This window comes from Microbacterium sp. Leaf161 (genome assembly GCF_001423645.1).
GTDB classification, from domain to species: domain Bacteria; phylum Actinomycetota; class Actinomycetes; order Actinomycetales; family Microbacteriaceae; genus Microbacterium; species Microbacterium forte.
In genome coordinates this window covers 113,766-170,980 of the sequence record NZ_LMOW01000002.1, presented here as the reverse complement: position 1 = coordinate 170,980, position 57,215 = coordinate 113,766, and the positions used below count along the sequence as shown (strand labels likewise).

53 protein-coding genes (2 of these 53 cut by a window edge) are annotated in these 57,215 nt (G+C 67.6%); 19 read left to right on the top strand and 34 right to left on the bottom strand.

Features of this window, described 5'->3' with window-relative positions; all coding sequences use genetic code 11:
- Together ASF87_RS13490 and ASF87_RS13485 are read left to right on the top strand one after the other, a co-directional pair.
- A protein-coding gene (locus ASF87_RS13490; RefSeq protein ID WP_056376611.1) for a sensor histidine kinase crosses the window boundary here: on the top strand, positions 1-9 show its end. The gene continues 1,272 nt to the left of window position 1, outside the view; 9 of the gene's 1,281 nt are visible here — the last part of the coding sequence; its start codon lies beyond the left edge, outside the window; the stop codon is at positions 7-9.
- The gene (locus tag ASF87_RS13485) at positions 6-701 is read left to right on the top strand and encodes a response regulator (protein WP_056376610.1); all 696 of its coding nucleotides are present in this window, start codon (positions 6-8) and stop codon (positions 699-701) included. Before ASF87_RS13490 ends, ASF87_RS13485 begins: the two co-directional genes overlap by 4 nt.
- A gap of 70 nt (positions 702-771) precedes the next feature.
- On the opposite strand, the gene ASF87_RS13480 is transcribed toward ASF87_RS13485, so the two are convergent.
- The 3 genes from ASF87_RS13480 to ASF87_RS13470 all read right to left on the bottom strand — a co-directional run bounded on the left by ASF87_RS13480 (position 772) and on the right by ASF87_RS13470 (position 4,075).
- Complete coding sequence (locus ASF87_RS13480; RefSeq protein WP_056376609.1) at positions 772-2,124, bottom strand: FAD-binding oxidoreductase; 1,353 nt, start codon at positions 2,122-2,124, stop codon at positions 772-774.
- An 81-nt stretch (positions 2,125-2,205) separates the two neighbouring features.
- Entirely contained in the window at positions 2,206-2,850 is a 645-nt protein-coding gene (locus ASF87_RS13475) for an FMN reductase (protein ID WP_042541795.1), read from the bottom strand.
- 1 nt (position 2,851) lies between these two features.
- Positions 2,852-4,075 (bottom strand): LLM class flavin-dependent oxidoreductase, encoded by a 1,224-nt coding sequence (locus ASF87_RS13470; protein ID WP_056377024.1) that lies wholly within the window; start codon positions 4,073-4,075, stop codon positions 2,852-2,854.
- 109 nt (positions 4,076-4,184) lie between these two features.
- Here ASF87_RS13470 and ASF87_RS13465 point away from each other — a divergent pair, with 109 nt between their 5' ends.
- Positions 4,185-5,342 (top strand): acyltransferase family protein, encoded by a 1,158-nt coding sequence (locus ASF87_RS13465; protein ID WP_042541796.1) that lies wholly within the window; start codon positions 4,185-4,187, stop codon positions 5,340-5,342.
- Positions 5,339-6,202, top strand: a complete 864-nt coding sequence (locus ASF87_RS13460) for a serine hydrolase domain-containing protein (protein ID WP_056376608.1) — start codon at positions 5,339-5,341, stop codon at positions 6,200-6,202. The genes ASF87_RS13465 and ASF87_RS13460 overlap by 4 nt, the downstream gene beginning before the upstream one ends.
- Before the next feature lie 16 nt (positions 6,203-6,218).
- Here the strand turns inward: ASF87_RS13460 and efeB are convergent, their stop codons facing one another.
- The 3 genes from efeB to efeU are packed head-to-tail and all read right to left on the bottom strand — an operon-like array spanning position 6,219 to position 9,734.
- Positions 6,219-7,508 (bottom strand): iron uptake transporter deferrochelatase/peroxidase subunit, encoded by a 1,290-nt coding sequence (efeB, locus tag ASF87_RS13455; RefSeq protein WP_056377023.1) that lies wholly within the window; start codon positions 7,506-7,508, stop codon positions 6,219-6,221.
- A 46-nt stretch (positions 7,509-7,554) separates the two neighbouring features.
- The gene (gene efeO, locus ASF87_RS13450) at positions 7,555-8,787 is read right to left on the bottom strand and encodes an iron uptake system protein EfeO (RefSeq protein ID WP_056376607.1); all 1,233 of its coding nucleotides are present in this window, start codon (positions 8,785-8,787) and stop codon (positions 7,555-7,557) included.
- Entirely contained in the window at positions 8,784-9,734 is a 951-nt protein-coding gene (gene efeU, locus ASF87_RS13445) for an iron uptake transporter permease EfeU (protein WP_157550113.1), read from the bottom strand. Before efeU ends, efeO begins: the two co-directional genes overlap by 4 nt.
- Before the next feature lie 158 nt (positions 9,735-9,892).
- Here efeU and ASF87_RS13440 point away from each other — a divergent pair, with 158 nt between their 5' ends.
- Positions 9,893-10,897 carry an isopenicillin N synthase family dioxygenase gene (locus ASF87_RS13440; protein WP_157550112.1) on the top strand — a complete coding sequence of 335 codons (1,005 nt, stop codon included), beginning with the start codon at positions 9,893-9,895 and terminating at the stop codon, positions 10,895-10,897.
- A 7-nt stretch (positions 10,898-10,904) separates the two neighbouring features.
- Here ASF87_RS13440 and ASF87_RS13435 read toward each other — a convergent pair whose 3' ends face one another.
- From ASF87_RS13435 to rpsO, 3 genes are all read right to left on the bottom strand, one after another.
- Entirely contained in the window at positions 10,905-11,234 is a 330-nt protein-coding gene (locus ASF87_RS13435) for a transcriptional regulator (protein ID WP_056376604.1), read from the bottom strand.
- Positions 11,227-12,084: a hypothetical protein gene (locus ASF87_RS13430; protein ID WP_056376603.1), complete on the bottom strand. Its 858-nt coding sequence runs from the start codon at positions 12,082-12,084 to the stop codon at positions 11,227-11,229. The genes ASF87_RS13435 and ASF87_RS13430 overlap by 8 nt, the downstream gene beginning before the upstream one ends.
- A gap of 154 nt (positions 12,085-12,238) precedes the next feature.
- Positions 12,239-12,508, bottom strand: coding sequence for a 30S ribosomal protein S15 (gene rpsO / locus ASF87_RS13425; RefSeq protein ID WP_017203073.1), 270 nt, complete (start codon positions 12,506-12,508; stop codon positions 12,239-12,241).
- A 185-nt stretch (positions 12,509-12,693) separates the two neighbouring features.
- Here rpsO and ASF87_RS13420 point away from each other — a divergent pair, with 185 nt between their 5' ends.
- Positions 12,694-13,986 carry an MFS transporter gene (locus tag ASF87_RS13420; RefSeq protein ID WP_056376602.1) on the top strand — a complete coding sequence of 431 codons (1,293 nt, stop codon included), beginning with the start codon at positions 12,694-12,696 and terminating at the stop codon, positions 13,984-13,986.
- Between the two features lie 27 nt (positions 13,987-14,013).
- Here ASF87_RS13420 and ASF87_RS13415 read toward each other — a convergent pair whose 3' ends face one another.
- The 4 genes from ASF87_RS13415 to ASF87_RS13400 form a co-directional block, all read right to left on the bottom strand.
- Entirely contained in the window at positions 14,014-14,568 is a 555-nt protein-coding gene (locus ASF87_RS13415) for a YceI family protein (RefSeq protein WP_042541805.1), read from the bottom strand.
- Positions 14,569-14,749: 181 nt separating this feature from the next.
- A complete protein-coding gene (locus ASF87_RS13410) occupies positions 14,750-15,118 on the bottom strand; it encodes an FKBP-type peptidyl-prolyl cis-trans isomerase (protein WP_056376601.1) in 369 nt (122 codons plus the stop codon).
- Between the two features lie 222 nt (positions 15,119-15,340).
- Positions 15,341-16,036, bottom strand: a complete 696-nt coding sequence (locus ASF87_RS13405) for an alpha/beta fold hydrolase (RefSeq protein WP_056376600.1) — start codon at positions 16,034-16,036, stop codon at positions 15,341-15,343.
- Between the two features lie 13 nt (positions 16,037-16,049).
- Positions 16,050-17,390 carry a PrsW family intramembrane metalloprotease gene (locus ASF87_RS13400; RefSeq protein WP_200933760.1) on the bottom strand — a complete coding sequence of 447 codons (1,341 nt, stop codon included), beginning with the start codon at positions 17,388-17,390 and terminating at the stop codon, positions 16,050-16,052.
- An 88-nt stretch (positions 17,391-17,478) separates the two neighbouring features.
- Between ASF87_RS13400 and ASF87_RS13395 the strand changes: the two genes are divergently transcribed.
- On the top strand, positions 17,479-18,348 hold the full coding sequence (locus ASF87_RS13395) for a fumarylacetoacetate hydrolase family protein (protein WP_042541808.1): 870 nt from the start codon (positions 17,479-17,481) through the stop codon (positions 18,346-18,348).
- Between the two features lie 58 nt (positions 18,349-18,406).
- On the opposite strand, the gene ASF87_RS13390 is transcribed toward ASF87_RS13395, so the two are convergent.
- Positions 18,407-19,867, bottom strand: coding sequence for an aspartate ammonia-lyase (locus ASF87_RS13390; RefSeq protein WP_056376599.1), 1,461 nt, complete (start codon positions 19,865-19,867; stop codon positions 18,407-18,409).
- Between the two features lie 93 nt (positions 19,868-19,960).
- Entirely contained in the window at positions 19,961-20,875 is a 915-nt protein-coding gene (locus tag ASF87_RS13385; protein ID WP_056376598.1) for a phosphodiesterase, read from the bottom strand.
- A gap of 79 nt (positions 20,876-20,954) precedes the next feature.
- Between ASF87_RS13385 and ASF87_RS13380 the strand changes: the two genes are divergently transcribed.
- Complete coding sequence (locus tag ASF87_RS13380) at positions 20,955-21,521, top strand: TetR/AcrR family transcriptional regulator (protein WP_056376597.1); 567 nt, start codon at positions 20,955-20,957, stop codon at positions 21,519-21,521.
- Between the two features lie 25 nt (positions 21,522-21,546).
- On the opposite strand, the gene ASF87_RS13375 is transcribed toward ASF87_RS13380, so the two are convergent.
- Both ASF87_RS13375 and ASF87_RS13370 read right to left on the bottom strand, forming a co-directional pair.
- The gene (locus ASF87_RS13375; protein ID WP_042541812.1) at positions 21,547-21,882 is read right to left on the bottom strand and encodes a peptidase; all 336 of its coding nucleotides are present in this window, start codon (positions 21,880-21,882) and stop codon (positions 21,547-21,549) included.
- Positions 21,879-23,243 (bottom strand): inorganic phosphate transporter, encoded by a 1,365-nt coding sequence (locus tag ASF87_RS13370; protein WP_082508923.1) that lies wholly within the window; start codon positions 23,241-23,243, stop codon positions 21,879-21,881. The genes ASF87_RS13375 and ASF87_RS13370 overlap by 4 nt, the downstream gene beginning before the upstream one ends.
- Before the next feature lie 159 nt (positions 23,244-23,402).
- Between ASF87_RS13370 and ASF87_RS13365 the strand changes: the two genes are divergently transcribed.
- Together ASF87_RS13365 and ASF87_RS13360 are read left to right on the top strand one after the other, a co-directional pair.
- Positions 23,403-25,502, top strand: coding sequence for a S9 family peptidase (locus ASF87_RS13365; protein WP_056377019.1), 2,100 nt, complete (start codon positions 23,403-23,405; stop codon positions 25,500-25,502).
- Positions 25,503-25,698: 196 nt separating this feature from the next.
- Positions 25,699-26,532, top strand: a complete 834-nt coding sequence (locus ASF87_RS13360; protein ID WP_056376596.1) for a DUF559 domain-containing protein — start codon at positions 25,699-25,701, stop codon at positions 26,530-26,532.
- Positions 26,533-26,685: 153 nt separating this feature from the next.
- Here the strand turns inward: ASF87_RS13360 and ASF87_RS13355 are convergent, their stop codons facing one another.
- From ASF87_RS13355 to truB, 6 genes are all read right to left on the bottom strand, one after another.
- The gene (locus ASF87_RS13355; RefSeq protein ID WP_042541814.1) at positions 26,686-27,714 is read right to left on the bottom strand and encodes an ATP-dependent 6-phosphofructokinase; all 1,029 of its coding nucleotides are present in this window, start codon (positions 27,712-27,714) and stop codon (positions 26,686-26,688) included.
- 223 nt (positions 27,715-27,937) lie between these two features.
- Positions 27,938-30,082, bottom strand: coding sequence for a DEAD/DEAH box helicase (locus tag ASF87_RS13350; RefSeq protein WP_042541815.1), 2,145 nt, complete (start codon positions 30,080-30,082; stop codon positions 27,938-27,940).
- 209 nt (positions 30,083-30,291) lie between these two features.
- On the bottom strand, positions 30,292-31,245 hold the full coding sequence (locus ASF87_RS13345) for a bifunctional riboflavin kinase/FAD synthetase (protein ID WP_056376595.1): 954 nt from the start codon (positions 31,243-31,245) through the stop codon (positions 30,292-30,294).
- A complete protein-coding gene (locus ASF87_RS13340) occupies positions 31,242-31,688 on the bottom strand; it encodes a hypothetical protein (RefSeq protein WP_235558963.1) in 447 nt (148 codons plus the stop codon). Before ASF87_RS13340 ends, ASF87_RS13345 begins: the two co-directional genes overlap by 4 nt.
- Before the next feature lie 54 nt (positions 31,689-31,742).
- Entirely contained in the window at positions 31,743-32,111 is a 369-nt protein-coding gene (locus ASF87_RS13335; RefSeq protein WP_056376593.1) for a hypothetical protein, read from the bottom strand.
- On the bottom strand, positions 32,108-33,001 hold the full coding sequence (gene truB, locus ASF87_RS13330; protein ID WP_056376592.1) for a tRNA pseudouridine(55) synthase TruB: 894 nt from the start codon (positions 32,999-33,001) through the stop codon (positions 32,108-32,110). Before truB ends, ASF87_RS13335 begins: the two co-directional genes overlap by 4 nt.
- A gap of 108 nt (positions 33,002-33,109) precedes the next feature.
- Here truB and ASF87_RS13325 point away from each other — a divergent pair, with 108 nt between their 5' ends.
- Positions 33,110-34,009 (top strand): A/G-specific adenine glycosylase, encoded by a 900-nt coding sequence (locus ASF87_RS13325; protein WP_327037347.1) that lies wholly within the window; start codon positions 33,110-33,112, stop codon positions 34,007-34,009.
- A gap of 9 nt (positions 34,010-34,018) precedes the next feature.
- On the opposite strand, the gene ASF87_RS13320 is transcribed toward ASF87_RS13325, so the two are convergent.
- From ASF87_RS13320 to nusA, 5 genes are all read right to left on the bottom strand, one after another.
- A complete protein-coding gene (locus tag ASF87_RS13320) occupies positions 34,019-35,974 on the bottom strand; it encodes a helix-turn-helix domain-containing protein (protein ID WP_157550111.1) in 1,956 nt (651 codons plus the stop codon).
- 304 nt (positions 35,975-36,278) lie between these two features.
- On the bottom strand, positions 36,279-36,713 hold the full coding sequence (gene rbfA / locus ASF87_RS13315; protein ID WP_056376590.1) for a 30S ribosome-binding factor RbfA: 435 nt from the start codon (positions 36,711-36,713) through the stop codon (positions 36,279-36,281).
- A gap of 71 nt (positions 36,714-36,784) precedes the next feature.
- Positions 36,785-39,625, bottom strand: a complete 2,841-nt coding sequence (gene infB / locus ASF87_RS13310) for a translation initiation factor IF-2 (protein ID WP_056376589.1) — start codon at positions 39,623-39,625, stop codon at positions 36,785-36,787.
- 95 nt (positions 39,626-39,720) lie between these two features.
- Positions 39,721-39,975 (bottom strand): YlxR family protein, encoded by a 255-nt coding sequence (locus tag ASF87_RS17530; RefSeq protein ID WP_079112655.1) that lies wholly within the window; start codon positions 39,973-39,975, stop codon positions 39,721-39,723.
- Positions 39,976-40,034: 59 nt separating this feature from the next.
- Complete coding sequence (gene nusA, locus ASF87_RS13305; RefSeq protein WP_056376588.1) at positions 40,035-41,018, bottom strand: transcription termination factor NusA; 984 nt, start codon at positions 41,016-41,018, stop codon at positions 40,035-40,037.
- A gap of 130 nt (positions 41,019-41,148) precedes the next feature.
- On the opposite strand from nusA, the gene ASF87_RS13300 reads away from it, so the two are divergent.
- On the top strand, positions 41,149-42,504 hold the full coding sequence (locus tag ASF87_RS13300; protein WP_082508922.1) for a flavin monoamine oxidase family protein: 1,356 nt from the start codon (positions 41,149-41,151) through the stop codon (positions 42,502-42,504).
- Here the strand turns inward: ASF87_RS13300 and ASF87_RS13295 are convergent.
- Positions 42,473-43,513 (bottom strand): TIGR00730 family Rossman fold protein, encoded by a 1,041-nt coding sequence (locus tag ASF87_RS13295; RefSeq protein ID WP_056376587.1) that lies wholly within the window; start codon positions 43,511-43,513, stop codon positions 42,473-42,475. The genes ASF87_RS13300 and ASF87_RS13295 overlap by 32 nt on opposite strands.
- 117 nt (positions 43,514-43,630) lie before the next feature.
- Here ASF87_RS13295 and ASF87_RS13290 point away from each other — a divergent pair, with 117 nt between their 5' ends.
- The gene (locus tag ASF87_RS13290; protein WP_042541827.1) at positions 43,631-44,134 is read left to right on the top strand and encodes a pyridoxamine 5'-phosphate oxidase family protein; all 504 of its coding nucleotides are present in this window, start codon (positions 43,631-43,633) and stop codon (positions 44,132-44,134) included.
- Positions 44,135-44,207: 73 nt separating this feature from the next.
- Here the strand turns inward: ASF87_RS13290 and ASF87_RS13285 are convergent, their stop codons facing one another.
- The gene (locus ASF87_RS13285; protein ID WP_056376586.1) at positions 44,208-45,965 is read right to left on the bottom strand and encodes a proline--tRNA ligase; all 1,758 of its coding nucleotides are present in this window, start codon (positions 45,963-45,965) and stop codon (positions 44,208-44,210) included.
- A gap of 42 nt (positions 45,966-46,007) precedes the next feature.
- Complete coding sequence (locus ASF87_RS13280; RefSeq protein ID WP_042541829.1) at positions 46,008-46,778, bottom strand: isocitrate lyase/PEP mutase family protein; 771 nt, start codon at positions 46,776-46,778, stop codon at positions 46,008-46,010.
- 216 nt (positions 46,779-46,994) lie between these two features.
- Here ASF87_RS13280 and ASF87_RS13275 point away from each other — a divergent pair, with 216 nt between their 5' ends.
- Both ASF87_RS13275 and ASF87_RS17525 read left to right on the top strand, forming a co-directional pair.
- A complete protein-coding gene (locus ASF87_RS13275) occupies positions 46,995-48,410 on the top strand; it encodes an RNB domain-containing ribonuclease (protein WP_056376585.1) in 1,416 nt (471 codons plus the stop codon).
- Between the two features lie 17 nt (positions 48,411-48,427).
- The gene (locus tag ASF87_RS17525; protein WP_082508921.1) at positions 48,428-49,633 is read left to right on the top strand and encodes an NUDIX domain-containing protein; all 1,206 of its coding nucleotides are present in this window, start codon (positions 48,428-48,430) and stop codon (positions 49,631-49,633) included.
- Between the two features lie 6 nt (positions 49,634-49,639).
- Here the strand turns inward: ASF87_RS17525 and ASF87_RS13265 are convergent, their stop codons facing one another.
- Both ASF87_RS13265 and ispG read right to left on the bottom strand, forming a co-directional pair.
- Positions 49,640-50,506, bottom strand: a complete 867-nt coding sequence (locus tag ASF87_RS13265; RefSeq protein ID WP_056376584.1) for a hypothetical protein — start codon at positions 50,504-50,506, stop codon at positions 49,640-49,642.
- Positions 50,507-50,537: 31 nt separating this feature from the next.
- Positions 50,538-51,668 carry a flavodoxin-dependent (E)-4-hydroxy-3-methylbut-2-enyl-diphosphate synthase gene (ispG, locus tag ASF87_RS13260; RefSeq protein ID WP_042541832.1) on the bottom strand — a complete coding sequence of 377 codons (1,131 nt, stop codon included), beginning with the start codon at positions 51,666-51,668 and terminating at the stop codon, positions 50,538-50,540.
- A gap of 251 nt (positions 51,669-51,919) precedes the next feature.
- Between ispG and ASF87_RS13255 the strand changes: the two genes are divergently transcribed.
- On the top strand, positions 51,920-53,803 hold the full coding sequence (locus tag ASF87_RS13255; RefSeq protein ID WP_056376583.1) for a chorismate-binding protein: 1,884 nt from the start codon (positions 51,920-51,922) through the stop codon (positions 53,801-53,803).
- Between the two features lie 59 nt (positions 53,804-53,862).
- On the opposite strand, the gene ASF87_RS13250 is transcribed toward ASF87_RS13255, so the two are convergent.
- Positions 53,863-55,179: a M50 family metallopeptidase gene (locus tag ASF87_RS13250; protein WP_157550110.1), complete on the bottom strand. Its 1,317-nt coding sequence runs from the start codon at positions 55,177-55,179 to the stop codon at positions 53,863-53,865.
- A gap of 82 nt (positions 55,180-55,261) precedes the next feature.
- Here ASF87_RS13250 and ASF87_RS13245 point away from each other — a divergent pair, with 82 nt between their 5' ends.
- The 3 genes from ASF87_RS13245 to ASF87_RS13235 form a co-directional block, all read left to right on the top strand.
- Positions 55,262-55,834 (top strand): hypothetical protein, encoded by a 573-nt coding sequence (locus ASF87_RS13245; RefSeq protein ID WP_056376582.1) that lies wholly within the window; start codon positions 55,262-55,264, stop codon positions 55,832-55,834.
- An 89-nt stretch (positions 55,835-55,923) separates the two neighbouring features.
- The gene (locus ASF87_RS13240) at positions 55,924-56,610 is read left to right on the top strand and encodes a YcnI family copper-binding membrane protein (RefSeq protein ID WP_056376581.1); all 687 of its coding nucleotides are present in this window, start codon (positions 55,924-55,926) and stop codon (positions 56,608-56,610) included.
- Between the two features lie 89 nt (positions 56,611-56,699).
- Positions 56,700-57,215, top strand: partial view of a Mur ligase family protein gene (locus ASF87_RS13235; RefSeq protein ID WP_056376580.1) — the 5' portion only. 1,107 nt of this gene lie beyond the right edge of the window; 516 of the gene's 1,623 nt are visible here — the first part of the coding sequence; its start codon is at positions 56,700-56,702; the stop codon falls past the right edge of the window.

Sequence of the window (57,215 nt, the reverse complement as noted above, 5' to 3'; positions counted from 1 at the left end):
ACACCGTGATCCGGACCCTGATCGTCGACGACGACGCTCTGACCCTCGAACTCCATCGCTCCTATCTCGAGAGGATCGACGGTTTCGTCGTCGGCGGCGAGTGCACCGGGGCCCGTGCCGCGCTCGCGGCGGTGCTCGAACAGCCACCCGACGAGCCCTTCGATCTCGTGCTCCTCGACATCACGATGCCCGACGGCTCCGGCATCGACGTGCTCCGCGGACTCCGCGCCCGTGCGGCGGCGGTGGATGTGATCGCCATCACCGGTGTGCGCGACGCCGCGACCGTGCGACAGATGGCCGCCCTCGGGGTGTACCAGTACCTCGTGAAGCCGTTCCCGTTCGCGGTGTTCCACGAGCGCCTCACGGCCTATCGAACGTATCGGGAGCAGGCGCGTTCGACGGCCGGCGAGGCGACCCAGGCCGAGATCGATGCGCTCCTCGGACGCACCACCGGGACCATCCCGATTCCCAAGGGCCTCTCAGCGGCCACGCTGCAGAAGGTGACCTCCGAGCTGCGTTCCTCGGGCGCCCCGGTGTCGGCGAGCGAGGCGGCCGCACGGCTCGGGATGTCGCGCGTGTCCGTGCGGCGATATCTGGAGCATCTCACGGATTCGGGCATCATCTCTCGCAGCGCCCGCTACGGCGCGCGAGGCCGCCCCGAGACGGAGTACCGCTGGATCCGACGCACCGACGCGGACTGACGTCGATCTGGCGCCGTTCTCGGGCGCTCACGCTGTCGGTCGTGAATCCGTCCGCGAGCACGGACCGCGGTCAGCGCGGGAGCCGCCCCTCGTGGATCAGCGACTCGGGATCCGCGGCAGCCCTGACGTCGCGGAGGCGATCGATCGACGCCGGATCACCGCACCGCTCGAGAGTCTCGCCCGGGCCGAGGAAGGTCGGGACCGTCTGCGGTGCGGTGGCCCTCGCCAGCACGTCCCGGAAGCCGGCCATGCTCGCCTCACCGGGTTCGCTCGGCACCCCCGGGAAGACGGGTACGAGGGCGTGGAGGAGCCAGCCGACCCCATGAAGCGTCGCGAACCCGGCCCGTCGAGGTTCGTTCAGCACGCCACCGAGCATCCGGATGTCGATGCCCATGATCGGCCACTGCTCCGGCAGCCCGCGGAAGCGGAAGAGGTCGTCGATCGTCGCGTCGTCGAGCGACGAGAGCGCTGCCGACACGCCCTTGCCGGGCGTCGGCTCGGTGGGCTCCCCACTCGACGCGGCGACGGTCTTCGGCGACGTGGCCCCTGACACCTCACGGCGAACAGTGCCGGCTCCCCGAACGCGCTCGATCAGGTCGTCGGCGGCTCCGACGGTGGACAGCGCCTGCACGGTGAGGAAGCTGCGTCCTCGTATCTCCTCGGGAAGCTGGGGAGCGTCGGGCATGCGCATCGAGCTCACGAACACGTTGAGTGACGCCGGGGCCTCGGCGGACAGGTCTCGGACAGCCCGCATCACCGACCCGGCGTCTGCGGCCTCGAATGTGAGCTCGGTGCCCCACAGCGCCGGGGTGGGAACCAGGTCGATCTCGAGTGCCGTCACGATTCCGACGATGCCGCCGGCACCGCGAAGCGCCCACATCAGCTCGGGGTCGCTGTCGTCATCGACACGCTCGCGGGTCCCGTCGCTGCGCAGCACCCACGCGGCCCTGAGGTTGTCGGACCCCAGCCCTGCCGTGCGGCTGAACCAGGAATGGCCGCCGCCCAGGGTGTACCCCGCGACGGCGACGACGGGGCTCGTACCGGCAGGAGCCGCCCAGCCGGTGCCTTCGAGCGCCTCGACCACCGCCCCCCAACGGACTCCGCTGCCGACCCGGACCACGCCGGAACCCAGGTCGACCGACAGCTCGTCGAAGGCGGCCATGCGGACGACGACGGCGTCGGCCAGATCTCCGGCGGCCCCGTGACCGGTGGGCTGCACCGAGAGCGTCGCTCCCGCGTCGCGGGCGGCTTGGAGAAGCGTGCGCAGATCGTCGACATCGACCGGCACGGCAACACCCGCCGGATGCTGTTCGATCGCCAGGTTCCAGGGCCGGCGCGCGGCTTCGAAGGATTCGTCGCCGGGAAGGATGAGATCGCCGCGCAGGGCATCCCGCGCGGATTCGAGCACAGAGCGAAGGGCCATGAGGTCACCGTACGACGCCCTACGGACATCGTCTACGGCCTCATGGCCCTGTGCGCGTTTCCCGGTCGAGCCGGGGATGAATCACTCTCCGGCGAGACCGCCGAGCATGTGACCGAAGGATCGGCCCTCTCCGAGATACGTCGCAGGGTCGTAGGGGTCGGCGGTCGCAGCCACCTCGCGCTTCGCGATCGCCTCGGCCAGCTCGCGCGCGCCCTTCTCGACGCGCTTCGCGAGAGGAGCGACCTCGTCACCAGTCCCGCCCCAGTCGCTGGATGCAGCGAAGACGCCGGTCGAGACCGCGTCGGCATGCAGGTATGCGAAGAGCGGTCGGATCGCGTAGTCGATCGCGAGCGAGTGCCGAGCCGTGCCGGCGTTCGCTCCGATCAGCACCGGCTTGCCCGTGAGCGCATCAGGGTCGAGCACGTCGATGAACGACTTGAACAGACCGTTGTAGCTCGTCGAGAAGATCGGCGTGACGGCGATGAGCGCGTCCGCCGAGACCACGGTGTTGATCGCGGTCTCGAGTGCGGGCGGCGCGAATCCGGTGAGGAGGTTGTTCGTGATGTCGTGCGCGTAATCCCGCAGCTCGATCACGTCGACGCTCGCCTGGATGTCGTGACCGGCGAGGGACTTCACGGTCTCCGCCGCCAGACGATCCGCGAGCATCCGCGTGGAGGACGGATTCGAGAGCCCGGCGGATACGACTGCGATGCGACGAGTGCTCATCTCAGGCCCCCTTCCGGCTGAGTCCGAACGCTGCCCCCGCAGGAGCGGGAGAGTCCTGATAGGGCGAGTCACCCGTCAGGTTGTCGCCGCGGTTGGCGCCGGGCCGTGCCTGACGCGTCGGACCGTCGCCGAACTCCGCCTTCACCCGTGCCGCGTGCGTGGGAGCATCCGGCACGCCGGCCGGGCGGTCCTTCGCCATCTCCTTGCGGAGCACGGGCACGACCTCGGAGCCGAGGATGTCGAGCTGCTCGAGCACCGTCTTCAGCGGAAGGCCCGCGTGGTCGATCAGGAACAGCTGGCGCTGGTAGTCGCCGTAGTGCTCGCGCATCGCGGCATAGCGGTCGATGACCTGCTGAGGCGAACCCACCGTCAGCGGAGTCATCTCGGTGAAGTCCTCCATGCTCGGTCCGTGACCGTACACGGGGGCGTTGTCGAAGTACGGGCGGAACTGGTTCACCGCGTCCTGCGACTTCGCCGCCATGAAGACCTGGCCGCCGAGGCCGACGATCGCCTGCTCGGGCGTGCCGTGGCCGTAGTGCGCGTAGCGCTGACGGTACAGCTCGATCAGACGCTGGTAGTGCTCCTTGGGCCAGAAGATGTTGTTCGCGAAGAAGCCATCTCCGTAATACGCGGCCTGCTCCGCGATCTCGGGTGTGCGGATCGATCCGTGCCACACGAACGGTGCGACCCCGTCGAGGGGGCGCGGCGTCGAGGTGAAGCCCTGCAGCGGGGTGCGGAACTTGCCCTCCCAGTTCACGACGTCCTCACGCCACAGCTTGTGCAGCAGGGCGTAGTTCTCGATCGCGAGCGGGAGACCCTGCCTGATGTCCTGGCCGAACCAGGGGTAGACCGGTCCGGTGTTGCCGCGGCCGAGCATGAGGTCCATGCGGCCGTCGGAGACGTGCTGCAGCATCGCGTACTCCTCGGCGATGCGCACGGGGTCGTTGGTCGTGATGAGCGTGGTCGACGTCGAGACGATCAGACGCTCCGTCTGCGCCGCGAGTGCGGCGAGGAAGGTCGTGGGACTCGACGACCAGAAGGGCGGGTTGTGGTGCTCGCCGATCGCGAAGACGTCGAGACCGACCTCTTCGCTGTGCTTGGCGATCGCCAGTGTCGCCTTGATCCGCTCCTGCTCACTCGGCGTCTCGCCGGTGGTCGGGTCGCGGGTGATGTCGCTGACCGACATGATGCCGAACTGCACCGGGACGCCTGCCTGCTCGCTCATGATTGCTCCGTCTTCTCCGAATCGGGTGCCCTGCATCCGGTTCTATTCATTTGAATGTATCTGAGTCAACGCGATGCGGACAACTTTATTCCCCGAGTAGCCTCAGAGGATGCACAGCGACGGAGCCGCCACGACGAACCCCGCCACCGGATCCGTCCAGAAGCCTCGCAAGCGCGTCCCGTTCTGGGACAACGCCCGCTACGCCTGCATCGTCCTGGTGGTCCTCGGTCACGCCATCCAGCGTCTCACGTACGATTCGGACATCGCGCTGGCGGCGTATCTCGCGCTCTATGCCTTCCACATGCCCGCCTTCGCGATCATCTCCGGCTACTTCTCGAAGTCCGGGTCGCCGACGCGAGTCCAGATGGCGCGCGTGATCACCGACATCCTGCTCCCCTATGTCATCTTCGAACTCCTGTGGACTCTGACGAAGTGGCTGGTCGAGGGTCAGGCCGACCCAAACCTCACAAAGCCCTCGTGGACGCTGTGGTTCTTGCTCGCACTCGGCATCTTCCGCCTCGTACTCCCTTACCTCGCGCTGCTGCGCTGGCCGCTGCTGTGGACGGTGATCATCTCAGTCGGGGTCGGCTACCTCCCCAACGTCGACAGCACGTTCTCGCTGTCGCGCACACTCGGCCTGCTGCCCTTCTTCGCTTTCGGATGGTGGCTGCGCGAGCGCGACGTGGTCGCACGCCTCCGTCTGCTGGAGACGCGTCCCTGGTGGACCCGCGTCGCCAGTGTCGCCCTGCTCGGCGCGGCCGGCTTCGCCGCCTGGCATTGGATAGACCTCTGGAAAGAGATCGACCTGCGCCACTGGCTGTTCTACGAGGATGCGTACGCGGACCTCGGAGGAGAGCAGTGGTGGGCCGGCGGCGTGCGCATCGCGCTGATGCTGCTGGCGGTGCTCCTGAGCGCCGCGTTCTTCGCCCTGATCCCCCGACGCACATACTGGTGGACGAGATTCGGCCAGTACACGATGTACGTGTTCCTGCTGCACTCGTTCGTGCTCTACCCGTTCCGCGAGTCCGGCGTGCTGCGCGATCTCGATCCGACGTGGCTGTGGCTGCCGCTCGTGACCCTGTTGTCTGTGGTCCTTGCCCTCGCTCTCGCGACGAAGCCGGTGCGCTGGCTCTTCCGTCCTCTGGTCGAGCCCCGCCCGCAGTGGCTCTTCCGCGATCCTGAGCTCGCTCGACGCGAAGGCCACCGCAGCGACCCGACCGGGTCCCGTCGGCCGCGCCAGGGGGCAGCGGCTAGCCTGAAGGAGTGACCCGAGCCGAGACGATCCGCGACCGCCTGGTGGACCACGCGGATGCCTCGGGATTCGGAGCCCACGGGCTTCACGTTCTGGTGGGAGCCGACGTCGCAGAGCACCGGTGGACCGCTGACGTCCGCGAGGAGATCCACTCAGTGGCGAAGGGCGTATGCGTCCTCGCGGCCGGAATCGCCGCCGACGAGGGTCTCGTGTCGCTCGACGCTCCGATCGCCGAGTACGTCCCGGATCTCCCGCTCGGAGACGGCGTCGATCGGATCACGCTCCGACGCCTGCTCTCGATGTCGAGCGGAATCGACCTCCCCTGGTCGGAGACCATGATGACCGACTGGCCCGACCTCGCGCGCGAGTTCCTCTCGCGCCCGTCGCGTGGTCACGTCTTCCAGTACTCGAACGCGAGCACCTACACGGCCATGGCCGTGCTCGCGACACGAGTCGGCGACATCGTCGACTACCTGCGACCGCGGCTGCTCGCGCCTCTCGGCATCGACGACCTCGAGTGGGAGCGGTGCCCGCGCGGCCGAATCGTCGGCGGCAGCGGCATCGCCCTGCGCACCGAGGAGATGGCACGCCTGGGCCGACTGATCCGCGATCGCGGCGAATGGGAGGGGAGGCATCTCGTCTCCGCCGCCCTCATCGACGCGATGCACGCCGATTGGGTGACGGCGGGCCAGAACCCCGGTTACGAGCGCTACGCGCTGTCGGGATGGGACGGCCCGGGCGCGGCCTGGCGCCTGCACGGCGCCTACGGGCAGCTGCTGATCTTCTCCGGCGATGCCGTCGTGACCATCACCGCTGACGACCACTTCGGCGCAGACGTCATGTCGGCGTTCGTGGCTGAGACGCTCAGCGCCTGACCGCGTTCCGCGTCCGTCAGGCGAAGAGCCCGGCGCCGACGTACGATCCGGGCTTCGCCCCGGCCGGGATCGCCCAGACGCCCGAGCCGACGTGCCTGATGTACTCGTTCATGCGGTCGGTCGACAGGCGTCGCTGCAGAGAGATGAACTGCGACGGATCGCGCTGATACGACAGGAAGAAGAGTCCCGCGTCGAGGCGGCCGAGATCGTTGTTGCCGTTGACGTAGTTGAACCCGCGGCGAAGGATGCGGATGCCGTCGTTCTGATCCGGATGCGCGAGCCGCACGTGCGCGTTCCGGTCTATCGCAGACGAACCGAAGTCCGGTGCGGTGAACTCGTCGCCGCCCGACAGCGGCGCCCCCTCGCCCTTGTCACGACCCACGATCGTGTTCTGCTCCGAGAGCCGCACCCGATCCCAGGTCTCGATCAGCATCGCGATCTTCCGCGCGACGAGGTACGAGCCTCCCGTCAGCCATGCGGGCTCATCCGATGCGCCGACCCACACGTTCGCGTCGAGCGCGGCGGCGTCATCGGCGAGGATGTTCGCCGTGCCGTCCTTGAATCCGAACAGGTTGCGCGGGGTCGCCTGGGCGGAGGTGGTGCGGGAGGTCTTGCCGAAACCGAGCTGCGACCAGCGGAGCCGAGCACGCCCGAAGGCGATGCGACTGAGGTTGCGGATCGCGTGCACCGCGACCTGCGGGTCATCTGCGCAGGCCTGGATGCAGAGATCGCCGTGCGAGGCCTGCGGGTCGAGGTCGTCGCCCAGGAAAGCGGGCAGCCTCTCGAGCTTCTGCGGGCGGCGTGCGGCGATTCCGAAACGGTCGCCGTCCTCGTTCTCGAACAGGCTGGGCCCGAAGCCGAACGTGATCGTGAGACCGGCGACAGGGAGGCCGAGAGCTTCACCGGTGTCATCGGGCGGCACCTCGGCGTCGCCCCCGACTGCGCCCGTGGCGCTCACCTCGAGGCCCTTGGTCATTCGCGACGCCGCATACGTCCAGTCCTGCAGCAACGTGATCAGGTCGTCACGATCAGTCCGCGGCATCATGTCGAACGACGCGAAGTGCAGATGCTCCTGCACCGGAGTCGTGATCCCCGCCTGGTGCGCGCCGAAGAACTCGTAGGCGATCTGCGCATCCGCCTCGGCCCTTGCGCGGCCGAGGGCCACGCCGCCGGCCAGTCCGCCGCCCACCCCCACCGCGAGGGAGGCGACTCCCCCGCCGATCGCGAGGCCGAGAAGCCCGCGTCGGCTGAGACCCGCTGATGGGGATGCCGTGGCTGCCGACTCCGGCGCGGAGTCGGCAGCCACGGCATCGTTCGCGCGTTCGTTCACGGGCGGGATCGTCCCCTTCGAATCAGTCGAGGACTGTGCCGGTGAGCTGCGACAGCGGCTCGGCGAGAGCGTTGATGAGGTCGGTGAACTCGCGCTTGTCGGCGTCGGTCAGCTCCGCGTAACCGACGAAGCCTGCCTCGAGCGAACCGTGCGCTGCCAGCGACTCGTCGAGAGCCGCGTATCCGTCCTGGATCTCGGTGACGAGCGCGGCGCCGTCATCGCCCTGCGCGGTGGCGAAGTCCTGCACGAGGGAGAAGGCCATCTTGGAGCCCTCGACGTTGGCCGCGAAGTCGTAGAGGTCGGTTCCCGACCACCAGTCCTCTTCTCCGGAGATCTTGCCGGTCGCGACCTCGTCGAGCAGCGCGATCGCACCGTTCGAGATCCCGCCGATCCCCTGGTCGTCCAGAGCGGTCGTGAACTCGTCGGAGTGCACGTAGTCGTAGAGCTCCTGAACGTCTGCGAGCAGCTGGTCACCGTAACCGGCGCGCTCCTCGGTCGTCGAGGGCGCCCAGTCCTGCCAGGCCGGCGTCTCGCCGTCGGCGTTGAGGGCGTCCTGCGCCGGCACCCAGAGGTCCTTCTCGATGCGGTGGAAGCCGGTCCAGTCGAGACCCTCGGCCACAGCATCGACCTCTCGGTAGTCGATGCGAGGATCGAGGGTGCCGAGAGCCTCGGCGACGGGCTCGATGCGCTCGTAGAAGGCCCGAGTCTGCGGGAAGAGCGCGCGAGCGGTCTCGTCGTCGCCCGACTCGTAGGCGGCGACGAACTCGTCGACGGACGGCACGAGCTGTCCGACCTGGTCCTTCACGAACGCCGCGTACAGGTCGACGGCCTGCTGCTTCTGGTCGGCATCCTCACCCTCGACCGCGACGCGGTCTCCGGTCACCGTGAACTCCGACTTGCCGACGCCCTCGCCGATCATTCCCGGCTTGCACAGGGTGAAGTACTTGCCCGGTTGCGCCACCACGGTGAGTGTGCGGGAGGCGGACGGCGCGATGTTCTCGACCTCGCCCACGATGCGCAGTCCGTCGTCGGCGAGCAGGTAGAACTCCGAGGTCTGGCCACTGTCGTTCGTCACATCGAACGTCAGGGTGCCGCTCTCGGCAGTCGTCGCAGAGACCGCGCACTCGGAGTCGGTCGACGAGACGTCGAACGCGGCGCCTGCTGCGACATCGCTCTTGGCGACACAGCCACTGAGAACGAGTGCTGCCGCGCCGGCTGCGGCGACAGTACCGAGGATTCGGCGAGAGGTGGTCATGCTGCTCCTTGCTGGGTGAGAGTGGGAGTCGAGACGTCGCGGTCTGCGGACGTGGACGAGCGAGGCGTGGTCGGCCGACGGGAACGCAGCCCGCGGACGAAGAAGAATCCGACGACGACGAGGTAGACGGTCCAGGCCGTCACCTGAAGCCACGTCATCCGCGGCATGAAGCCGACGGTCGCCTGCAGGATGGTGGCCCATGCTCCGTCCGGGGCGATCACGTTCGTCACGTCGAACGCCCATCCGAACGGGAACGCCGCCCAGCCGAGCGCCACGGCGCCGGTGACGGCGTCGATGGGAGCCGCGGAGGTGAAGGGGCCGGGCAGGGCACCTGCCTCCTGCAGGTCCATGATCGCGTATGCCAGGACGCCGGCCGCGACGATCACGAGGAAGCCACTCGTCCAGGTGAAGAACCGGCGGAGGTCGAGTCGGACGGCACCGCGGGCGAGCAGCCATCCGATCACGACGGCGACGACGAGACCGAGCATCGCCCCGAGCAGGGCGGAGGGGGCGTTTCCGAAGGACTGGACCATCGACCACAGGAGCAGGGTCGTCTCGATCCCCTCCCTGGCCACGGAGACGAAGCCGATCGCGATCAGCGCCCACAGGCCTCCGTTCGTGAGAGCACGATCGAGTCCGCCTTCGAGGGTCGCCTTCATGGTGCGCCCGGCCTTCTGCATCCAGAAGATCATCCAGGTGACCATGCCCACCGCGAGCAGCGAGAGAAGGCCTCCGATGAGCTCCTGTGCCTCGAACGTGAGCGAGTAGGCGCCGAAGGTGAGGACCGCGCCGATGCCCAGAGCGAGGGCGATCGCCAGCCCCACACCGGCCCAGAGCCTCGGCAGAGCGTCACTGCGCCCGAGACGGCGGAGGTAGGCGACGAGGATGCCGACGACGAGAGCGGCCTCGAGGCCTTCGCGAAGACCGATCAGGAACGTTGCGAGCACGGAATGGAGACTCTCTGAGAAAAGACTGAGGTAAGGCATCCCTTACCTCAGAGAGGTTATCACCAGATCGCGGTCGCCTCATTCACGTGCTCGAACCGGTGGGAGTAATGCGACGCAACACTCGACCGCGCACCTCGCGACCGATTTACGCTCGATGCATGGCTGATCTCTCCCTTCCCATCCTCGACCTGTCCCAGCTCGATGCCGGCCCCGAGGCCGCGGCACGGTTCCGGGACGAACTGCGTGCAGCGACACACGATGTGGGCTTCTTCTACCTGACGGGCACGGGGGTCTCCCCCGAGCTCGAAGCTCGCCTGCACCGGGCCGCGCTCGACTTCTTCGCGCTGCCCGAACAGGACAAGCTCGCGATCGAGAACGTCAACAGCCCCCACTTTCGCGGATACACCCGAGTCGGCGGCGAACGCACGCAGGGCAAGATCGACTGGCGCGAGCAGATCGACATCGGCCCCGAGCGCGAACCCATCGAGGGCGGACCCGCTTTCAACCGCCTCACCGGCCCGAACCTCTGGCCCGAGGCCCAGCCCGAGCTCAAGGCGGTCGTCACCGAATGGCACGACACTTTGACCGAGGTCGCGCACAAGCTGCTGCGCGCCTGGGCGGTGACGCTCGGAGCGGAGGAGTCGTACTTCGACGAGCCCTTCCGTGACCCCTCGACGCTCATCAAGATCGTCCGCTACCCGGGCACTCATGAGCCGGAGCCCCAGCAGGGCGTCGGCGCCCACAAGGACTCCGGCGTGCTCACGCTGCTCTGGGTCGAGCCGGGCAAGGGTGGACTGCAGGTGGAGCGGAACGGCGAGTGGGTGTCTGCTCCGCCCGTTCCCGGCGCGTTCGTCGTCAACATCGGGGAACTGCTGGAGTACGCGACCGGTGGCTATCTCAAAGCGACAAACCACCGCGTGATCTCCCCCAGGGCACCGGAGGAGCGCATCTCGATCCCGTTCTTCTTCAATCCGGCGCTCGACCAGCAGCTGCCGCTCCTCCACCTTCCGGCTGATCTCGCTGCAGAGGCGACCGGCATCACCGAGGACCCGAGCAATCCGATCCACGCGACGTACGGGGAGAACGCCATGAAGTCACGGCTGCGCGCCCACCCCGATGTCGCTGCGATCCACCACCCGGACCTGGTCGCCACGAAGGCCTGACCACCGGCTACAGCGCCGGGCCGCCTCCGAGCGCGACGATCTCGCGCAGCGCCTGGAGGTGGCCGGCGAAGGCCGCTCGTCCCGTCGCGGTCGAATACACCCAGGTGCGCGGACGACTGCCGAGATTGCCCTTGCGGGCGACGACATACCCCGCCGCCTGCAGGTGCGTGATGGCCTTGCTCAGCGGGGAGTCTCCGCACTGGAGGATCTCGCGGAGCGTCGCGAAGTCCAATTCGATGCCCTCCCCGAGCGAGGCCATCAGCGAGAAGCGGATCGGTGACGCGAAGTTGTCGTCGAGCCGGGTGCGCGGATGCGGCGCCGGCGGCGACTCAGTCACGGAGATCCCGCCCGGGGACGAAGGAGACGGCGACGAACAGGATGATCACCGCGGCCCCCGCCAGCGCTCCCGCGTCGAGGGGAACGGGAAGCAGCACGGCCCCGGAGAGCGCCGAGACCGCGACCGCGAAAATCGCCAGATGCGGCCATCGCCAGGATGCGCCGATCGCAGGAAGCCCGAGATCGCTGCTGAACGCGAACATCCAGATGAACAGCATCAGCAGGACGAGCATGACCAGAACACTCGCGAGCACTCCGTCCGGCGCCGACGCGAGCGTCATGAGCACCCCGAGCGCGACGCCGACGAGGATCGTCCCCCAACGAATGACGCGCGAAAGTGGCTGTGGGTGCGAGCGCGGCGGACGGACGTCGCCGGACGCACGAGCGAGCTGCACTGCTCCGTAGCCACCCAAGCCCACCAGGACGAGTGCGGGTGGGATCAGCACCCCGATGGCTGGGAAGCCCGGCGCCCAGACGGCGAAGCCGAAGACGACGAGCGCCGTGGCGACGAGCAGACCGCCCGCGAGCAGCGCCGGCCACTTCGACCACGAGGGGCGGCGCTGCATGCCGCTGCGCTGCGCCATGCCACTCGCGAGCTGAACCCACAGGAGGAAGCTGAAGACGATGGTCTGTGACGCGAGCACGCTGTCGGCCCGGAGGGCGAACGCCAACACCGCCAGATACGCCGCTGTCGCCACGGCATTGACGATCTGCAGCCATGCCAGTGCTCGACGGTCCACCGTGCGTTCGCGACGCGTGGCGACCGCTGCCGCCTCATCGAGATATCTCTGAGCGATGTCGGCACTGGGAGGCGCGAGCACCTCGTAGCCGTCGACAGGTTTCTGCTCCATGATGCCCCCTCGCGCTTTCCATTTGGAAAGCTTCTTACTTTCCTACGGGAAAGCTGGCGCGAGGTCAACCCCTGGAACATGACGAAGGCCGCCCCACACCTGGGGCGGCCTTCTCAAGAATGTTCTGCGCGATTGTACGCTGGAGCGCTCTGCGTTAGCGGCGGAGACCCAGGCGAGCGATCAGCGAGCGGTAACGCTCGATGTCGACGCTCTGGAGGTAGCCGAGCAGACGACGGCGCTGACCCACGAGCAGGAACAGGCCACGACGCGAGTGGTGGTCGTGCTTGTGCTCCTTCAGGTGCTCAGTGAGGTCCTTGATGCGCTGTGTCAGCATCGCGGCCTGCACCTCGGGGGATCCGGTGTCACCGGGGTGCGTCGCGTACTCTTCGATGATCGCCTTCTTGACGTCTGCTTCCAGTGCCATAGATTCGATCCCCTCTCTGCTTGTTGCGCGGTGCCCGACGCCTGATGCGTGAGCTCTCTTTATCCGCGGCCGATCAAACGGCAACCTGAAGAGTCTACCAGGACTCGATGCCGCGGGAGGACCGCGACTGCGCTCGCGCGATGGCGCCTCGGATACTCTCGAATCATGCATGACGGACACCCGGCGTGAGCGACGCACGCAGCCATCTGATCGACCTCAGCCCCCTCAAGGCCAGCCCGGCGTTCGCGCGGATGTGGATCGGCTCGGTCCTCGCAGGGATCGGCGGGCAACTGACGATCGTCACGGTGATGCTGCACGTGTTCGCGCTCACCGGGAGCACCTTCGCAGTCTCGATGATCGCCGTGGCCGGGCTCGTGCCGATGGTCCTTGCCGGGCTGTACGGCGGGATGCTCGCCGACGCCTTCGACCGTCGCAGGGTGGCGTTGATCGCCGCCACGGTGACCTTCGCCTCCACCGCGCTGCTCGCGGCGCTCACCTGGAGCGGCGCGGAGACCATCTGGTGGCTCTATGTGCTGAGCATCGTCAACTCCGCGGCGAACTCGGTCGGCATGGCCACCCGTACGGCGATCGTGCCGCGGCTCATCCCCCGCGACAAGCTCGCCGCCGCTTCCGCCCTCAACGGGGTGGCATTCGGACTCACGGTGATGGCCGGACCCGCCATCGCGGGAATCCTCGTCGCACTCACCGGGTACGGATGGACGTACACCCTCGATGTGATCCTGATGCTGTCGATGTTCCTCGGACTGTGGAGCCTGCCTCCGCTTCGCCCCGAGGGCGACATCGTGAGGCCGGGCTTCGCGTCGCTCGTGGACGGGTGGCGATTCCTGCGCCGAGCGAGCAACATCCGGATGCAATACGTTGTCGACATCATCGCGATGACTTTCGGGCAGCCGCTCGTGCTGTTCCCGGCTCTCGGGACGGTCCTCCTCGGCGGAGGAGCGGTGACGACCGGCATCCTCACTGCAGCCGTCGCAGCGGGCACGTTCGTTTCGAGCCTCTTCTCCGGACGGGTCGTGCAGTATCGCTGGCACGGGCGCGGCATCGAGCGGGCGGTCGAGGCCTACGGCGCATCCATCCTTTTGTTCGGCGCGGTCCTGGTGGCCGGGACCCTCTCCGACGGGGCGACCGAACAGGCTCCGAATGTCTCGCTGATCGTCGCGGCGTGCGTGGCACTCGCTCTCTCGGGCGCATCCGACAACGTGAGCTCGATCTACCGCAACACCATGATGCAGGCGGCGGTGCCAGACGCGATGCGCGGCCGCCTGCAGGGCGTCTTCATCATCGTCGTCGCCGGTGGCCCTCGCATCGGCGCCCTCTACGCCGGCACGCTCGCGACCCTCACAACTCTCTGGTTCCCCCCGCTGCTCGGCGGATTGCTCGTGATCGCTCTGGTCGCGCTGCTCGCACGGCGCATCCCGGGGTTCCGTGCCTACGACGCAGAGAACCCCGAGCCCTGAGGGCCCGGGGTTCTCGAGATCAGGCGATCAGTCCTGCTGCAGAGCTCCCTGCAGGTCGAGGCTGATCGTCACGTCCTTGCCGACCAGCACTCCGCCGGTCTCGAGGGCCGCGTTCCACGTCAGGCCGAAGTCCTCGCGGTTGATGACCGTCTTCGCCGAAGCGCCGGCCTTGTAGTTGCCCCACGGGTCGGAGCCGAAACCGCCGAAGTCGAGCTCGAAGCTGACGGGCTTGGTGATGCCTCGGATGGTGAGGTCGCCGTCGACGAAGAGCTCGCCGCCCTCGGCGCGCGCACCGGTCGACACGAACTCCATCGTCGGGAAGTTCTCGGTGTCGAAGAAGTCGCCGGAACGGAGGTGCGTGTCGCGCCCCTCGTCCTTCGTGTCGATCGACGTGACGTCGACGCTCGCCTCGACGCGGGCCTCGAGGGGGTTCTCGGGGGCGATCAGGGTCGCGCTCTTGACACCGAAGGTGCCCCGCACCTTCGAGATCATCATGTGGCGCACGCTGAAGGTGACCTCGCTGTGCGACGGGTCGAGCACCCAGGTGCCGGGACGGTAACCGGGAATGTCGATGCTGGTCATGGTTTCTCCTCGGGAGACATCAGCCGCATTGCGCGGCAACGGATGAGGGGCCGTGTTCACGGCGTCACGCGTTACAACTTACATGCACATGCATGTATTCCCTGAACGCGCAGATTCTCCTCCTACAAAAAAGAAGGCGCCGGACCCGCGAGGGTCTCGGCGCCTTCCGGCGTTGATCGGGTCAGCCTACGGCGACGAGATCGATGATGAAGATGAGGGTCTTTCCCGAGAGGAAGTGGCCTCCGCCGACAGGGCCGTACGCCAGGTGCGGCGGGATGACGAGCTCACGCCGTCCGCCCTCCTTCATACCGGGGATGCCGTCCTGCCAGCCCTGGATCAGGCCGCGAAGCGGGAACTGGATGGTCTCTCCGCGACCCCACGACGAGTCGAACTCCTCGCCCGACTCGAACTCGACACCGGCGTAGTGCACGGTCACGGTGTCGCCCGGCTTGGCCTCGGCGCCGTCTCCCTCGATGAGGTCGCGGATGACGAGCTCCGCGGGGGCGGGTCCGGTGGGTGCGTCGAACTCAGGCTTTGTGCGATCAGTCATGCTCTCCATCAAACCCGAGCCGTGGGTCGCCGGTCAACGGGATCGCTCCGCTGAGGGCGAAACGAAGATGTGTGCCGACTCGAACCCTCCAAGCCCTTGACACTCGCCCGCACCGGGTGCACCCTGTTTACAGATCAACTCAGCGCCCGGGTAGACATGCAGGCATCGCCGCAGCACCGGGCGCTGAGTCTTTCTGCGGGGCACTCGTCTCTCGCGTCAACATCAGACGTGATGCGCCTCGGCCGAGTACTCGACGAGCAACGATGCGAGCTCGTCCGGTCTGCTGAGCGCGACGCAATGGCCGGCCAGGATCTCGTCAGCGACGACGCCGAGGCGCCGAAGAGCGAGTTCACGGAGGAACTCAGACGGGAAGAACCTGTCCTCCGTGCAGACGATGAACTTCGTCGGCACGCTCGGCCAGGAGGTGAGCGGCCAGGGCGCAGCCATCGAGGCTTCGGACGGATGCGCCCTCTCGCGACCCATCGCCTCCTCGGCCAGCGCTCGCGGCACGTCGTGATAGAAGCCGACGAGGGGATCATCGTTTCCGGTCACACCGCCGTCGCGAGCCGCCTGCGCCTTCACCGCTGCGGCGAACCCGGTGTTCGACCACCACTCACCCGGGGACTCCCCCGGCATGGGGATCATCGCCGCGAGCATCACGAGGGCATCGGCTGCGAGCTTCTCGGCGACGATCGGCGCAGTGAATCCGCCGAACGAGTGACCGACCACGACTCCGCCTCGCCGTCCGCCGACCGCATCCACGACGGCATCCGCATAGTCGATGAGAGTGAGCGACTCGTCATCACCCGGCAGGTCGGGTGCGATCACCTCGTGTCCGTGCTCCCGCAGGGCGGCGGCGACCCGATGCCATGACCACCCCGTGTCTCCCGCTCCGTGGACGAGGATGAAGACGGCCATGACCGAGCTTCCTTCAGTACGCCAGCAGCGCGGCCCGCGTGGCCCGTGTGCGCGCGAGCAGGGCCTGTTCGTCTGCCGGAGCCATCGGGTCGCGACCCGTGATCGCCCGCTGACGGACGGAAGCCAGCATCGTCGCGTCCTTGATGAACTCGCGCATCAGCGGACGTCGATCGCCGCGCAGCTGCGAGGCCCAGGCGAGGCCGGTCTTGCGCCCCGCCGGGGTCGCCAGCATCGTGACCTCTTCAGGGGTGAACCATCCTGCAGCCGCGTAATCGCCGAGACGAGCCTTCGTCAAGCGCGATTCCTCTCGCCGCAAGGCGACGATGCCGAAGATGAACCCGACGAACAGCGGCACCTGGAGGACGAAGTAGAGGAGGAAGAAGTTCGCGAAGGACGAGCCGTTCCACAGGCCGTGCAGCACCATCGCGCCCAGCATCCCGAGAAGGCCGAAGCCGAGCGCTGCACCTGTCGAGGCGTGCCGTCGAGCGGCAAGGCCGATTGCGAGGCCGGTGAGCGAAGTGAACATGGCGTGCGCGAACGGCGACATGATCGCACGCAGGATGAACGTCACCGTCAGCTGCTCTCCCCCGCCCTCGATGAGGCTGATCGCGAAGTACTGGATGTTCTCGGTGAACGCGAAGCCGGCACCCACCAGCGCGCCGTAGACGACACCGTCGACCGGTCCGTCGAAGGACCGACGCGCGATGAGGAAGATCAGGAAGACTCCGAAGCCCTTCCAGAACTCCTCCACGATGGGAGCCTGGATCACAGCGCTCGCGACCTCACCCCTGAGCCCCAGGACGGCGGTCAGCCCCAGGTCGACGAGAAGGGTGAGTCCCACGGCGGCGATCGCACCCCAGGCGATCGCGAAGAACACGAGCGACTTCGGCTCGGGCTCCCACCGGTCGATCATGCGCACGACGAAGAAGACGATCGCGAGCGGCACGAGCGCGAGCACGAGCCCGATGATCGATGCGAGCGGGCCGAGGAACAGCCCGAAGTAGGCGATCAGGCCGAGCAACAGCAGACCGAGGAAGCCGAACAGCGAGAACAGAGCGACTCGTCCGCCTCGGCGCGCCGCGGGCAATGCAGGAAGACCGGGTGCAGGCGAAGGTGCGGCAGGGGCCGGAGGGGAATACGGGGTCGGCTGGGCCAGCACCGACGCGTAGTCCGGACGCTGCGAGAACTGCGTCGGCGCATAGCTCGACTGCGCGTATTGCTGAGCGGAGTACTGAGGCGGACCGGCCTGCGGCTGCTGAGGATAGGTCTGGGGCTGCTGAGGATACGCCGGGGGCTGCTGCTGTGCTGGCGGCGGCGTGTACGGCGATGGCTGGGACGGTCCTCCGGAACTCATAGCCAAAGCATATGGCGAACAACCAACTTCCCCCGGGTCTGGTGACTTCCTCCAGGCAATCGAGCCGGGCAGCGGATAGCGTAGGAGCATGCGGTTCGCTCATCTGCGTCGTGCCGACTCCCCTGCTGCGCATCTCGCAGTGGTGGAGGGTGCCGATGCCATCCTCGTCTCCGATCTCCTTCCCGACCCCCCTGCGACGCTTCAGCAGCTGATCGAGGGCGGTGAGCAGATGCTCTCCGCGCTTCGCGCCGCTGTCGAGAGCGGCACCGCCACCCGGCATCCGCTCGAGGGCTGGTCATTCGCGTCAGCGGTCATCGCTCCCCCCGCGGTGCTCGCGGTCGGCCTGAACTACGCCGCACACTCGAGCGAGCTCGGCCTGAAGACCGACGCGGCTCCGACCGTCTTCACCCTGTGGCCCAATTCGCTCACGGGCCATCAGCAGACGACGTCGTGGCCGCGAGCACTGAGCGAGGCCGTGGACTACGAGGCGGAGCTCGGCGTGCTGATCGGCACGCCTGCGAAAGACGTCGCAGAGGCCGACGCCCTGTCGTACGTCTGGGGCTACACCGTCGTCAACGACATCACCGCACGCAACGTGCAGTTCTCTGAGGCGCAGTGGTCACGGTGCAAGTCCTTCGACGGCTTCACCCCGACCGGTCCGTTCGCCGTCACGGCCGACGAGATCGCCGACCCTCAGGACCTGCACATCTGGGCCGTCGTGGACGGCCAGACCGTTCAGGACGCGAGCACCGACCAGATGGTCCGATCGGTCGCGAAGCTCATCGCACACCTCTCGCAGTCGCTCACGTTGCTGCCCGGCACGCTGATCTCCACCGGCAGCCCCGGCGGGGCCGGCTACTCCCGTGACCCGCAGATCTTCCTCCGCGATCGTTCGACCGTGACAGTCGGCATCGACGGGATCGGCGAGCTCACCACCCACTGCCGCGTGCTGGACTGAGCCGGACGCGGATATGAGAAGGGGCCCCGCCGCATGCGCCGGGGCCCCTTCTCGCAGATCAGATCTCGATGAGGTCCTCGGACGAGATCACCGGAATCGCAGCGGTGATCGCCTCGAGTCCGGACAGACGCGCGGGCGACAGCTGCTTGATGACCTCGTCACGCGACATCAAGCCGGCCTCGACGACCAGGTCGGCCACGTTCCGGTTGGTCAGGAGGGCGGTCTTGGCCAGAGCAGCCGCGGCAGCGTATCCGATGAACGGCGTGAGAGCGGTGATGACGCCGACCGAGGCGCCGACCATGGCGCCGAGACGATCGCGGTTCGCCGTGATGCCGTCGACGCAGTTGACGCGCAGCGTCCACATCGCCTGGCGCATCCAGGTGATCGACTGGAAGATCGAGTGAGCGATCACGGGCTCGAAGGCGTTGAGCTGAAGCTGGCCCGCCTCGGCTGCCATCGTCACCGTCATGTCCGCACCCGCGACCGCGAACGCCACCTGGTTGACGACCTCCGGGATCACCGGGTTCACCTTGCCGGGCATGATGCTGGAACCGGCCTGCATGGCGGGCAGGTTGATCTCGCCGAAGCCCGCCTGCGGACCGGACGACAGCAGTCGCAGGTCGTTGCAGATCTTCGACAGCTTCATCGCGTTGCGCTTCAGCGTCGAGGAGAAGGACATGAACGAACCGGTGTCGCTCGTCGCCTCGACGAGGTCGGCGGAGGTGACCAGGTCGAGCTCGGTGATCTCGCGCAGGTGCTTCAGCACGGCGGGCGCGTAGTCGGAGTGGGTCGTGATGCCCGTGCCGATGGCCGTGGCGCCCATGTTGATCTCGAACATCAGTGACGCGTTCTCGGTGAGGCGCGTGTGGTCGTAGCCGAGGGTCGAGGCGAAGCCGTGGAACTCCTGGCCCAGAGTCATCGGCACAGCGTCCTGCAGCTGGGTGCGTCCGACCTTGAGCACGTCGTGGAACTCATGCGACTTGTGCAGGAACGAGATGCGCAGCAGATCGAGCTCTTCGAGCAATGACCGGAGCGTCAGCGACAGACCGATCTTGACAGCGGTCGGGTAGACGTCGTTGGTCGACTGGCTGCGGTTGGTGTGATCGATAGGCGACAGGAACGCGTAGTCGCCCTTCTCACGCCCGGCGAGCTCGAGCGCGATGTTGGTGATGACCTCGTTGGCGTTCATGTTCGTCGAGGTGCCGGCGCCGCCCTGGATCACCCCGACGGTGAACTGGTCGTGGAACTCGCCGTCGATCACACGCTGAGCGGCCCGGTCGATCAGATCGGCGCGCTCGGGGTCGAGGACCCCGATCTCGCGGTTCGCCCTGGCGCTGGCCTGCTTGACCATGGCCAGCGCGACGACGAGGTCGGGATAGACCGAGATCGGCCGCTTCGTGATCGGGAAGTTCGCGTCGGCGCGGGCAGTGTGGATCCCCCAGTACGCGTCGGCGGGAATCTCCATGCTCCCGAGAGAGTCGGTCTCGGTGCGGGTGGGGGCAGGCGCGGCAGAAGCCATGTCACATCCTTGTGGGTAGTGGCGAGTGTGTGGTGCGGGGGATGCTCCCAGTCTACGCCTGCGTGCATGCGCCGCCAGGGATACGACGGCGGGTCAGCGTTTGCGCGAGAAGGCCTCGAGTCGTTCGTCGGGGCTGAGTCGCGCCATCCTCTCGAGCCATGTCAGCGAGAAGTGATCTCCGGTCGGCGCGTCCGTCACGGGCACCACGGTGTGGGTGATCGTCTCAGGACGCACATGCACGATCTGGAAGGCCTGTGCGGCATCCATGCCGTTCACGTCGGCGGCGGGGCGCGCGACATTCATGGTGTAGCAGGTCGCCGAAGCCACGCTGACCGGCACGCCCGCGAAGGTGCCGTGCGAGGAGTAATGCAGGTGACCGGCCAGGATGCCGCGCACGTCGGTGTCGCGGATGACCTCCGCCAGCTCGTCCTGGTGCCGCAGCTCGAGGATGTCGAAGAGCGGCAGGTGGCTCGGCAGCGGCGGATGGTGCATCGCGAGCAGAGTGCCGTGCGGCGCCGGTTCACGCAGGATCTCCCCCAACCATGAGAGCTGATCGGCGTCCAGGTCTCCGTGATGCCACCCCGGCACACTCGTGTCGAGCGCGATCAGTCTCAGCCCGTCGAGGTCCCACACCCCCGTCACCGGCTCCTGGGTGGGAGGCAGGTCGAGCAGCCCCTCTCGCAGGGCCGGGCGCTCATCGTGATTGCCCGCCACCCACACGACGGGCGTGCCCAGCTCCTGTGCGACGGGCTCCACTGCACGACGGAGCCGACGATACGCGTCCGGCTCCCCCAGATCCGCCAGGTCTCCGGTGATGACGATAGCCGCCGGGTGCGAATGCACAGCCCTGATCGCCTCGAGGGTGCGGGCGAAGTTCGACTCGACGTCGAAGCGTCCGCCGAGCCGCACGCCGTTCGCCAGGAAGTGCGGGTCGCTCACGTGGATGATGACGTGACTCGCAGGCTCGTGGCGACCGAAGACGAACTCGCTGTCGGAAGGCGCTGGCATGGTCTCAGCCTAGGCCGCACGGCGACATCGGACCATGGCCGCTCCACGGCAGCTGTAGTAGTCGCGATAAGGTGCTCGGATGGCGAAGAACGAGACGAGGCGACGGAACATCGCGGATGCAGGGCTGACCGTCCTGGCGACGGACGGTTCTCGCGGACTCACCCACCGCGCCGTCGACACGGTGGCCGGCGTGCCGGTGGGCACCACCTCGAACTACTTCCGCAGTCGGGATGCGCTCATCGAGGGCCTCGTCGAGCGGATCGGCGAACGTCTCGCCCCCAGCGACGATGACCTCGCCCGCCGATCATCCGAGCAGCCGAGCAGGGAGCTCTTCGCCGACTACGTCAGAGACATCGTGCGTCGTCTGACCGACGACCGCGATGTCACGCTGGCGCTGTTCGAGCTGAGGCTCGAGAGCAGCCGTCGCCCCGAGCTGGCCGCCCTCCTGGGCGCATGGCAGCGAGCGGGCTTCGATGCGGATGTGGCGTTCAACACGGCAGCGGGGCTTCCCGGCGGCCGACGCGAGATCGCGCTTTTCCACTACGCGATCGACGGGCTTCTGCTCGATCGGCTGACGTCTCCGATCGATCCCGGCACGTCGACCGACGAGATCGTGGACGACCTCGTCACCGGCCTTCTGCGCTGAATCCGGACGCCGCCGGACGCTCCGGTCAGTGCCCGACGACGATGATCAGGATGCCGGCCACCACGGCCACCGCACACAGCGCGAAGCACCCGTAGGCGCCGTACAGCGCGATGCGTCGCTGCGCCTCGGTGAGAGGACTCTTCTTCGCCGCCTTGGCGGCCTGCTTCGCCGCCCGCTTGAGCTCCTTCTCAGAGATCACGGTGATGGCGTCGGTGAACTCCGCCGGACTCACGACCGGCGCATGTCCGCTGCGGACCAGCAGACGCAGACCGAACGCGTAGAACGTCACCACGGCGCAGGCGCCGATCAGAGCGGCGAGGAACACCTGGACGAATGCGCCCCAGTCGATGCCGACACTCACTTCGACTCCTCGCTGTTCGTCTTCTCCGGGCTGTCCGTCTGCGTCACGACGCCTGTCTTCGGCGCCTTCTTCGCGGCCTTCGCCGCAGCTTTCGCCTTCGCGTCCGATCTGGCCTTGACCTTGGCCTTCTCTCGCGCCTCCGCGCGGGCCTTCGCCTCGGCCTTGGCCTCGATGATCCGCTGCTGCCTGCGCGTGGGCGGCGTCGTGTCCGGGTGCTCGATCGCGAGTCCCGACTCGGCGACGTCGCTCATCGCGTTCGCCGAGGTCACTGCATCTTTGCGTGAGCGCAGGAACAGGCCGATGATCACGGCAAGTGCGAGGACGGTGTCGATCGCGATGCCCCAAAGTCCGAGCCATGTGATCAGCAGGGCCGCGAGAGCGCCGACGGCACCTGCCGCCGGAAGTGTGAGGAGCCAGCCGATGGCGATTCGACCGGCGGTCCGCCAGCGAACCGTCGACCCCCGGCGGCCGAGGCCCGAGCCGATGACCGAACCCGATGCCACCTGCGTGGTCGACAGAGCGAAGCCGAAGGCGCTGGAGGCGAGGATGGTCGCGGCTGTCGAGCTCTCCGCCGAGAAGCCCTGCGCGGGCTTGACCTCGGTCAGGCCCTTGCCGAGCGTGCGGATGATCCGCCACCCTCCGAGATACGTGCCGAGAGCGATCGTGACCGCACAGGCGATGATGACCCAGAGATACGGGTCCGCCTGCTCGCTGTTCTGCCAGCCGACCGTGATGAGCGCGAGGGTGATCACGCCCATCGTCTTCTGGGCGTCGTTCGTGCCGTGCGCGAGGGCCACCAGCGATGACGTGAAGATCTGGCCCCAGCGGAAACCGTCTCGCCCGTCGGGCTTCCCGTCGTAGCGCCGGGTGATCGAGTACGCGAGCTTGGTCGCCGCGAACGCGATGATGCCGGCCGTCAGCGGGGCGATGAGTGCCGGGAGGATGATCTTCGACAACACCATGCCGAAGTCGATGCCGCCGACCCCGACGCCGACCAGCGTTGCTCCGATGAGACCGCCGAAGAGCGCGTGGGACGAGCTCGAGGGCAGACCCAGGAGCCAGGTCAGCATGTTCCAGGTGATGGCGCCGATGAGACCGGCGAAGATCATCGGGAGGAACACGTCGCCCTGGATGGTGTCCTCGCGGATGATCCCGTGCGACACGGTCTTGGAGACCTCGGTCGAGAGGAACGCGCCGACGAGGTTCAGCACCGCCGCGAGAAGGACCGCTGTCTTGGGCTTGAGTGCGCCCGTCGCGATGGGGGTCGCCATCGCGTTGGCCGTGTCGTGAAACCCGTTGGTGAAGTCGAAGAAGAGTGCCAGCGCGATAACCAGCACGACGATGAGGGCTGCGGTTTCCACCGTTCGCTTTCGGTCGTTGAGGAAGAAAGGAGAGGTGTCGACGGGATCGACGTGACGAACGAAGAGTTCACCGTGGGTTTTACTTCCGTTAACCGGCCCCGGTAGATCCTCCCACCCTCTCGGGTACCGGTCAACTCGACCTGGGCTAGCGTGGAACTCGTGACTGATGCCCCGATCGCAGACCGCCGCTCGACCCTCCGTACGCACCACGGCGACACATTCGATGATCCCTACGAATGGCTCCGCGAGAAGGACTCCACCGAGGTGATCGCACACCTCGAGGCCGAGAACGCCCACACCGAGCACGAGCTCGCACACCTGGCGGATCTGCGCGACACGCTCTTCCACGAGATCAAGGGTCGCGTGCAGGAGACCGACCTCTCCGTGCCGACGCGTCGCGGGAACTGGTGGTACTACAGCCGCACCGAGGAGGGCGCGCAGTACGGCATCCACTGCCGAACCGCGGCTGCCGAGGGAGGCTGGACTCCCCCCGTACTGGAACCAGGCGTGGCGGTGCCCGGCGAAGCCGTGCTGCTCGACGGCAACGTCGAAGCCGAGGGGCACGAGTTTTTCTCCCTCGGCGCGTTCGACACATCGGACGATGCGACGAAGCTGCTCTGGGCGACGGATTTCGAGGGCGACGAGCTCTATACGGTGCATGTGCGCGACCTCATCACCGGAGAGACTCTCCCCGATGAGATCCCCGACACCGGTGGCGCGTTCTTCACACCTGACGGAACCGGGATCCTCTACACCACCCGCGATGACGCGTGGCGTCCTGACACGCTGTGGCTGCATCGCCTCGGCACCCCGGTCGCGGACGACGTGAAGCTCTTTCACGAGCCCGACGAGAAGTACTGGCTCGGAGCCGGCATCACCCGCAGCCGCAGGTACCTCGTGATCGCTGTCGGATCGAGCATCACCAGCGAGGAGTATCTCGTCGATCTCGAGGGCGATCTGACCGCCGCGCCTCAGATCGTCTGGCCTCGCCGTGAGGGCGTCGAGTACTCCCTCGAGCACGCCGTGGTCGACGGCGAGGACCGCCTCTACATCCTGCACAACGACGAGGCGCTGGACTTCGAGCTCGTCTCGGTGCCTGCATCCGACCCGCAGGGAGATCGTCGCGTTGTCCTCGCGCATGAGCCGGGACGTCGACTGCTCGGGATGGATGCGTTCCGCGATTTCGCGACGGTGGAGTACCGCCGCGAGGGGCTCGAGCGTGTCGGGCTGCTCGACTACGCGACCGACGCGGTGGAAGACATCGTCTTCGACGAGCCGCTGTACTCGGCCGGCGTCAGCGGCAATCCGGAGTGGCACTCGCCGTTCCTCCGGCTCGGCTACACGTCGTTCGTGACCCCGGGGACCGTCTACGAGCTGGACCTCGCCACGCGGGAACTGCACCTGCGCAAGCAGGTCGCCGTGCTCGGCGGGTACGACCCCCTCGACTACGGCCAGAAGCGCGACTGGGCGACGGCATCGGACGGCACCCGGGTGCCCATCTCGCTCGTCTGGAAGCACTCGTTCGGCCAGCCGGGCTCGGAAGCGCGACCTGTGCACCTCTACGGCTACGGATCGTACGAGCACTCGATCGATCCCGGCTTCTCGGTCGCGCGGCTCTCAGAGCTCGACCGAGGAATCGTCTTCGCCGTCGCGCACGTCCGCGGCGGGGGTGAGATGGGCCGGCAATGGTACGAGGACGGCAAGCTGCTGAACAAGCGCAACACCTTCACCGACTTCGTCGCGTGCGCCGAGCACCTCATCGAGCAGGGAGTGACGTCTCCTGAGCGCCTCGTCGCCGAGGGCGGAAGCGCCGGCGGGCTCCTCATGGGAGCCGTGACGAACCTCGCCCCCGAGCTCTTCGCCGGAGTGCTGGCGGCTGTGCCGTTCGTCGACGCGCTCACGACGATCCTCGACCCCTCGCTCCCCCTGACGGTGATCGAGTGGGACGAGTGGGGCGACCCGCTGCACGGTGCCGACGTCTACGAGTACATGAAGTCGTACTCGCCGTACGAGAACGTGCGGGACGGAGTGGACTATCCGCGGATCCTGGCGGTGACCTCGCTCAACGACACCCGAGTCCTCTACGTCGAGCCCGCGAAGTGGATCGCCGCCCTCCGCGTCGCCGGAGCATCCGACGCTCTGCTCAAGTGCGAGATGGTCGCCGGTCACGGCGGTGTCAGTGGTCGCTACAACTCGTGGAAGGAGCGCGCTTTCGAGCTCGCCTGGATTCTCGACACGGTGGGCCTCGCCTCGGAGTGACGCTCGACACTCGGTGATCTGAGTTCAGGGCGACCGGCTGAGATCAGGACGCACCACACAGCATCAGCCTGATCTCGCGCTGTTCTCCTGCTTCCGACAGCCGCACTCACTCCTGCACACTCGGCGATTGATCCGATTCGATTCACATCAGAGCTGCCGGGTCCCACCAGAGGACGTACGGCTGCAGAGTGACTGCATGCGACTGGAGGACTGGCTTCGCGAGCGCGACGGAGCCGCACACACGACGGAGATCTACGCGGCTGGATTCAGCAGACACGCTGTCGCCTCGGCTGTCGACTCCGGGCGGATGCTGCGGCTCCGCCGATCTTGGATCGCATCGAAGACATGCGATCCGGCGGTTCTCGCAGCCGTCGGCGTCAGCGGACGTCTCACGTGCGTGACCGCCGCACGACGACTGGCGTTGTGGACGCCCGCTCCCGCCGAGTTCCACATCGCCGTCGCTCCGAATGCGGCGCGATTCGACTCTGCCGGCCTGCACGTGCACTGGTCCTCTGGACCGGCACCGATCGGACCACACGCTCTTCTGGATCCGCTGATCAACGTGCTGCATCAGGTCGCGCGATGCCAGGAACCCGCCACGGCGCTCGCCGTCTGGGAGTCCGCCCTCAACAGGCGCCTGATCGCCCCGGAAGTCCTGAGTCGCATCGAATGGCGCAGTGCGCGGGCATCACGCATCGCTGCGGTCGCTCACGTCCTGTCCGATTCCGGGCTCGAGACCCACTTCGTCATCCTGATGCGCTCGATCGGGGTGGTCGTCATCCAGCAGGTGTGGGTCGACGGGCACCCGCTGGATGCCCTGATCGGTGATCGCCTCGTGGTCCAGTTGGACGGATTCGCCCATCACAGCAGCGCCCAGGATCGACGGCGCGACATCGAGGCAGACGCTCGATTGCGCTTGCGCGGTTACACCGTGCTCCGATTCGACTATCACCAGGTGCTGTTCCAACCACAACTGGTCCTGAACATGGTGCGTGCGGCGATCGCCCAGCAGTTGCATCGTCGGGGATGACTGGCGTCACCAACTGGATTCAGGACGACCGCCTGAGATCAGGAGAGTTCAGTCGGAATCCTCCTGATTCGCGTCGGCAGCCCTGCTCTCGCCTCCACACCCGTGCGGGGTGCCGAGAGCAGGCGGATGCCGACGGCACCGCCTGCTGCGGTCTCAGCCGAAGAGCGCTGCAGCCTCGTCGTAGCGGCTGCGGGGAACCGTGTTCAGCTCGCCCAGTGCTTCTGCGAACGGGACGCGGACGATGTCGGTGCCCTGCATCGCGACCATCTGGCCCCATGCCTTCTCGACGATCGCGTCGGCCGCGTGGAGTCCGAGGCGGGTCGCGAGCACACGGTCGAACGCAGACGGTGATCCGCCTCGCTGGATGTGTCCGAGGATCGTCGCGCGGGTCTCGATGCCCGTGATGCGCTCGATCGCGGGAGCGAGCTGATCGCCGATGCCGCCGAGACGAGGGCGGTTGAATGCATCGAGGCCCTTGTCGCTGTAAGCCTCGTCCATGCCGAGCAGCTTGAACCCCTCGGAGACGACCACGAGCGGTGCACGACCACGGTCATGTGCGCTGGAGACGAGAGCGGTGATGTCATCGATGGACATCGGCACCTCGGGGATGCAGATGGCGTGCGCGCCCGCCGCCATGCCCGCGTGCAGAGCGATCCAGCCGACGTGACGACCCATGACCTCCGCGACCATGCAGCGCTGGTGCGAGTCTCCCGTGGTGCGCAGGCGGTCCATAGCGTCCGTGGCGATGTTGACGGCCGTGTCGAAACCGAACGAGTAGTCCGTGGCGCGAAGGTCGTTGTCGATCGTCTTCGGCACACCGATGACGTTGATGCCGTCCTTGGCGAGGCGGTCGGCTGCTGCGAGAGTGCCCTCGCCGCCGATCGCGATGATGCCGTCGATCTTGTGCCCGTACAGCGTCTTCGCGATGTTCTCGGCGCCACCGCGCTCACCCTCGTAGGGGTTCGTGCGACTGGTGCCCAGAATCGTGCCGCCGACCTTCGACAGACCCTTCACCTCGTGTCGTGTGAGGGGGAAGAAGTCGCCGTCGACCACGCCGCGCCAGCCGTCACGGATGCCGACGAACTCGAGGTCGTAGGTGGTGGTGCCCTTGAGCACGATGCCGCGGATGACCGCGTTGAGTCCGGGGCAGTCGCCACCGCTCGTCAGAATGCCGATCTTCATGCTTGCCTCAGACGGTTCAGGGGAAGGGGGAACAGGCGACGATGCCTGCGATCGACACTAGCGCTCCGAGCCGACCGGGCGCCATTCGAGACGATGAAAACCGGGGATCTTGCCGACGATTCGAGACGATCAGCGAGAAATGAGCGAACATGTCACCGAACACCAGAAATCGGCGTCAAGAACCGAAGTTCTTAACGCCGATCTCGGTGGAATCAAGCGCGTGTCACACGGCTCCGAGCGCCTCCCGGAGAAGATGCATGAGAGCGCCCAGCTGCACGGGCTCGGCGGCAGCCTCGTCGAGTGCTTCGCCGTCGAGCGCACGGGCCGCGAGACCCTGCTTCTGATCGATGAGCTCTGCGATCTTCGCGTCGATGGTGTGCGCCGCGATGATCCGCCAGGCGGTCACCGGCTCGTCCTGACCGATGCGGTGCACCCGGTCGATCGCCTGCGTCTGCTCGGCCGCGGTCCACGACAGCTCCGCCAAGACCACGTTCGACGCCGCCTGCAGGTTCAGACCGACACCGGCAGCGGTCAACGAGCACACCGCGATACCCACGGCGGGGTCGCTGTTGAAGTCGTCGATCGCCTGCTGACGGACGGTCGAGGTCTGGTCGCCGCGGATCGAGACCGACCGGATGCCGGCGGAGGCGAAGTGCGCCTCGGCCTGATCCATCACGTCGATGTGCTTCGCGAAGAACACGACCTTGCCCACGGAGCGCTGGAGCTGGGCCGCATAGTCGGCCGCCAGATGCGCCTTCGCCTGTCCGATGCGGCGCACCATGGTGAAGACGTTGTCCCCACCGGTGCCTGCGGCCTTCGACTCCTCGAGCTCGTTCTGAGCGACCAGGCGCACGATGTCCTGGTCGATCTCGCCCGGTGCGAGTCCGCGATCCCCTCGCGCCTCGATGATCCGCCGGTAGCGGGCGGCGAGCCGCTCGCCCAGCTCGCGCTCGGCCTGACGGATGCCGCGGCCGAACTCGTCATCCAGCTGCACCGGGAGGTCCGCGATGAGCTTGTCGGGCAGATCGGCTGCGACGTCCTTCTTCTTGCGCCGAACGATCCCCATCGAGATCACCGCTTCGCGGGCCTCCGGGTAGAACGCCTTGTCGGCGGGGGTGAAGCCGGTCGCGTCGAGCTTCTCCATCAGCTCTGGGCCCGGCTTCTCGCCTGTGGTCCAGCCGAGGAAGCGCCAGATCGCGTCGAAGTCCTCGACGTCGTTGATGAGCGGTGTGCCTGTGAGCGCGAGCATCAGCGGCTTGCCACCTGGAGTGCGCTCGCGCACGCGGTTCGCCAGCGACAGCACGTTCTGGGAACGCTGCGAGCTGAGGTTCTTGATGAAGTGCGCCTCGTCGACGACCATGCCGCGAAGACCGATCGAGGCGAGCCACGACATGTGACGGTCGAGGATCTCGTAGTTCACGATGAACACGTCGGCGAACGCGTCGATGTCGGTGCCGTCGCCCTGGATCACGGTCGCCCTGCGCTGCGGGGTCCACCGCTCGACCTCTCGCGCCCAGTTCATCTTGACGACGTTGGGCACGACGACGAGCAGCGGGTAGGCGCCGGCGACGGATGCGGCCAGCACCGACTGCGCGGTCTTGCCGAGTCCCGGTTCGTCAGCGAGCAGGAAGCTCCTGTGTCCTTCGCGCACCGCTTCGAGGAAGCGCGACTGGTGCACCATGACCTCGAGGCCCTTGGGAGAGAGGTGGTCGTACTCGGGGGCCGGCGGCAGGTCCATGCTCGCGGCTCCTCCCCCGGCTCCGGTCTCGAACGCCTTGTACAGGGGGCCCATGAGCTCCCAGCCGTCCAGGCGTCGACGCGGAGTCGTGGCGGCGCGCGGGGTGAGATCGGGGGCGAGGAACGGATTCGCCAGCTGGCGCGCCTCGACGGAGGGCGGTGTGACCTGACGCTCGGGGATCCCCGCGGACACCATCGGCGTCTGCACGGGAGCGACGTCCGCGATGATGAGCTCTTCGGGAGCGAGTTCCGCTCCCGACTCGAGCAGCCAGTCGCGTCGCATGCGCTTCGCAACAGGCGAGGTCGCCTGATCGGCCTCGAGAAGCTGGATCAGCGAAGTGTCGCGCGCTGCCGTCTTCGCAAGGATCGTCGCCACGCCGTCGAGCCGCTTGAGCAGCTCGGCGCGGGCGGCATCCGCGATCTCAGGATCGGCCTTGACTCGTGCGCGCTCTTCACGCACCAGGAACGCGATGACCTGGAACTTGACCCGGTTCGTGGGTCCGAGCTTTCCCCGCTGCGACTTCGCCTCGATCTCACGCACCTTGCGGGCGAGGATCGGGATGAGGGGTGCCTCATCGTCGCGACGAGACGTCTTCTTGCGCCGTGTTGCGGCGGTTGCCGTGGTCGGCATGCTCCTCCTGAGCGTGAAGGCCGGAGCATCCGTGGGATGCGTCGGCCGTTCTCGGTGTCCGCGTGTGGCGTGAGCCAGGACCGTACGAACAGTATTTCCGGTGATCGTCTACGAGCGAATGACGCGCGAGGATCAAGGACCACCGAGGCCCATTCTATGCCATGCGACCTGAGCGACGCAGATCAGGACACGCAGAGTTCGACCGGAGTTCAGCTGGAGCTGCGCGACAGCACGCTCTCGGCATCCGTCACGTCGGCGGCCATCTGCGCCTTCAGCTTCTCGATCCCCTCGAACGCGACCATGCCGCGCAGACGCTCGACGAACTCGACGGTCACGTCGTGACCGTACAGATCGAGATCGGTCTCGCCGATCACGTGCGCCTCGACCTGCCGCTCGAGAACGTCGTCGAAAGTGGGGTTGGTACCCACGGAGATGGCTGCCCGATGCCTGAACCCCGTCTCGTGATCGACGAGCCATCCGGCGTACACCCCGTCGGCGGGGACGAACGAATCGACCGAAGCCGAGAGATTCGCGGTGGGAAAACCGAGTTCGCGTCCGCGTTTGAGTCCGTGCACCACCTCGCCGCGCACGTCGACGTTGCGGTCGAGCACGCGGGCGGCCGCGGTGACATCGCCGGCCATCAGCAGTTCACGGATCCACGTGGACGAGACGCGACGGTCGGATCCGTCGAGGAACACGTCGTCGACGACCTCGACCGTGAATCCGTACCTCGGCCCGAGTTCTCTGAGGAGCTCGGGGTCTCCTGCCCCGCCTCGACCGAACCGGAAGTCCCTGCCGACGAGGACGGTGGACACATGCAGTGCACCGGTCAGGATGCTGGCCACGAAGTCTTCGGCGCTGCGCGACGCGAGTTCTTCGTCGAACGTCAGAAGCAGTGTGGCGTCGAGCCCGAGTTCTCCCAGCAGCTCCAGCTTGCGCTCGACCGTGACCACGTTCTCGGGGCAGCGATCCGGTCGAAGCACCGCGAGTGGGTTGCGGTCGAAGGTGACGGCGACGGCGCGGACTCCCGACTGCGCCGCGATCTCCTTCAGACGCCGGATCACCGCGCGGTGACCGGCGTGCACGCCGTCGAACTTTCCGATGGCCACGGCGGAGGGGCCGAAGCCGTCCGGCACTTCGCTCGGGTCACGGAAGACGATCATGCGCTGGCCTCGGCGTGGAGAACAGATCGAGTCTCTCGCGTCGGCCTGTGCGTGCGCAGCCACCAGATGCCGAAGATCGGCAGCACCAGCGGGATGAACAGGTAGCCTCGCCCGAACATCGACCAGACCGTGTCGTGCGGGAACAGGTCGGGGAAGAAGATGCTCAGAGCGCCGACCACCAGGACTCCGGCGAGCTCGAAGACGATCGCCACCCACGCCACCGCGTACCAGCCGCGTCGGCTCGCGAGAACGAGCGCCAACGTGGCGAGGATGTACACGACAGCCGCGAGGGCCGAGAGGGAGTAGGCGAGAGGCGCCTCGTCGAACTGTCGGAAGATCTGCACGAAGCTTCGGCCGGTGGCCGCCAGCGCCATCACGGCATAGACGATCACGAGGACACGGCCGATGCCGGTCATGCGGGAGGTGGGAACGGTGGTGCTCATAGCGTCCTCCATTCTAGATCCGGGCGGGAAGAGGCGGATGCGCTCCCGACCGGCTCAGGCCACCTGAACGGTCCAGATGACGTGCATGCGCCACACCATGATCGCCACGGCGAGAGCAGCCACACCGAGGATCACTGTGCTCCAGCGACTCCTCTCCATCAGCGCCCACAGCACGGCGCCTATGGGCAGCAGCACAGCGGAGACGAGATAGACCCAGTACTCGAGCAGGTCGCCCGTCGGAGGGTTTCCGGTCAAGGGTGCCGCGATTGCGGCCACGACCTGGACGACGAGGAGCAGCTCGACCAGGGCGAGCGCGCCGACGGTGTAGTCGCTCGGACGCCGGCCGGCCAGACCGAGGGCGACGCAGAACAGCCCCGCCGCGGTCGCGACCGCCACCTGAGCGATGGTCAACCAGAGGATCATCTGGGTGCCTCCGGCATGTTCATGGCGCTCTTGAGGTCAGCACCGCGTCTCTCGACGACGCCGACGAGGACGCCCTCCTCGTCGATCGCGGCCGCCAGAGAGCCGGTCAGTCGATCGGCCTGTCCCATGAGCCTCTTGCCGTGACGAAGATCTCTCGCTTCCTCGGCCGACACCGACAGCGGGTCGAGGACCCTGGCGGCCGCGGCGGCCGGGGTGAGCAGCGCCGCCTCCACCACATCGTCGACCGCCACGGCATCCGCGACGTCGAAGTCCCCCACGCGTGAGCGCCGCAGCGCCGTCAGGTGCCCGCCGACTCCGAGCGCTGTGCCCAGGTCTCGGGCGAGCGAGCGGATGTAGGTGCCGGAGGAGCAGTCGACGACGACGTCGAGATCCAGGAACCCGTCGCCGGAGCGCTCGGCGATGACATCGAAGCGCGAGACCGTGACGTCGCGGGCGGCCAGCACGACCTCCTCCCCCGCGCGTACGCGGTCGTATGCGCGGCGTCCATCGACCTTGATCGCCGACACCGAGCTCGGCACCTGCGAGATCGCACCGGTGAGCTCTCTGATCCCGGCGGACACTCGCTCGGGGGTCACCGAATCCCATGACTCGGCAGAGGCCCGCGTCAGGATCTCACCGTCGGCGTCGTCCGTGCCGGTCGTCTGCCCGAGTCGGATCGTGGCCTCGTAGGTCTTGTCGGCTCCCACGATGTACGTGAGCAGTCGCGTCGCGCCTTCGACCCCGATCACGAGCAGACCGGTGGCCATGGGGTCGAGGGTTCCCGCATGCCCGACCTTGCGGGTGCCGAGCGCACGCCTGGTGCGTGCGACGACGTCGTGGCTGGTCAGTCCAGCTGGTTTGTCGACGAGAAGGATGCCGGGCGAGACCATCTCTCAAGCCTACGATGCGTCTGAATGCTCCACCGCACGTCCCGCCTCGCTCGCGCCGCGGCCGGCCTTCGACTCCCCCCAGGATCCCGGTTCGCCTAGGCTGTCGAGGTGCCCTCGACATCGCTTCCCGCCTCCGCGGTGTCTCTGCCTCTTGCGGACTGGTATCGGGGCGCAGCACGAGATCTGCCGTGGAGGCGCCCTCGATTCCATGAGGACTTCGGCGCCTGGGGAACGCTGGTCAGCGAGTTCATGCTGCAGCAGACACCGGTCAACCGGGTGATACCGCACCTCGAGGCGTGGCTCGACAGGTGGCCCACCCCCGCGGCGATGGGTGCCGCCTCGACCTCCGATGTGCTCCAGCAGTGGGCCAATCTCGGCTATCCCCGCCGCGCCCTGTGGCTGCACCGCGCTGCCGTCGAGATCACGGAGCGACACGGGGGCGTCGTGCCCAAAGACGTGGATGCGCTGCTGAAGCTCTCGGGAATCGGCGACTACACGGCCAGAGCTGTGGCCGTCTTCGCATACGGCGACCGACACCCCGTCGTCGACACCAACACTCGTCGCGTGATGGCACGCGCGATCCTCGGCCAGGCGCAGCCGGGCCCGCCCTCGCGCCGCGATCTCGAGCTCATGGATTCGCTTCTCCCCGCGGATGTCGCCGAATCCGCCGTGTTCAACGCCGCGGCGATGGAGCTGGGCGCCACCGTCTGCACGGCGCGGTCGCCGCGCTGCGAGATCTGCCCCTTGGTCGGCGTGTGCGCGTGGGTGGCTGCAGGGCGGCCGGACACCGGTGACACCCGGAGGCGCCAAGCGACCTTCGAGGGCTCTGACCGTCAGGCGAGAGGCGCCGTGCTGCGGATCCTGCGAGCCGCTGCACCTGACGCGGTCCTGATCGACTCCGTGCTCGCCGAGTGGCCGGATCCTCTTCAGCGCGACCGTGCGATCGACTCCCTCATCGCCGACGGCCTCGCCGAGGCCGATGGCGAGATGCTGTCGCTCCCCCGCTGACTCCGACGGTCAGACGAACTGCCCGATCCGATGGGCGAGCACCGTCAGCTCGACGCGGGTCCTGACCTCGAGCTTCGCGAAGACCCTGCCCAGATGAACCTCGACCGTGCGCACCGACACGTGGAGCGAGTCGGCGATGTCGCGGTTCGGGGCACCACCGACCACCAGCATCGCGACCTCCAGCTCTCGAGCGGTGAGCATCGATGCCCAGACTCGGCGGCACGATGAGAGCGGATCTCCGGTCGCCGCGCCGTCGTTGACCTCCACCCGCTCCAGGCGCACGGCGACCGCCCTCGCCCAGGCGGTCGCGCCGGAGACCTCGAGGAGGTTCCGCGCCATCGCCAGGTGCTCTCTGCCGATGGCGATGTCACCCTTGATCAGCGATCTGGTGCCGATCATCGCCTCGACTCGCCCGCGCGAGAACGGCGAGGTCAGAGTGCGTGCCGCTGCGACGACGAGCGGACGCTCGACACGCCATTCGTCATCCGAACAGCTGGTGATCTGCACCCGCAGTCGCTGGGCGAGACCGATCTCGGGCGGCTCGATCCGATGCGGATGCCACGATGCACCATGCGTGACGACGATCGCCTCCTCGAGTCCCGGAACAGACAGCGTCGGCTGCGGAGCGCCGCGGTCGCGCCAGAGCCGCATGCACGCCGCAGCCTCGGCCGAGTTGCCCGCCAGGAACGCCTCGATGCCTCGATCCACGAGCTGATCGATGCGCGGAGGCGCGGGAAGTGCGGCAGTGAGAGCCTTGGCGAACGGCCCGAGGTGACCGAGAACCGCCAGGTCGAGCCGTCGAGCGACGACGACGCCGAGTCCGGCGAACGGCACAGCGACGGGCAGCTCGAGCGCGGCATGCAGCATCCGGTCGCGCGCAGCGCCGATGTCTCCCCGCCACATCAGGAGCAGGACTTCGACGACCGCTCGATACGCCGCGACCAGTGGACTGAGCTCGAAGCCCGCGACGAACGGGTCGACCTCGACCCCGACCGCCGAATCGCCCGCGGCGAGCAGGCTGAGGCCCCTGTCGACGTCTCCGTCGACAGCCGCTCGCAGGGCGCGGAACAAGCTTCCGGTGAGTGGGCCTGCGCCGCTCACGTCGTCTCCGTCGCCGTCGCCGATCACCAGCCATGCGAGCGCGACGACCGGGTCTCGGAGTTCTCGATCGGCCCCGACGCGCGCGCTCGCCTTTCTGAGAGCCTCGAGCCACGGACGCATTCCCCGGCGGTCGCCCCGTTCGGCGCACAGCATCGCCGCGAACGCCGAGGCCCGCGCCCACGAATACCACTGGTCGGCGTCATCGACGCGCGGCTGGATGACGCTCGTGTCGACCTCGGGCACGCCCCCACGGAGATGCGCCTCGGCGACGAGCAACCCGCCGAGACCCTGCAGGCGATAGAGCTCGTCACCGCCGGGAAACAGACTCCCCAGTCGTCTCGCCGCGTCGACCGCGTAGCCCGCGGCGATGGCCGCGACACCGGCGACGAGAGTGGCCTCATCCCGCTCGATCCCGCTCGAGTGCGCGGCTGCTTCTGCCGCGAGGTGGAAGGCCCGCTCGCTCAGTCCCGCTTCCGAATGCTCCCTGGCGATGCGCGTCAGCTCCCCCGCGGTCGCCGGTTCGCCGTGCATCGCCGCTCGAGCGCCGTGCCAGTCGGCATCGACCCGCTCGCCGCGCGCGTCGAAGAGTCGGTGCAGTCTCGAGTGCACCGCGGCGGCCGAGGAAGACGCCGTCGTCGCACGCAACCAGATCGCCAACCGGGGGTCGGCGAGACGGACTCGGCCCGCGTGGATCTCGAGAAGCGCTCCGAGCGGACCGCCGACGAGTTCTGCGGCGGACCGTCCCGCGAAATCCACCAGTGGGTCGAGCCTGTCGTCGAGCCGCAGAGACACGGCGACGAGGATCTCACGGTCGCGGTCGTCGAGCTCCAGCTGAGCGAACAGCGCCTCGACGGATGGCACCATCGGCAGCGGCGACGGGAGCGCCCTGAGACCGTGCCGCTGAGCAGCGTCGAGTCGTGCCGCGACCGCCAGGATCGTCTGCGAATCCTCCGACAGCTCGAACGCGAGTCGCGCTGCGACATGCGGCGCGCAGCTCAGATCATGCTCGAGAAGGTCGTCGAGGATCGCCTCGACGACCGCGGGTGCGACCGAGGCCGCCCCGTGCGCGCGCGTAAAAACGATGCCGAACCCCCCAGTCCCCGCGGGCGATCACCCGTTGAGCTGAGGTTATCAAGACACTCCGACGCCCCGAAGAGGGCGCCGATATTCAGGACTTCGTGTCGTCTTCTTCGTCGCGGAGGTACGGATCCGCGTCGCCCGCGTGCGACGCGGACGATGCGAGCTTCGCCACTTCGGCGTCGCGCTGCTGCGCTTCACGGAGGAGAGCCGAGATGTGATCGGCGTTCTCCGGCAGCGCATCGGGGATGAACTCGAGCGTCGGCACGAGGCGCGTGCTGAGCTGCTTGCCGACCTCGCTGCGCAGCATGCCAGTGGCGGAGGTCAGAGCCTCCCCGCTGGAGAGGCGCTCCTCTTCGGTACCGAGCACCGTGTAGAACACCGAGGCGTGCTGCAGGTCACCCGTGACACGGACATCCGTGATCGTGACGAAGCCGAGGCGCGGGTCTCGCAACCCCTTCTCGAGCCGCTCCGCAAGGATCACTCGAATCCGATCAGCCAGACGGGCCTGTCGTTCACCAGCCATTGTTCTCTCCCTCTACGTACTCTTCGGGCGAGGATGCATCACGCACCCTCGCCCGAAGATATCGAACTTGATCAGCCGCGAGGCTTCTCGATCAGTTCCGTCGTCTCGATCTCGTCACCGATCTGGATGTCATTGAACTTGCCGAGGCCGATACCGGCCTCGTAGTCCGTACGCACCTCGGTGACGTCGTCCTTGAAGCGACGCAGCGACTCGATGGCCAGGCCATCTGCGATGACCACACCGTCTCGGATGACGCGAGCCTTGGCGTTTCGCGTGATCGTTCCCGATCGCACGATGACACCGGCGATGTTGCCGAACTTCGAGGAGCGGAACACCTCGCGGATCTCGGCGACACCCGACTGGACCTCTTCGTACTCCGGCTTGAGCATGCCCTTGAGCGAGCTCTCGACCTCGTCGATCGCGTTGTAGATCACCGAGTAGAACCGGATGTCCACACCCTCACGCTGAGCGCGCTCGCGCGCCTTCGTGTCGGGGCGGACGTTGAAGCCCACGATGATCGCGTTGTCGATCGTCGCGAGGTTGACGTCGGACTCCGTGATCGCACCGACACCGCGGTGGATGATGCGGAGCTGCACCGAGTCATCGACCTCGATCTTGAGCAGCGACTCCTCGAGTGCCTCGACGGCACCGGAGACGTCACCCTTGATGATGAGGTTGAGCGACTCGACCTTGCCCTCTTCGAGAGCACGGGTGAAGTCCTCGAGCGAGATGCGCTTGCGGGCCTTGGCCAGCTGGGCGTTGCGCTCGACTGCTTCACGCTTCTCAGCGATCTGACGGGCCATGCGGTCTTCTTCGGTGACGATGAAGACATCGCCTGCACGCGGCACCGAGTTCAGACCCTGCACCTGCACCGGACGCGACGGGTAGGCCTCGAGGACCTGCTCGCCGTTCTCGTCTGCCATCGCACGCACACGGCCATAAGCCGTTCCTGCGACGATCGCGTCACCGATCCGAAGTGTTCCGGACTGGATCAGCACCGTGGCGATGGAGCCGCGGCCCTTGTCGAGCTTCGCCTCGATGGCGACACCGCGAGCGGCCTTGTTCGGGTTGGCCGTGAGGTCGAGACCCGCGTCGGCGGTGAGCAGCACCGCGTCCAGGAGTTCCTGGATTCCGGTGTTCGCCCGAGCCGAGACGTCGACGAACATGACGTCTCCGCCATACTCCTCTGCGACCAGACCGTACTCGGTGAGCTGCTGACGCACCTTGGCCGGGTTGGCGTCGGGCTTGTCTACCTTGTTCACCGCGACCACGATCGGCACGTTCGCCGCCTGGGCGTGGTTCAGCGCCTCGACCGTCTGGGGCATGATGCCGTCGTCGGCTGCGACCACGAGGATCGCGAGGTCCGTGACCTGCGCTCCACGAGCACGCATGGCGGTGAACGCCTCGTGACCCGGGGTGTCGATGAAGGTGATGGCACGCTCGATGCCCTCGTGCTCCGTCCACACCTGGTAGGCACCGATGTGCTGCGTGATGCCGCCGGCCTCGCCGTCGATGACGTTGGTCTGGCGGATCGCGTCGAGCAGCCGGGTCTTACCGTGATCGACGTGGCCCATGACCGTGACCACGGGAGGACGGATCTCGAGGTCGTCCTCGCTCTCCTCCTCCAGCTCCTGCTCGAGGTTCAGACCGAAGCCCTCGAGGAGCTCCTTGTCCTCGTCCTCGGGCGAGACCATCTGGATCTTGTATCCGAGCTCCTCGCCGAGCACCTCGAACGTCGCCTCATCAAGCGACTCGGTGGCCGTGGCCATCTCGCCGAGGTTGAAGAGGATCGTCACGAGGGTTCCGGGCTGAACCGTGTAGCCGGTCAGCGTCTCGATCTTGTCGGCGAAGTCCGCGATCGACGCACCACGGCGCATGCGGATGATCTCCCCGTTGCCGCGGGTGACGTTGACGCCACCGACGACCGGGGCGCTCCGCATCTCGAACTCTTGCCGCTTCGCCCGCCGCGACTTGCGCTGCTTGCTCTTGCCGCCGCCCTTGCCGAAGGCACCTGCGGTACCTCCACCAGGACCACGGCCGCGACCGCCGCCCCCACCGGGGCGACCTGCGAACCCACCGCCGGGACGAGCACCGGGACCGGCACCGGGTCCACCGGCACCGCCGGGACGACCGGGGCCGCCGGGACGCTGCTGGAACGGTGCACCACCGGGACGACCACCCTGACCGCCGCGCGGAGCGCCGGGACGGGGAGAACCGGGACGAGGCGCACCGGGACGCGGGGCACCGGGGCGCGGAGCCTGCGGACGCGGGATGTTGCCGGGAGTCGGGCTCGGCCGCTGGCCCATGCCCTGCGCCGAGGCGAAGGGGTTGTTGCCGGGACGAGGACCTGCCGGACGCTGGCCCATGCCCTGCGCCGACGAGAACGGGTTGTTGCCCGGACGCGGTGCGCCGGGCTTCGGTGCGCCGCCGTCGTTCGACTTGGGCGCAGCGGATCCGGACGTACCCTCGGCCGAAGCAGCAGGCTCGGCCGGAGCTTCAGCGGCCGGGGCGGGAGCCTCAGGAGCCGGAGCGGCAACGGGCTCTTCCGGCGCGGGGGCCGGCTTGGGTCCGGGCTTGGGCCCGGGAGTCGGTCCACCCGTCTTGGCGGCACCGGGCTTCGCGGCACCGGGCGTTGCAGCACCGGGCGTCGCAGCACCGGTCTTGGCCGCACCGGGCTTGGCGGCACCGGGCTTGGCGGCACCGGGCTTGGCCGCAGCGGGAGCCGTGTCAGCGGATGCCTTCAGCGAGGCGTCCGACTCGATGGCAGCGCGAAGCTTGCGCGCCACCGGCGGTTCGATGGTCGAAGAGGGGCTCTTGACGAACTCTCCGAGTTCCTTGAGCTTTGCAAGTGCGATCTTGCTGTCGACGCCGAGTTCGGCGGCGATCTCGTGTACGCGTGGTTTACCAGCCACAATTCTCCTGTCTGGGGTCGGTCCACCCAGACAGGGCAGACCACTAGTCGCGGACGGGTCTCATTTCGAGCCGTTCACTTTGTTTCCATAGCCGTTCAGCCTTTGTTTCTTGGTGGGTATTGTTCGATGATCCGCGTATCCAGATTGCCGGATGCGCGAAGTGCTCGGCCGAAAGCTCGGCGCCGCAGAGCGGCATCCATGCATTCCGGTGTCGGATGCACCCACGCGCCTCGCCCTGGCAGGACGCTTCGCTCATCGATGATGAGGATGTCGTCTTGGGACACCACTCTGAGAAGAGCGGCGCGGGGAGCACGCGTGCGACAGCCGACGCACGTTCGTACGGGTTCCATCTTACACCTGTGTTCCCGTCCGACTCGCGCGACGGGCGCGAGTCGGACGTGACGAGCGGTCAGTCCAGGACGCTGTCGGGCTGGATGTCGATCTTCGCGCCGGTGAGCTTCGCAGCCAGACGAGCGTTCTGACCCTCCTTGCCGATGGCGAGGGAGAGCTGATAGTCGGGCACCAGTGCACGCACGGCCCTGGTGTTCGCATCGAGGATGAACGCGCTGGTCACCTTGGCCGGCGAGAGGGCGTTCGCGACGAAGGCGGCGAGCTCCGGATCGTGATCGACGATGTCGATCTTCTCGCCTGCGAGCTCCTCGGTGACGGCGCGCACGCGACGCCCCATCTCACCGATGCAGGCACCCTTGGCGTTGATCGCCGGGTCGTTGGCGCGGACGGCGATCTTGGTGCGGTGTCCGGCCTCGCGGGCCAGCGAGACGATCTCGACGAGACCTGCGGCGATCTCGGGCACCTCGAGTGCGAAGAGCTTGCGAACGAGCCCGGGATGTGTGCGCGAGACGGTGATCTGCGGCCCCTTGAGGCCCTTCGCGACGCTCGTCACATACACGCGCAGACGCGAGCCGTGGGTGTACTCCTCGCCCGGCACCTGCTCCTCGGGAGGAAGGATCGCCTCGACAGCTCCGAGGTCGACGTGGATCATGCGAGGGTTCGGCCCCTGCTGGATCACGCCGGCGACGATGTCGCCTTCCTTGTCCTTGAAGTCGCCGAGCACCACGTCGTCCGCGATGTCGCGCAGACGCTGGCTGATGACCTGCTTCGCGGCGAAGGCGGCGATCCGGCCGAAGTCATCCGGCGTGGCATCCTCTTCCCCGATGATCGCGCCCTGTTCGTCCTTGACGACCTGCAGCACGGCGACGTGCCCGGTCCGACGATCGAGCTCGACGCGGACACCCTCGGGTGTGGCGCCCTCTGCGGAGACATGCTTGGAGTAGGCGGTCAGGATGGCCTGCTCGATGATCGAGACCAGCTCGTCGAAGGGGATCGCCTTCTCCTTCTCGATCCCACGCAGCAGACTCAGTTCGATATCCATGACGACTCCCTATTCAGCTCTCGTCGCGCGGGTGTGCACGCGCGACATCCGTACCACGATACCCTGTGCCCACCGCCGGTCGCCACGAGGCGGCTGCACCGATGCGGTGCCCAGCGTGCAGGAGGACTCAGTGACGACGTACGACACCATCGTGATCGGGGCGGGGATGTCCGGGGTGACGGCGGCTCGCATGCTCGCCGATGCCGGAGCGGACGTCATCGTCCTCGAGGCGAGGGATCGCATCGGCGGCCGGATGCACACCGATCGCACCGCAGGATTCCCCGTCGATCTCGGCGCGTCGTGGGTGCACGGCATCGAGGGCTCCGCGCTGTGGGATCTCGTGCAGGCTCTCGAGATTCCGACGCTCGAATACACCGTCGGCAGTTTCCAGGCCGGAGGGCGGCCGATCGAGAACTTCGACGGCGACGGCAGGCCGATGGATGCCGCCCGCACGTCCCAGTGGGTCGCCGAGGTCGAGGAGGCCGATCGCCTGCTGGTCGACGAGATCGAACGTTCCTCCCCCGGCGACACCTATCTCGATGTCACCGAGCGCGCGCTCGACCGCACCGGCTTCGATCCTGAGCGCATCGACGAGATCCGGGAGTTCTTCCGCCATCGCGTCGAGGAGCAGTGCGGAGCGTGGATCGGCGACCTCGACGCGCACGGGCTCGACGAGGACGCGATCGACGGAGATGAGGTCATCTTCCCCCGCGGGTACGACGAGCTCCCGAGGCGCATCGCCGCCGGACTCGACATCCGCCTGAGCCAGGCGGTCACCCGGATCGCGCGCACGGATGCCGGAGTCACGGTGTCGACCGAGAACGGAGAGTTCTCCGCACGAAGCGCCCTGGTCACCGTGCCGCTCGGCGTGCTCAAGGCGGGGTCGATCGACTTCACCCCTCCCCTGCCGGAGGCTGTCGCCGGGCCGATCGAACGACTGGGCATGGGGGTCTTCAACAAGATCTTCATCCAGTTCCCGGAGCGCTTCTGGAACGAGGACAGCTACGTGCTGCGGGCACTCGGCGAGGCCGGCGAGCACTGGCACTCCTGGTACGACGTGTCAGCCGTCAGCGGACTTCCCACCCTGCTGACTTTCGCGGCCGGTCCGTTCGGCCGCCGGATGCAGGAGCTGTCCGACGACGAGATCGTCGCGGATGTCGTGCGCGCTCTTCGCGACCTCTACCCCGATGCCGTCGGCGAACCCACCGCTCACTGGGTCACCCGTTGGGGGCACGACGCGTTCTCGAACGGCTCGTACTCGCATCTCGCGGTCGGGTCGTCGCACCACGACCACGACGAGCTCGCGGGACCGGTCGACGCGGTGCTGCATTTCGCCGGCGAGGCGACGTGGGGAGACGAGCCGGCGACAGTGGGGGCGGCCTTCTATTCGGGCCACCGCGCGGCCGAGAGGATCCTCGGCGGCTCCGTGGATCTCGCCCGGTTCGCCGCTGGGATCAGAGCGCGGGAGCGGACTCCAGCGAGTTGATCGCGCCGATCAGGCGGAACAGACTGCCGACCTGACGCTGATCGAGGTGCAGGGCCAGTCGCGGAAGATGCAGCACGTCATCGTCGGCGACCTCGGGCGACCGCGGAGCAGTCCTCTCGATACGTCCGCTCGCCAGCATCCCGGCGAACTGCTCGTTGAGCTGCCCCACCTCGGCATCAGACGGCTCGGCTCGGAGGCGGAGCACCAGGGTGTCTCCGAACCACCGCAGTGAGTCGTAGTTGCGCCAGAACCCTGCGATCACGGAGGCGGCCGACTCGACGGAGTCGGTGATGACGACGCGGTCGAAGTCGCCCTCGGAGATCACGCCCGTGGGCGCCAGATCTTCGTCGATGAACCGCTTGAGACCGTTCCAGAAGGTGCCGCCTGGCTCGTCGAGCAGGACGATCGGCGTCGGCTCGGCCTTGCCCGTCTGCTGCAGCGTGAGCAGCTCGAACATCTCGTCGAGCGTGCCGAACCCGCCAGGCAGGCAGATGAAGCCGCTGGACTCCTTGATGAGCATCAGCTTGCGGGTGAAGAAGTACTTCATCGCCACCACGTGCTCGCTCGCCGCGATCAGGCTGTTGGCCTTCTCTTCGAACGGAAGCCTGATCGACACCCCGAGTGAGAGCGCCGGGCCTGCCCCCTCCGCCGCAGCCTGCATGATCCCCGGGCCTGCCCCGGTGACGACCATCCACCCATCCGCTGCCAGAGCGGCGGCGACGTCACGGGCCTGCACGTAGAGCGGATCATCGTGCCGGGTCCGAGCCGAACCGAAGACCGTGACCTTGGGCACGCCCTCGAACGGAGCGAACAGCCGGAAGGCGTCTCGCATCTCGGCGAGAGCGGCGGAGGCGATCTTGAGGTCGAGACGGTCGGTGTCGTCCTCACCCAGCAGCACTGCGGTGCGCATCATGCGCATGACCAGCCTGCGGTCGGTCTTCACCCCGGCTTCGTCGAGGACGTTGTTGATCTCGGCGCTCAGCGATTCCGGCAGCGGTTCGTCGGTCATGCCCTCAGCCTGTCACGAGGGCGTGTCGGCCGGGTCTACGCAACGCCGCTGTGATCATCCTCATCGCGCGGTGTCAATACCCGTGCGCACGGACGTCATCCGAGGCACAGTGTCGGCATGACTGAGATCACTGGACCGGAAGCACTCGCACGCGTGACCGAGCTCGTCGAGGACATCGACTTCACGATGCTGACGACGACGGACGACGACGGCAACCTGGTGAGCAGACCGATGTCGACCAGGCAGATGGACGATGCCGGAGACATCTGGTTCTTCACCGCGGAAGACACGGAGAAGGTGGAAGAAGCACGAGCCCACCATCAGGTCGGCCTCTCGTATTGCGATGCCAAGGGCATGCGATATGTCTCGGTGGCCGGGAACGCGTCCGTGGTGCACGACCGCGCGAAGATGGAGGAGCTCTACTCGCCCTCGCTCGACATCTGGTTCGAAGACGGACTCGACACCCCCGGCATCGCACTTCTGAAGGTGACGCCGACGGTGACCGAGTTCTGGGAGCCTGCCAAGGGCAAGATCGCGATGGCGGCCGGGGCGCTCAAGGCACTCGTCACCAAGGACACGCCCGACGACGACATCATGAATCACGGTCGCATCGTCTGCTGACCGACGGCTCGCCCCCGGACAGACGGAAATGCCGCGCACCTCGGATGAGGTGCGCGGCATTCTCCGTCCGCGCTCAGCGCCGGGACAGCTGCTGCACGGCCTCTTCGACCGACACCGCTTCGCGGTCACCGGTGCTGCGATCCCACAGCTCGACCCGGCCGTCGGCAGCACCACGGCCGACGATGACGATCTTCGGCACGCCGACGAGCTCCGCGTCACCGAACTTCACTCCGGGCGACACCTTCGGACGGTCGTCGTAGAGAACGTCGAGGCCCGCAGACTCGAGTTGCGCCGAGAGCTCGGTCGCCACGTCGAACCCCACCTGATCGCGGCCGGCCGCGACGACCTGCACATCGAACGGCGCGACGGATGCCGGCCAGATGAGACCCTTCTCGTCGTTGTGCAGCTCGGCGATGATCGCGAGGATGCGCGTGATGCCGATTCCGTACGAACCCATCGTGACCGTGACGAGCTTGCCGTTCTCGTTCAGCACCTTGAGGCCGAGGGCCTCGGCGTACTTGCGGCCGAGCTGGAACACGTGGCCGATCTCCATGCCGCGAGCCAGTTCCACGGGTCCGGAACCGTCGGGAGCGGGGTCGCCCGCCCTGACGTTCGCGATCTCGATGATCCCATCCGAGAAGAAGTCCCGACCGGCGACGACCGAATGCGCGTGCTTCTGGTCGACATTCGCGCCGGTGATCCAGCTGGTGCCCTCGCTCACGCGGGGATCGACCAGGTAGCGGATGCCGGTCGCCGACTCTTCGCCGAGCACAGCGCCGGTGGGCGACCAGGGCCCGATGTAGCCCTTCACGAGCAGCGGGTTGTTCTCGAAGTCGTCCGCCGTGGCGGTCTCGACCTCGGCGGGCGCGAACGCGACCTCCGCGCGCTTCTCGTCGACCTCGCGGTCACCCGGAATGCCCACGACGACCAGCTCGCGCGTTCCGTCGAGGTGAGTCAGTGCCAACACGACGTTCTTGAGGGTGTCGGCAGCGGAGTAGTCGCCCTCGAGGTGCTCGTTCGCGTGGGCGACGAGCGTCTCGATCGTCGGCGTGTTCGGCGAATCGAAGATGACAGGGGATGCGTTGGCATCGAAGGCGACGGCGTCGGGCACCGCCGTCGTGAACGCCTCGACATTGGCGGCGTAGCCGCCGGCGCTCCGCACGAACGTGTCCTCACCCACGGGGGTCGGGTGAAGGAACTCCTCGCTGCGGGAACCGCCCATCGCCCCGGCATCCGCCTGGACGATCACGTACTCGAGACCGAGGCGCTGGAAGATCCGCTCGTACGCATCGCGCTGTGCCTGATAGCTCACATCGAGTCCGGCATCCGAGGAATCGAACGAGTAGGCGTCCTTCATCGTGAACTCGCGACCGCGGAGCAGGCCGGCACGCGGGCGTGCCTCATCGCGATACTTGTCCTGGATCTGGTAGATCGTGAGAGGCAGATCCTTGTACGACGAGTAGAGGTCCTTGACGAGGAGCGTGAACGCCTCTTCATGGGTCGGTGCGAGCAGGTAATCCCCGCCCTTACGGTCCTGGAGGCGGAACAGCAGGTCGCCGTATTCCTCCCAACGTCCCGTCGCCTCGTACGACTCGCGAGGCATCAGAGCCGGAAAATGCACTTCCTGCGCACCTGCGGCGGCCATCTCCTCGCGGACGACGGTCTCGATCTTGGCCTTCACGCGTAGTCCGAGCGGGAGCCACGCGAAGATACCGGCGGCCTGCGGTCGGATGTATCCGGCCCGGATCAGCAGCCTGTGGCTCGCGACCTCTGCGCCTGCAGGGTCTTCACGGAGCGTGCGGAGGAAGAAGTTCGATAGACGAGTGACCACCGGGCAAGTCTACTGACCGGTGGTCACCCGTTTCGCGCCGCGTCAGTTGAGCGCAGGGAGGCCGTTCGGGATCACGCCGCCCGCATACAGGCTGGCGGCAAGTTCCTGAACAGCGGTGAGCGCCACACGCTGCGGGAGCGGTCCGTACGAGATGCGGGCGACGCCAAGCTTCTCGTACTCCGAGGCGGCGAGGGTTCCAGGGAGCCCGATCACGCTGAGCTTGCCTTCACCGAGACCCTCGACGAGCTGGCGGGTGATGTTGGCGTCGAGCATTCCGGGCACGAACACCGCGGTGGCTCCGGCATCGAGGAACGCCCGGCCGCGCTGGATCGCATCCGCGACGCTTTCCGCGACAGGGCGGTGGCCGGCGCGGACGAAGGCATCGGTGCGCGCGTTGAGCGCGAACGGCACGCCCTCGGCCTCCGCTGCCTTGACGATGGCCTCGACTGCGGCGACGGATTCGTCGAACGGCTTGAGGCGGTCTTCGATGTTTGCTCCGACCACGCCCGCGCCGATCGCCAGGCGAGTGGTCTCCCCTGCGTCGCCGTATCCGTCATCGAGGTCGGCGGTCACCGGGACCGAGACGGAGGCCGCGATGCGACCCACCATGTCGATCATGATGTCTCGGGAGATCGTGCCGTCCTCGAAACCGAACGAGGCGGCGATGCCGTGACCGGCAGTCGCGATCGCCTTCGTCTCGGGAAGCTTCGCGACAGCGCGGGCTGACACGACGTCCCACACATTCACGACGCGGAGGATCTCCGGGGCTTCATAGAGTCCGATCAGGGTCTTGGCCTTCGCAGCAGTGGTCATACCCCCACGCTAACGCCCAGTATTCCGGTCTGGGTCGGACGGACACGCGAATCACAGGTTCCGAGGGGTCGCAGCGCATCGCGGACACTCCGCCTCCTCTCCCGTGTGCGCCTCCACCGCTGCTCAAGACAGCCAGCCGCCGGCCCTCTGAGGAGTTCCGGGCAACCCGGCTCGGGGGCGACGGCTGTCTCGTCCGCGGCGTCATAGTGTGGGGGCATGCCTCAGCGCCGATCGCACGTTGCCCCGTCAGCCGCGCAGACCGAGCTCGCCGCAGCGCTCGCCGCGCTGAGAGAGTCCCTCGACGCGCCCACGGACTTCCCCGCCGCTGTCGTCGCCGAAGCTGAGGCCACGAAAGCGGCGACTCCCGAGCTCGATCTGCGCGACATCCCCTTCGCGACCCTCGATCCGCTCGGGTCACGTGACCTCGACCAGGCGTTCCACCTCGAACGCGATGGCTCCGGCTTCGCAGTCCGCTACGCGATCGCCGACGTCCCGGGGTTCGTTGCGCCCGGCGGAGAGGTCGACACGGAGGCTCGGCGCCGCGGCCAGACACTGTACGCCGCGGACGGGACGATTCCCCTGCATCCGAAGATCCTCAGCGAGGACCGCGCATCGCTCCTGGCCGATGTGGATCGCCCTGCCCTGGTCTGGACGTTCGCGCTCGACTCCTCGGGCACCGTCACGGACTTCCGCCTGGAGCGGGCGCTGGTCCGTTCCCGCGCCCAACTGGACTACGTCAGCGCCCAGGCCGCACTCGACAGCGGCGAAGGCGGTCCCGCGGCGCTGTTGCCGGAGATCGGCGCATTGCGGATCGAGCAGGAGAAGATCCGCGGCGGCGCGAGCCTGAACCTCCCGGACGAGGAGGTGACCAGAGCGGCCGATGGCAGCTACGCGATCGAGCGCCGCCATCCTCTTCCCGTCGAGGAGTGGAACGCCCAGCTCTCCCTCATGACCGGTATGGCGGCGGCGTCGCTGATGCTGGACGCCGGCACCGGCATCCTTCGAACCATGCCGCAGCCCGACGAGAAGGCCTTCGACGCGTTCCGCCATCAGACCGAGGCTCTCGGACGACCGTGGACGACGGGACGATACGGCGACTATCTGCGTGACCTGGATCGCGCCGACCCGATGACCCTGCCCGTTCTCGAGGCAGCCGCGACCCTGTTCCGCGGCGCCGGCTACGTGACTTTCGACGGCTCCGCCCCGAGCGACGCACAACAGGCTGCGATTGCGGCGCCCTACGCCCACGCGACCGCTCCCCTACGTCGACTCGTCGATCGCTGGTCTCTCGAGATCTGCCTCGCCGTGTCGGAAGACCGGGACGTGCCCGGCTGGGTTCGCGAGTCGCTGCCCGACCTCCCTGCGCTGATGCAGAGCTCCGGGCAACGCGCGTCCAGACTCGACTCGGCGACGATCAACTGCGTCGAAGCCGCACTGCTCACGCCTTTCGTGGGCCGGACGGTCGAGGCGACCGTGATCGAGATACGCGGTGAGCGCGCGACGGTCCAGCTCGCCGACCCTGCTGTGACCGCGTCCGCCCCTGTACCCGCCGGCACGGTGCCCGGCGGACGTGTCTCCTTGCGCCTCGTCAGCACCGACGTCGCCCGAGGCGAGATCGAGTTCGCGATCTGACCCCTAGGCTCTGCTCCATGCCCACATCGCCCTACGTCAGCGGGATCCGCGAACGCATCGGTCACGATCTCCTGCTGCTCCCCGCGGTCACTGCCGTCATCCGGCGAGATGACCGCTTCCTGCTGTGTCGGCGGGTGGACTCGTCGGAGTGGGGTCTGGTCGGCGGCGGGGTCGAACCCGGTGAGGATCCGAAGGATGCCGTGCTGCGCGAGGTGCGCGAAGAGCTCGGGATCCGTGTCGGCATCGATGGTCTCGTCGGAGCGTACGGCGGCGAGGAGCTCCTCGTCCGATACGCCAACCACGACGTCGTCAGCTACGTCACGACCGCGTTCCTCTGCTCGATCCCGGATGGCTCACCCCTGGTCTTCGCCGACGGAGAACTGGCCGAGACAAGGTGGTTCGCGCTCGACGAGATCGCAGCGTTGCGACGTGATCGAGCCATCGACCGAATCCTCGGAGATGCGGTCGACCTCGCCCGGGCTCCCGCCGCGACCCCGATCGTCGAGAAGGCTGAAGATCGCACTGTCGGGGTGGACCACTTCGCCGTCGCAGCACGATTCGTCACCGCGCGCTTTCCCGGCGCCGGCGTGGCCATCGTGGCCGGAAGCACAGCACGCGGCGACCGCACCGCGACGAGCGACATCGACCTGCTGCTGGTCGGCGATCGGCTCTTCGATGTCGAAGGGCAGACGAGCGAAGCCTCGACGCACGAGTTCGAGGGCGAGATCTTCGAGGTCTTCGCATACACGCCGACGGGGTTCGACGAGTGGGCGGCACGAGGCATCGCGCAGCATCGACCGGTGACGGTGCACATGCTGGTCGACGGCACCGCGATCAGAGACGATGGCCGACTGGCATCACTCCGCCAGCAGTGGCGGAGCGTGCTCGACTCAGGGCCATCGCTCAGCGCGAGTGAGTCCGCGTTCCGTCGCTACGTCATCACCGATGTGCTCGACGATCTGGCGGACGCGACAGACCCTCTCGAGCAGCGTGTGGAGGCATCCGTCGTGTTCGAGCGGATCGCAGAGCTCATGCTGCTCACCGAGGGGCGGTGGATAGGGACGGGCAAATGGTTGCCGCGACGCCTCCGCGAGCTGAGCGTCGAGAGAGCGGACCGCTTGACCGTCCCTCTGCTCGAGAGCGACTACACGACCTTCGCGGCCCGCGTCTCGGATGAGCTCGAGCGCGCCGGCGGTCGAGTGCAGTCCGGCTTCGTTCGCTGAGCGGACTCAGACCGCGGGAACGGCCTTCGTGGTCATCACCAGCAGCTGCGGATCCGTCAGGTCGAGCGAGACCGAGATCGAGACGAACTCGGAGAGAGACTCCACGTGCGTTCCGCCGCAGAGGATCTCTGCGGCGCCCTCCGGGAGTTCGCAGTGCCAGCTGCGACGATCCACGATCGCCGGGCCTTCGGGCGCCACGCGGCTCGCCGCACCGGAGGAGACCCACGTGGCCAGCTGCGCGTTGATCGCCGTTTCCCGCTCTCCGAGCGTCGCCACGAAGGTCTCTGTGTCGAATCCGGACCTGCGCAGGCTCTTGCCGAGGCGGTACTCGTCGACCGCGCCGTCTTCATGGATGCGGCTGGACTGGTTCGCCCTGGCCTCGAAGTTCGGGTTGCCCAGGGCATCCGCACCGGGATCCTTGCGCCACAGATCGGCGAGAGCGATGTCCAACGCCAACGACGCCAGGTGGCACGCGGTGTGGCCGCGGCTGAGGCCTGCCCGTCGTGGGGCGTCGACCGACAACTCGACGCGTGCCCCCTCGACCAGCCAGGATGGAGCGTCGCCGTCGATCGGGTGACCGGCGAGCCACGTCCATCCTTCGACGCCGCGCTTGACCGGGATGTCGGCTCCGACCGCGAACTGGCCCTCGTCCGACACGGCGGCCATCACGGCCTCGGCGACACGGACGACGTTCCCTTCGGCAGAGAGCTCGCCTGTGTCTCCTGGCTGGTCCGGCCAGGTGTGGTCGACCGGGTGGAACGGGGTCGCGTCGACCACGACGATCGTTCCCCGCGATGATGTCTCGACCCGCGAGACAGTGCTCGACCCTCTGAGGTCGCCTCCGGCGAAGGACACGATCGTGGACGACGGCATGGAACTCCTCATGTCGGATCGACGGGGTCGGTCAGGCCGTGACGACCTGCGCGGTGCCGAGCGGCGCCTCAGGCCCCATCTCAGCGGCGATGCGGTTGGCCTCTTCGATCAGAGTCGCGACGATGTCGGCTTCCGGCACGGTCTTGATGACCTCGCCCTTGACGAAGATCTGGCCCTTGCCGTTACCGGATGCGACACCGAGGTCAGCCTCACGCGCCTCGCCCGGGCCGTTCACGACGCAGCCCATGACGGCCACTCGCAGCGGGACGGTCATGTCCTTGAGCCCCTCGGTGACGTTCTCGGCGAGCGTGTACACGTCGACCTGGGCGCGTCCGCACGAGGGGCACGAGACGATCTCGAGCTTGCGCTCGCGGAGGTTCAGGGACTGCAGGATCTGGTGACCGACCTTCACCTCTTCAGCCGGCGGCGCTGACAGAGACACACGGATGGTGTCTCCGATGCCCTCACCGAGCAGGATGCCGAATGCCGTGGCGCTCTTGATCGTGCCCTGGAACGCGGGGCCCGCCTCGGTCACACCGAGGTGCAGCGGCCAGTCGCCCCGCTCGGCGAGCTGACGGTAGGCCTTCACCATCACGATCGGGTCGTTGTGCTTGACCGAGATCTTGAAGTCGTGGAAGTCGTGCTCCTCGAACAGCGAAGCCTCCCAGACGGCGCTCTCGACGAGGGCCTCAGCGGTCGCCTTGCCGTACTTGGTCAGAATGCGGCGGTCGAGCGAGCCCGCATTGACACCGATGCGCAGCGAGACGCCCGCAGCCTTGGCGGCCTCGGCGATCTTGCCGACGTTGCCGTCGAACTCACGGATGTTGCCCGGGTTCACCCGAACTGCACCGCAGCCCGCGTCGATGGCGGTGTAGATGTAGCGCGGCTGGAAGTGGATGTCGGCGATGACGGGAATCTGGCTCTTCATCGCGATGATCTTCAGCGCGTCGGCGTCGTCCTGATGCGGGACGGCGACGCGGACGATCTCGCATCCGGATGCGGTCAGCTCCGCGATCTGCTGGAGAGTCGCGTTGATGTCCGTCGTCTTCGTCGTCGTCATGGACTGGACGGTGACGGGGGCGTCGCCGCCGACGAGCACCTTGCCCACCTTGATCTGGCGAGACTTGCGGCGCGGGGCGAGGACTTCGGGGATCTTCGGCATCCCAAGATTCACTGCTGGCACAACCCCCAGCCTACGCCGCCTGCATGCACGCAGGCTGGATGCCGCACGGCGAAGACGCGCGTCACACGGCCGGGGCGGCGGTGCGCGGTGTGATAGTTTTCAGCCCATGCTCGCGAACTTCACCTGGTGGCCCGCCTCTTAGGCGGTGTGTTCGCGTTCCCACGAATCCAGACCGCCTCCGGGGCGGTCTTTTCGTTGAGCCGAGCCGGAGCCATGCACAGGAGACACCGATGACCCTCTCACGTCTTTCCGAGCTCACCGCAGATCCCGCGGCGTCGTTCGTGCTGATCGCCCGAGACGGCGCCGACACCGTCGAGCTGCTCACCGGCGAGGTCGTCGATGTCGAACTGCTGGCTGACATCCCGCTGTCGATAGACGGCATCCCCCGCGAGATCTTCACCATGGTGCCCTACCGGCAGGTGCGCGAGCGCGGCTTCGTCGCCCAGGATGACGGCGCGCCCCTGCGCTGCATCGTGGTCGATGAGCACCTCCACCTGCCCACGTCTGCGCTGCTCGCCGAGCTTCCGACGGATGCCGTGCCGCTGAGCGACGGCGGCTTCGACATCGCCGACGACGAGTACGCAGGGATCGTCGAGACCGTGATCGCCGACGAGATCGGACGCGGTGAAGGCGCGAACTTCGTGATCCGTCGCGACTTCACCGCCGAGATCGAGGTCGACGACCGAACCGCCGCGCTCACCTGGTTCCGGGCTCTTCTCGCGCACGAACGAGGCGCTTATTGGACCTTCGCGGTGGTGACACCCGGGCACATCGCGGTCGGCGCGAGTCCTGAGGCGCACGTCGTCGCGCGGGGCGGCGTCGTCACGATGAATCCCATCTCGGGGACGTTCCGCCATCCTGCGGGGGGAGCCACGAGAGAGACGCTCGTCGACTTCCTCTCCTCGACCAAGGAGACCGAAGAGCTCTTCATGGTGGTGGACGAGGAGCTCAAGATGATGAGCGCCGTATGCTCCGACGGCGGACGCATCACCGGCCCGCATCTGAAGGAGATGTCGCGCCTCACCCACACCGAGTACATGCTCCGCGGGCGCAGTGCGCTCGACCCCCGCGACATCCTGCGCGAGACGATGTTCGCGCCGACCGTGACCGGCTCGCCGATGCAGAACGCATGCGCGGTGATCCGTCGCCATGAGAAGAAGCCGCGCGGCTACTACTCGGGCGTCGCCGCCCTGTTCACTCCGAACGACGCCGGAGGGCACGACCTCGACGCACCGATCCTGATCCGCACCGTGTATCTCCAGAACGGCTCGCTCAGTGTGCCCGTGGGCGCGACGCTCGTGCGCCACTCGGACCCGCACGGCGAGGTGTCGGAGACCCACGGCAAGGCCGCAGGCGTGCTCGGCGCCATCGGGGCGATCGATCGCGACAGCGTCGCCGAGGCGCGCGACGATGCCGACGCGCCGGGCGAACGGCTGCCCCTCGCCGACGACCCCGCGGTCGCTGAGCTCCTCTCCTCGCGCAATGCGCGCCTGGCCGACTTCTGGCTGAATCCGCAGGGTGACGATCTGACCGGGCCCTTCGCCGGGCGCTCGGCGATCGTCGTCGATGCGGAGGACCGCTTCACCACGATGCTCGCTCACCAACTGCGCCACCTCGGACTCGATGTCACGATCCGCGCCTGGAGCGACGTCGACGACGCCGAGCTCGACGCGGCCGACCTCGTGGTCGCCGGCCCGGGACCCGGCGACCCCCGCGACGTCGAGAGCTCTCGGATCACCAGGTTGCGCGAGGTCGTGTCGCGACGTGTGGACGCCGGGTCGCCGCTGCTCGCCGTGTGCCTCAGCCACCAGATCCTCAGCGATCGCCTCGGCATCGCCCTGACGCCCCTCGCCGCGCCGCATCAGGGGCTGCAGAAGTCGGTCCCCGTGTTCGGCGAGGACGCCTCGATCGGCTTCTACAACACCTTCACGGCCAGGGTGACCCCCGGCACGACGTCGACGGGAACGGTCGAGGTGTCGGCCGACCCTGAATCAGGCGACGTCTACGCGCTTCGCGGCAAGCGCTTCGCATCGGTGCAGGGCCACCTGGAGTCGATCCTGTCGCGCGACGGCATCCGCACTCTCGAGCGTCTGGTCTCGCACGCGCTCGCCTGATCCCAAGGCGGATGCCGTCGCGACCCGCCCGTCCAGCCAGCCGACCACGCGAAGGCGGCTCAGCCGCCGAAGATGTTCACCGGGTTGAAGACATCGGCGAGGAGCAGCACGGCCCCCATCACGATGAGCAGTGTCGCCACGACCACGGTCAGCGGCACGAGCCTGGTGGCGTCGACGGGCGGGGGCGGCGGTCGCCGGAACAGCTTCGCCCAGGCGCGGCGGATGCCGTCCCACAGCGCGACGACCACGTGCCCTCCGTCGAGCGGCAGCAGCGGGATCAGGTTGAACACGAACAGTGCGACATTGAGGGATCCGAGAAGCCCGAGAAGCACGGAGAAGCGGTTGAGGATCGGCGCATCGATCGCCGCGACCTCACCCGCGATGCGTCCGACCCCCACGACGCTCAGCGGCCCGTTCGGATCGCGCTCAGACCCGGTGACCAGTGAGACGCCGGTCTCCCAGATCCGCACCGGGAGGGTGACGATCATCGACCCCACGCGCACGACGGTATCGGCCGCCATCTGGGGTCCTGCCGACAGCGGCTGTTGGACGAAGCCCATCTGCGCCGCCATGCCGACGTAGCCGACCTCCCGGACGACGGGCTGCCCGTCCTCGCCGATGACCGGCTGCCCGCTCGCATCGGTGATGGTGCGCTCAGCCTCGATCGGAGTGATGCTCAGAGTCTGCTCGGCACCGTCTCGAAGCACCACCAGTTCCAGGGTCTCTCCTGGAGCGGCCTGCACGATGGCGGTCGCCTGCGCGAAGGTCGACACGAGCTGATCGTCGACGGACACCAGCACGTCGCCGGGCCTGATGCCGGCCTCGGCAGCCGGCGTCGCCGGGTCGTCGGCCTCGCACTCGGTCGCCGTCGATCCGGCGGGCAGGACGCACTGGTTCACCGACGCGATGGTCGTGGTCCCCTGCTGCACTCCGATGCCGGACACCAGAACAGTGAAGATCACGATCGCGAGGATCAGGTTCATCAACGGGCCGCCGAGCATCACGACGACGCGCTTCCATACGGGGAGACGGTAGAAGACGCGGTCCTCAGCACCTTCGGCGATCGTCTCGTCGTTCGCCGATCGTGCGTCCTGCACGAGAGCACGGAAGACGCCCTTCGCCGGGCCCGATGCGGTGGAGGCCGGGTACATCCCCGACATCGAGATGAATCCGCCGAGCGGCAGCAGCTTGAAGCCGTACTCCGTCTCGCCGATGCGCTTGGACCACAGTCTCGGGCCGAAGCCGATCATGTACTGGCCCACACGCACGCCGAAGAGCTTCGCCGGCAGGAGGTGGCCGACCTCGTGCAGACCGATCGACAGGCCGAGGCCGATCAGCATGAACACGATGCCACCCAGATAGAGCAGTGCTTCCACTCCCCCAAGCTAGTGCTCGTCGCCTAGGAATAAGCCCCATGTGCTGCGCAGGGCGATGACGCGGCGCGGTTAGGCTTGTGTCGTGACCTCCCGCCAGCTGCGACTTCTGCGCGCAGCCGCGGCGTCCGGTGCCGCAACCCTCGTGGCCGCAGCGTCGCACACCACCGCGGGCGGAGCCGCCCCGCATCCGCTCTTGGTCATCGCCGTCGCAGCGCTCCTCGTGCCTCTCGCGGCACTGCTCATCGGCGCCCGGGTCTCCAGATCGCGCGTCGCTCTGACGGTGCTGGTCAGTCAGGGGCTCTTCCACCTCGTGTTCCAGCTGCTCGGCACACCGACCGGCACGACGGCGCTCGGCGGCCACGAACACCATCTCGACCTCGCCGCCCTGGGCCCGGTGGTCGCGACGACCGCTCCTGATGCGCTCATGATCGTCGGTCACGCCATCGCAGCGATCGTCACCACCGCTCTGGTCTGTCACGGCGAGTCGTCGGTGCGAGCGATCGCCGGCTGGGTGCAGGCACGCCTGCGCCGCACGGTCACCCTGTTCCGACCGACCCATGAACGTCCCGCCTTCCCGGTGTTCGCGATCCGAGTGCCGACCGAGAACGACTTCTCGGTATCGGTCTCGCGCCGCGGTCCTCCTGTGCACGTCTGATCACGTATCGCCTCCCCGAGGCGTTTCCACCTTCCCGCGGATGCCGCGCACACCGACGCGCCCGCAGATCAGCACACAGGAGTACCACCATGCGTTCCACCACCACCCGCCGCAACATCACCGCAGGACTCGTCGGCGGCACGATCCTCGCTCTCGCCCTCCCCACGATGGCCAGCGCCCACGTCAGTGTCAGCCCGGATGAGCTGACTGCAGGAGACCACGGCGTACTCACCTTCTCGTTCGCCCACGGCTGCGAGAACTCGCCGACCACCTCGCTGAAGGTGACGATGCCCGAGGGCCTCGCATCGGTCGCGCCCACCATGGACAGCGACTGGACGATCGACATCGAGAAAGGCGATGACGGCCTCGTCAGCGCCGTGACCTACACCGCCATCGCGCCGGTGCCCAATGAACTGCGCGGCGCAGTGAGCATGGCTGTCGGGCTCGACGAGGACACGCCCGACTCGCTCGCATTCCCGGTCGTCCAGACATGCGTCGAGGGCAGCACCGAATGGACGCAGCTCGCAGAGGACGGCGAAGATCCGCACAGCCTCGACGCCCCGGCTCCGGTCGTCGAGGTCGTCGCCGCGTCCGCTGACGGACACGGGGAGCACGGCGCCGCAGACGAGGCCGGAGACGCGGACACCGCGAACTCGGATGCCGACGACGATGCGGTCTCCGCGAACGCGCTCGGCACGGCACTGGGCGCGGGCGGCCTCGTCGCCGGCATCGCCGCACTCGTCGTCTCCGTACTGGCGCACCGCCGCAAGGCGTGACGCCCCGGCGCGTCTCCTCGGCTCGATGGGGCCGAGGAGACGTGCCGCACCCCGTGTTCTCCTCGGAGCCGTGAGATCATTGATGCGACATGTCGATTGAACAACAACCGAGCCTGCCTCCCGTGCTCCGCCCCGCGAACCCGCCCCGGCGTGAGCTGTCCGAACTCGCCTCTCGATTCGCACGAGACGTCCGCGGCGAGGTGAACGGTGTCACCCTGTCAGGGATCACCCTCGCCACCGCCGACCTCCGCACCGGCGAGGCCTTCGTCGCGATCCGGGGTGTGAACCGCCACGGGGCCGAGTTCGCGGCCACCGCCGCCGAGAAGGGTGCCGTCGCGATCATCACCGACGCGGACGGCGCCGACATCGCCGAACCGGCCGGACTCCCCGTGCTCATCGTGGACGACCCCCGCGCCGTGCTCGGTGCGCTGAGCGCCTGGGTCTACAGCACGGGCGCAGGCGAACCGCTCCCGCTGCTGTTCGCCACCACGGGCACCAACGGCAAGACGAGCGTCTCGCATCTGCTCGAGGGCATCCTCGGCCAGCTCGGCGTCGTCACCGGACTCTCGTCGACCGCCGAGCGCCACATCGCCGGTGAGGTCATC

Coding starts and splice junctions, on each gene's coding strand:
- ASF87_RS13400 (WP_200933760.1), bottom strand. CDS start 17,390: ATGAGTTCCGGAGGACCGTCCCAGCCATCGCCGTACACGCCGCCGCCA.
- ASF87_RS13385 (WP_056376598.1), bottom strand. CDS start 20,875: ATGCCAGCGCCTTCCGACAGCGAGTTCGTCTTCGGTCGCCACGAGCCT.
- rbfA (WP_056376590.1), bottom strand. CDS start 36,713: ATGGCTGGTGAACGACAGGCCCGTCTGGCTGATCGGATTCGAGTGATC.
- ASF87_RS13320 (WP_157550111.1), bottom strand. CDS start 35,974: ATGGTGCCATCCGTCGAGGCGCTGTTCGCTCAGCTGGAGCTCGACGAC.
- ASF87_RS13345 (WP_056376595.1), bottom strand. CDS start 31,245: ATGATCGTCTTCCGTGACCCGAGCGAAGTGCCGGACGGCTTCGGCCCC.
- ASF87_RS13430 (WP_056376603.1), bottom strand. CDS start 12,084: ATGGAGCAGAAACCTGTCGACGGCTACGAGGTGCTCGCGCCTCCCAGT.
- ASF87_RS13335 (WP_056376593.1), bottom strand. CDS start 32,111: ATGATCCTCTGGTTGACCATCGCTCAGGTGGCGGTCGCGACCGCGGCG.
- ASF87_RS17525 (WP_082508921.1), top strand. CDS start 48,428: ATGCCCACATCGCCCTACGTCAGCGGGATCCGCGAACGCATCGGTCAC.
- ASF87_RS13395 (WP_042541808.1), top strand. CDS start 17,479: ATGCGGTTCGCTCATCTGCGTCGTGCCGACTCCCCTGCTGCGCATCTC.
- ASF87_RS13415 (WP_042541805.1), bottom strand. CDS start 14,568: ATGACCAGCATCGACATTCCCGGTTACCGTCCCGGCACCTGGGTGCTC.
- ASF87_RS13275 (WP_056376585.1), top strand. CDS start 46,995: ATGCCTCAGCGCCGATCGCACGTTGCCCCGTCAGCCGCGCAGACCGAG.
- ASF87_RS13380 (WP_056376597.1), top strand. CDS start 20,955: ATGGCGAAGAACGAGACGAGGCGACGGAACATCGCGGATGCAGGGCTG.
- ASF87_RS13355 (WP_042541814.1), bottom strand. CDS start 27,714: ATGAAGATCGGCATTCTGACGAGCGGTGGCGACTGCCCCGGACTCAAC.
- ASF87_RS13405 (WP_056376600.1), bottom strand. CDS start 16,036: ATGGCCGTCTTCATCCTCGTCCACGGAGCGGGAGACACGGGGTGGTCA.
- truB (WP_056376592.1), bottom strand. CDS start 33,001: ATGGTCTCGCCCGGCATCCTTCTCGTCGACAAACCAGCTGGACTGACC.
- ASF87_RS13340 (WP_235558963.1), bottom strand. CDS start 31,688: ATGAGCACCACCGTTCCCACCTCCCGCATGACCGGCATCGGCCGTGTC.
- ASF87_RS13475 (WP_042541795.1), bottom strand. CDS start 2,850: ATGAGCACTCGTCGCATCGCAGTCGTATCCGCCGGGCTCTCGAATCCG.
- efeO (WP_056376607.1), bottom strand. CDS start 8,787: ATGACCACCTCTCGCCGAATCCTCGGTACTGTCGCCGCAGCCGGCGCG.
- ASF87_RS13350 (WP_042541815.1), bottom strand. CDS start 30,082: ATGCCGACCACGGCAACCGCCGCAACACGGCGCAAGAAGACGTCTCGT.
- ASF87_RS13440 (WP_157550112.1), top strand. CDS start 9,893: ATGGCTGATCTCTCCCTTCCCATCCTCGACCTGTCCCAGCTCGATGCC.
- ASF87_RS13390 (WP_056376599.1), bottom strand. CDS start 19,867: ATGGCTTCTGCCGCGCCTGCCCCCACCCGCACCGAGACCGACTCTCTC.
- ASF87_RS13240 (WP_056376581.1), top strand. CDS start 55,924: ATGCGTTCCACCACCACCCGCCGCAACATCACCGCAGGACTCGTCGGC.
- ispG (WP_042541832.1), bottom strand. CDS start 51,668: ATGCCGAAGATCCCCGAAGTCCTCGCCCCGCGCCGCAAGTCTCGCCAG.
- ASF87_RS13470 (WP_056377024.1), bottom strand. CDS start 4,075: ATGAGCGAGCAGGCAGGCGTCCCGGTGCAGTTCGGCATCATGTCGGTC.
- ASF87_RS17530 (WP_079112655.1), bottom strand. CDS start 39,975: ATGGAACCCGTACGAACGTGCGTCGGCTGTCGCACGCGTGCTCCCCGC.
- ASF87_RS13465 (WP_042541796.1), top strand. CDS start 4,185: ATGCACAGCGACGGAGCCGCCACGACGAACCCCGCCACCGGATCCGTC.
- ASF87_RS13360 (WP_056376596.1), top strand. CDS start 25,699: ATGCGACTGGAGGACTGGCTTCGCGAGCGCGACGGAGCCGCACACACG.
- ASF87_RS13280 (WP_042541829.1), bottom strand. CDS start 46,778: ATGACCACTGCTGCGAAGGCCAAGACCCTGATCGGACTCTATGAAGCC.
- ASF87_RS13290 (WP_042541827.1), top strand. CDS start 43,631: ATGACTGAGATCACTGGACCGGAAGCACTCGCACGCGTGACCGAGCTC.
- ASF87_RS13480 (WP_056376609.1), bottom strand. CDS start 2,124: ATGGCCCTTCGCTCTGTGCTCGAATCCGCGCGGGATGCCCTGCGCGGC.
- ASF87_RS13410 (WP_056376601.1), bottom strand. CDS start 15,118: ATGACTGATCGCACAAAGCCTGAGTTCGACGCACCCACCGGACCCGCC.
- nusA (WP_056376588.1), bottom strand. CDS start 41,018: ATGGATATCGAACTGAGTCTGCTGCGTGGGATCGAGAAGGAGAAGGCG.
- rpsO (WP_017203073.1), bottom strand. CDS start 12,508: ATGGCACTGGAAGCAGACGTCAAGAAGGCGATCATCGAAGAGTACGCG.
- ASF87_RS13255 (WP_056376583.1), top strand. CDS start 51,920: ATGACCCTCTCACGTCTTTCCGAGCTCACCGCAGATCCCGCGGCGTCG.
- ASF87_RS13295 (WP_056376587.1), bottom strand. CDS start 43,513: ATGACCGACGAACCGCTGCCGGAATCGCTGAGCGCCGAGATCAACAAC.
- ASF87_RS13265 (WP_056376584.1), bottom strand. CDS start 50,506: ATGCCGTCGTCCACGATCGTGTCCTTCGCCGGAGGCGACCTCAGAGGG.